Consider the following 57,671-nt stretch of genomic DNA (forward strand, 5'->3'; position numbering starts at 1 on the left):
GGCCGCGTGCTGCAGGCCATCCGCGAGAACGAGTTCCGCGCCGAGGCCATCGGCTACCGCGTGGTGGTGTACCGCACCACGTCGAGCGTGTTGTCGGCGCTGTTTGCCACCATGGCGGGCGCGATGCTCGCGCTCTGGCTGCGCTACAACGGGCCGGACACCTCGCTCAGCTTCGAAATCATGATGGACTGCCTGCTCATCGTGGTGATTGGTGGCATGGGCACGATCTACGGCTCGGCCATCGGCGCCGTGTTGTTCCTGGTGGCGCAAAGCTACCTGCAGGATCTGCTGCGCCTGGGCCACGAGGCCACCTCGGGCTTGCCCTGGGTGTCGGCGCTGCTCTCGCCCGACCGCTGGCTGCTGTGGCTGGGCGTGCTGTTCGTTTTGTCGGTGTATTACTTCCCCACCGGTGTGGTGGGTCGCCTGCGCGCGGCAGCTGCGCGCAAGGCGGGGTGAGCCATCCTGGCCGCGCCGGGTGACCGGTGCGGCCAGGGTGTGGTTGGTGAGCTGTACATAAAAGACGCAAAGAAAAACCCCAGGAGACAAGCACATGAAGATGAGCATGAAGAACCCGCGTTTTCGACCCTTCGTTCCCGCAGCCGTGGCAGTGGCTGTTCTGGCCGCATGCGGTGGCGGCAACAACGGCGACAACGCTGCCCCCAACACCAAGCCCGCTTATCTGGGCACGGTCAGCGAGACCACCTACGACGGCACCAGCAACGACCTGCTGACCGCAGGCCTGGGCGCCACCGGCATGGCCGCCGCCGCGCCGCCCGCCTATGCCGACCCGCTCAAGCCCACCGCCGCTGAGCTGCGCCGCGCGGCCATCCACACCAACTACCGCGCCATGCTCGACATGACGAAAGAGGGCGGCTATGGCCTGCTGTACGGTCCCAACGTGGACGCGCAGGGCAAGGTCACGGCGGGCGAGGGCAAGATCGCAGGCACCGAGTACATCGCCTTTGCCGACGACGGCACGGGCCGCAAGAACGTCACGCTCATGGTGCAGGTACCCGCCAGCTTCGACCCCAAGAAGCCCTGCATGATCACCGCCACCACCTCGGGTTCGCGCGGCGTGTATGGCGGCATCTCCACGGGCGAATGGGGCCTCAAAAAGGGCTGCGCCGTGGCCTACTCGGACAAAGGCACGGGCGGCGCGCCGCACGATCTCATGAACGACACCGTGCCGCTGATCGACGGCACGCGCACCACGGCCGCCGCTGCAGGCAAGAATGCGGCGTTCAACGCGGGCCTTTCGGCCACGGACCTGGCGGCTTTCAACACCGCCACGCCCAATCGCTTTGCGTTCAAGCATGCGCACTCGGGCCAGAACTCCGAGAAAGACTGGGGCACCAGCACGCTGCAGGCCGTTGAGTTTGGCTACTACGTGCTCAACCAGCGCTACGGCGCCACCACGGCCGACGGCCAGCGCCTGAAGACGCTGACCCCGGCCAACACCATCGTGATCGCGTCCAGCATCTCCAACGGCGGGGGCTCGGCCATCGCCGCTGCCGAGTTGGACACGCAAGGCCTGATCAGCGGCGTGGCCGTGTCCGAGCCCGCCATCGAAATGCCCGCCAACCCCGGCGTCACAGTGCGCCGTGGCGGCGCCGAAGTGGCCGTCACCGGCAAGACGTTGGTGGACTTCACCACCTATGCCAACCTTTACCAGGCTTGCGCGTCGCTGGCCCCCTCGATCAGCACCACTCCCTTTGCGGCTGCCTTCGCTGCCGGTTTTGCCAGCGCGGCGTTGCCCATTGCGCCCAACCGCTGCGCATCGCTCAAGACGGCAGGCCTGCTCTCGGCCAGCACTACCGCCACGCAGGCCGAAGAGGCACTGGCCAAGCTGCGCGCCTATGGCTGGGAGCCAGAGTCCAACGACCTGCACGCCTCCATGGCGGCGTTCGAGGTATCCCCCGCCGTGGCCGTGACCTTTGCTAACGGGCTCTCGCGCGCCAGCGTCAAAGACAACCTGTGCGGCTTCAGCTACGCGGCCACTGCCTCCACCGGCGCTGTGGCCCCGCTGCCAGCGGCTGCTCTGCCAGGCATGTTTGCTACCGGCAACGGCGTGCCGCCATCGGGCGGCATCAACCTGGTGAACAACCTGGGCAAGTTCGGCCCCGCGCGCGACTTCCTGTCGTTCTCGGATGCGGGCGTGGCGGACTGGAACCTGTCGGGTGCCCTGTGCCTGCGTAACCTGGTCACCGGCACCGATGCAGCGGCCAAGAAGCTGCAGGCTGGCCTGGATGAAACGCGCCGCAACGGCAACCTGCGCGGCAAGCCAGCGATCATCGTGCACGGCCGCGCCGATGCACTGCTGCCCGTGAGCCACACCTCGCGCCCGTATGCGGCGCTCAACAAGAAGGTAGAAGGCGCCGCCAGCAAGCTCAGCTATGTGGAAGTGGCCAACGCCCAGCACTTCGATACCTTCATCGGCCTGCCCACGGTGCTGCCGGGCTACGACAGCCGCTACGTGCCGCTGCACGTGTACCTGAACCACGCGCTCGATGCCGTGTATGACCACCTGGCCAACGGCAAGGCCTTGCCTGGCAGCCAAGTGGTGCGCACGGTGCCGCGTGGCGGCACGCCAGGCAGCGCACCGGCCATCACTGCGGCCAACGTGCCACCGCTGGCTGCCACACCCGTGGCAGCCAACGCCATCGCCATCACAGCAGGCGCCATCTCCGTCCCTGACTGACGAGGGCGGAACGCGTCAGACCCGACGTTCCCTGGCCCGCGTGCCCATGGTTGGTGTGCGGGCCAGTTCAGAGCGGGGTGCAGTGCAACGAAGGAGAGACATGAATACCGTGAAAATTTGGAGCCGCCGAATGGCGGTGGCCCTGGCTGTGCCAGGTGTGCTGATGGCGGCGTTGTGGACTGGTGCTGCAGCACCAGCGCGCGCTGCCGAAGTGGTGGTGGGGCAGGTGGCCCCGTTGTCGGGGGTGTTGGCCAGCACCGGCGAGCAAATGGTGCTGGGCGGCAAGATTTACTTTGACTCGGTGAACGCCAGCGGCGGTGTGCATGGCGCCACCATCCGCCACGAGGTGGTGGACGACGCCTACAAGGTCGCCGAAACCGTGCGCCTGACACGCGCCATGCTCGCGCGCCCGGAGGTGGTGGCCTTGTATGGCTTTGCAGGCACCGCCAACATCACCCAGTTGCTGACCGATGGTGTGTTGGAGCAGGGTGGCGCAGCGCTCGTAGCGCCTTACACGGGTGGCGAGTCGTTGCGCAACCCGTTCAATCCGTGGATTTTTCATGTGCGCGCGGGCTATGGCGACGAGGCCGAGCACATGGTGCAGCAGCTCACCACGCTGGGCATGAATCGCATCGCCGTGATGTACCAGGACGACGGTTTTGGCAAGGCGGGCCTGGCAGGTGTGGAGGCGGCGCTGGCCAAGCGCAACCTCAAGCTGGTGGTGTCTGCGGGCTACGAACGCAACACCGACAAGGTGGACGACGCCGTGGCGGCCATCAAGGCGGTCGACGTGCACGCCGTGATCATGATTGCCATCAACAAGCCTGCGGCTGCTTTCATCCAGCGCTACCGCGAGCAGGGCGGCGGTGCGCAGCTTTACAACATCTCGGTGGTCAATCCGGATGAGCTTGTCAAGCTCGCGGGGTTGAAAAATGCGCACGGCCTGGGCATCAGCCAGGTGGTACCTTATCCGTACCGGCCCTTGCTTCCAGTGGTGCGTGAGTATCACACGCTGCTCAAGAAGTATGCCCCTGGGGCCGAGGTCAACTACACCAGCTTCGAGCAGTTTCTGGGCGCGAAGGTGTTGGTGGAGGCTTTGCGTCGCGCAGGCCCTGCACCCACACGCGCCAAGGTCGTCAAGGCGTTGGAGTCGTTGCAGAACTATGACTTGGGCGGCGTCACGCTGGGCTATTCCCCCACCAACCGCATCGGCTCGCGCTATGTGGAGGTGACGGTTATTGGCAGCAATGGACGTCTGATGAAGTAGGCCGACCGTGTTTTTCCTTGCGCTCTTTCACTCTCTTATTCTCTGAAGGTTCTCATCATGGTTCCCTCCTCTCGCTATGTCACCTGCGCTGGCTATGAAATCCACTACATGGAGTGGGGCGCGCCGGATGCACCTGTTGTGATCGCCTGGCATGGCCTGGCGCGCACCGGGCGTGACATGGACCCGCTGGCCGCTCACCTCGCATCCCGCTATCGCGTGATTTGCCCCGACACACTGGGCCGGGGCCTGAGCCAGTGGGCGCGGGTGCCGCAGGATGAATACTGCATGGCGTTCTATGCGCGCATCGCGGCAGATCTTTTTGATCGGCTCGGCATCGAATCCGCGCACTGGGTGGGCACGTCAATGGGTGGAGCCATCGGTACCTTGTGTGCGGGGGGGCTGCTCCAGCCTCAGCTCAAGCCCCGCATCAAGAGCCTGCTGCTCAACGACAACGCCCCCAGTCTGGCCGATGCAGCGCTCGGGCGCATCAAGGGCTATGCAGGCAATCCGCCCGTGTTCGACACGGTGCTGGAGTTGGAGACCTTCTTCCGGCAGGTGTACCAGCCCTACGGCTGGATCAGCGACACGCAGTGGCGGTCGTTGACCGAAAGCAGCACGCGCCGCTTGTCTGATGGCCGTGTGACGCCGCACTATGACCCGGCCATGGTGCAGCAGCTCACGCATCACGACAACGACTTCCTGATCTGGGACCACTACGACGCGCTTGATCTCCCCGTGCTGTGCCTGCGCGGGGTGGATTCTGACCTCGTGTTGCGCGAGACCACAGCCGAAATGCTCACCCGTGGGCCTGGCGCACGGGGCCTGGTGCAGGTGGTGGAGGTGCCGGGCTGCGGCCATGCCCCCGCGCTCAATGTGCCCGAACACTATGCGCTGGTGGACCGTTTCCTTGAACAAGGCTCGAAAGCGCCTGCCCAGGCGCGCTCTGCGGGCGGCGTCGGATCGAAAGCCTTGCAGGAAGCCTCCTCGCACCTGCAGTGGCCTTGAGCCACCGGCCCCGACGCCGCAGCCAGGAAGCTGCAAGCCGGCGTGGATGAAACGCACCGCCAGCATGCTCGGCTACGTGGAAGTTGCCAACAACACCCAGCACTTCGGCCGCTTTGTTGGCCCGCCTGCAGTGCTGCCAGCCAAAGGGTGTGCTCGGTAGTACGCCGGGCAGCGCTCCCGCCATCAGGCCGCTAGTGCGCCGCCGTTGGCCACTACGCCCGCGGTGGCCCATGCCATCGTGATGGCTCCAGGTTCTATCGCGGTCCCCGATTGACGGAGATGGGACAGGTCAGGCCCCAAGCGCCGCGGCCCGTGGGGCTGCAACTGACGCATGCGGACTGGTTCAGAGCAAGGTGTAGTGCAACGGAGGAGATGTATGGATACCTTGAAGAGATGGAGCTGCCGACTGGTGGCCGCCCTGGCTGCGCCAGGTGTGCTGGTGGCTGTGTTGTGGGGCGGCGCCGCAGCGTTTGTGCCTGCGCGTGCGGCTGAGGTCGTGGTGGGGCAGGTCGCCCCACTGTCGGGCGTACTGTCCAGCACGGGCGAGCAGATGGTGCTGGGCGGCAAAATTTATTTTGATTGGGTCAATGCCCACGGTGGAGTGCATGGCGCCACCATCCGCCACGAGGTGGCAGACGATGCCTACAAGGTCGCCGAAACCGTGCGCCTTGCGCGCAGCATGCTGGCGCGCCCGGAGGTGGTGGCGTTGTATGGCTTTGGGGGGACCGCCAACGTCGCCCAATTGCTGACCGACGGCGTGTTGGCGCAAGGCGGGGCGGCATTGGTGGCACCTTTTACTGGCGCTGAGTTGCTGCGCACCCCGTTCAATCCGTGGATCTTCCATGTGCGCGCAAGCTATGGCGATGAGGCAGAGCACATGGTGCAGCAGCTCACCACCCTGGGCATGAACCGCGTTGCCGTGATTTACCAGAACGATAGTTTTGGCAAGGCGGGCCTTGCGGGGGTGGAGGCGGCGCTGGCCAAGCGCAAACTTGAGCTTGTGGCGTCTGCGAGCTACGAGCGCAATACCGACAAGGTGGACGAAGCCGTCAACATCATCAGAGCTGCGGATGTGCATGCCGTGATCATGATCGCTGTCACCAAACCTGCGGCGGCTTTCATCCAGCGTTACCGAGAGCAGGGGGGTGGCGCGCAGCTCTACAACATTTCGGTGGCCAATGCGGACGAACTGGTCAAGCTCGCGGGCCTTAAGAATGCGCGCGGCTTGGGTATTAGCCAAGTGGTTCCGTATCCCTATCGGCCCTTGCTTCCCGTGGTGCGCGAATACCAATCGTTGCTCAAGAAGTATGCGCCTGGGGCCGCGATCAACTACATCAGCTTCGAGCAGTTCCTGGGTGCCAAGGTGCTGGTGGAGGCACTGCGCCGCGCTGGCCCCGCGCCAACGCGCGCCAAGGTTGTCAAGGCGCTGGAGTCTTTGCAGAACTATGACCTGGGCGGCGTTACGCTGGGTTATTCACCCTCCAACCGCATCGGCTCGCATTACGTCGAGGTCACGGTCATTGGTGCCGATGGCCACTTGATGAAATAGGCGGACGGGGTGCTTGGCGAGCAAATCGGCGCGCTCCCTGGTGGGCGAAAGTATCAGGCTCCGCCTAACTGCGTCAGCGCCGCCTGAACCCCCGCCAGCCCGCCCACGCGCTGATTGTTGATAAAAACCTGCGGCATCTGGCGCACCGACGGGCCGCACCGGGCGTAGAACGCCAACCGTTCGGCTTCATCGTCGATCTTGATCTCTTCGTAAGGCAGCGAGCGGGATTTGAGCAGCATCTTCACCGACTCGCATTGCGGGCAGGCGGACTTGGAATACACGGTGATCTGAAGGGTCATGGCGGAAGTTTACGGCGCCTTTGCCCCGGTTTCGCGGTGCCTGCAAGACCACCGTCAGCTGGGTCTTCGGGATGCTCTTCACGAATGCGCACGCCGTGTGCATCTGCGGGCTTGGGCGACCTGCTTCGTTGCAAATGCTCGCAATAACGGGGCTATATCAGCGGGCCGTTGGGGCCCTGGGGTACCGACGCAGTCGTGATGACCGGCATGCGGGCCAGGGTGGCCACCTTGGCCAGTGCGGCGGCATGTGCGCGCAGCGTGGGCATGGGCATGTCGTTGACGGTTTGGAACAGGCCGCTTTGGTGGTCGATGAGCAGCATGACGGCGTCGTCGGGGTTGATGACGGGGCGCTCGCCTTGGAAGTTGGCGATGGTGTGGGTGGGCAAAGACATGGCGGTTTCCTCGGTAGGGATTGGGTTGGAGAAAAAACCTCATCGCAGGCGGTGGGGCTGGGTGTAATATTATTTTTAGGACGATAGCCGCGCTAGTCGGTAATAATTGAGATCAGAGTTTCATGGGTAGAACAATGACCCCTCCTGACCTGAATGACCTGTACTACTTCGCCCAGGTGGTTGAGCACAGCGGCTTTGCCCCGGCGGGGCGGGCGCTGGGGGTGCCGAAGTCCAAGCTGAGCCGGCGGATCGCCCTGCTGGAAGAGCGCCTGGGCACCCGGCTGATCCTGCGGTCCACGCGCAGCTTTGCTGTCACCGAGGCGGGCAAGGGCTACTACACACATTGCCGCGCCATCCTGGAGGAGGCCCAGGCGGCGGAGGATTTCATCGCCCTGGCCCATGCCGAGCCGCGTGGCGTGGTCCGCATGGCCTGCCCCGTGGCGCTGCTGTCCACGCGCGTCGGTGAAATGCTGGCGGACTTCTTGGCCGAATACCCGTTGGTGGAATTGCATCTCGAAGAAACCAACCGCAAGGTGGATGTGGTGGGCGAGGGTTTTGACCTCGCCATCCGAGTGCGCCCGCCGCCGCTGGAAGACAGCGACCTCTTCATGCGCGCTTTGTCCGACCGCAGCCAGTGCCTGGTGGCAAGCCCTGCGCTGCTGGCCCGCTGTGGCAGGGTGCCTGCAGGCCCTGAGGATCTGGCCGGGCTGCCCAGCATGGACCTTGGGCAGCCGCAGGACGAACACTCGTGGGTGCTGGAGGGACCCGAGGGCGCCAAGGCCCAGATACGGCACCGGCCCCGCTACATCACGCGGGCCATGCTGGCCTTGCGCGCTGCGGCCGTCGCTGGTGTTGGCGTGGTGCAACTGCCGCGCATGCTGGTGGCGGGCGAGTTCGAGCGCGGCGAGTTGGTGCCCGTATTGCCCGGCTGGGCGCCCCGGCGCGAGATCATCCACGCCGTGTTCGCCGCAAGGCGCGGGCAGATTCCTGCCGTGCGCCAGTTGATCGACTACCTGGCGGATCGCTTCGGGCAGCTCAAGGAGGATTGAGTTCGTGGGGGACTGGGACCTGTGTGCCCGATGCGGCGCCGGGATGTGCACCGGCTGTTGGCAGACTCAACGGGTGCGTGCGCACAAGCCGTGCAATCCGTGGAGTCATCAGTTTGCTGCAAATTCGATAGCAAACAATGAATACGAATAAGCGCAAGGCACCCATTTGACCCCAAAGTACCGCGCCCGCCGTCCTCCCAACGGGTGGGTGGAGCGTGCGTGAACAAGGGGCGGGCCATCACTGGCCTCAGAACGCGTCTTCCTGCGCCGAGGCGCTGGAGAACAGGCGGACTTCAACGATCTTTCCATCAGCGATGCGCGGCAGATCCACGCAGACCTCGTGCCAGAATGAACCGATGAGCACCGCCACCTCTTCCTCCTCCTTCCAGTCCAACGCAGACGGCACCCAGGTCACCACTTACACCTGGGCCGAAACCCCGGGCCAACCTGCGGGCGTCGTGCAAATCTCTCACGGGCTTGCCGAACATGGCGAGCGCTACGACCGCTTTGCGCGGGCGCTGAACGCCGCAGGCTTCATCGTCCACGCCGTGGACCATCGCGGCCACGGGCGCACCGCCGGTGGCAAGCTGGGTGACTTTGGCAGCGCTGGCTTCAGCGGCCTCATTGCCGACGTGGCCCAGTTCGGCGCACTGCTGCGCGCGCAGCATGGGCCGCAGCAGCTTCCGCTCTTTTTGTTCGGCCACTCCATGGGCTCGTTCGCGGCGCAGGCGGCCATCCTCGACCATTCATCGACTTGGTCTGGCGTCATCCTGTCAGGCTCCACCGCCCTCGACCTGCTCGCCGCCGCCATGGCCAACGCCCCTGCCGACGCGCCCGCTGGGCTCGCGGCGTTCAACGCAGGCTTTGAGCACCGCACCGGCTACGAATGGCTGTCGCGCGACGCCGCAGAGGTAGATGCTTACGTGGCCGACCCGTGGTGCGGCTGGGATGTGCCTGAGGAGGTGATCCCCTCGCTCTTCGCACCCGCGCCACGGCTGGCCGACCCCGCGCAACTCGCACGCATCCGCAGCGGCCTGCCCATCCTCATCGCATCCGGCGACGCAGACCCGCTGGCCGCAGGCGGGGTCTTGTTGGAGCAACTGGGGCAGCGGTATCGGGATGCCGGTGTGGCCGATGTGACGGTCAAGCTGTACCCGGCGGCGCGGCATGAAATCTTGAATGAGTCCAATCGGGATGAGGTGACGGGGGATGTTGTGGGGTGGTTGAGGGAGCAAAGTGAAGTGGCGTAGTCGATGCTCGACGTCGTGATGGCGATCTGGTCGATGCCTGTTTTCGGCCAACTGCTGGCGTACGACCGGACTGGTACAGGCGTGGCACGCGACGTAAACAGCGAAAGACAGACTGCAACTGAGGACGAAAAAAATGCCAAAAGCCTCAAAAAAGAAAATTAAACGACGCCCATTTCGTAAAACTCTTGATCAAAGCAAACCAAGGAGTCAGTTACTTACTGGAAAGCTGACCGCCAATACACACAATGAGCGTATTTCATACGTAAGGAGAACGCTTTCTCCGGACGCCAATGGGAATTACTTAATCGGCCCAAAAAATTCTTATTTGCTGTCTAGTGCGGCAGTTCGACATATATTTGACGGAGATTTAGCGGATCAGGTGGTGCGTAATCCCGGAGTGCCAACTGTGGTGCAAAAGATCCTGAAAGGAGGATTGCACTCATTTTTGGGCTGGAAAAATTTAAATAATCAACGTCCAGAGGTAGTGCATGGGGCGATTTACCGCAGCGACCGACACCAGTTCTGGTACTTTGCACGCGAATTGCAAAACGGTGTCGTACTCCTTAAAATACCCCGAACTTTGTTCCAATCGAATGCCGCAAAGCTGACTCTAAGCGCAGACATCTATTTCAAATCCGGTTATTTGTGGAAAACGCTTTTCCCCGAGTATATGTCCCGGGATGACGTAATATCAGCCATCGATGAGTCACTTTTTCATCCGGATGCTGAGGAGTCTGAAGAAGGAATTCTTGTAGGATACGCCCTGCTCGACGATCCTTTAAAAGCACTAAAAGTCCGTGTTCAAGTCACCGGATTTCAAATTAACTCAGCTTTTCCGACTTGGGGTCAACCATCCACGGGTAATAATGGAAAGCCATACATCCATTCAGATGCAATTGCGTTTTCTTTGGCTGCCTCCACTATATTCTTCGGCGACGAAGAAAAATTTTTTAGCATTGCACAAAACGGCAACTTCAGGACGCCGTTAACTTCGCTAGCTACTTTGAGGGTAGCGACACCTTCAATCTTCTCTAGAAGGCCGATTTTTGATTCAACCTCGCGAGATTTAGAAGTTCGTGACACTTGGAATTTGCAGAGGAAAATTATGGCGGAGACGGCCAGCCATTTGGAATTAGAAGCTGTCAAGAGCTATATCACAGATGATCGTTTGCTAAAAGACCCGTTCCCGCTACTCATTGAAGCCTACGGCGAAGATTATCGAGATTTTTCACGGGAAGCGGATTTTTACTCACTTACTTCGCTTTACCAAAATCAGCTTGACGGCTTTAAATTTCTGGCGGAATTTGATTCGCATCACTCCACCAAGCACGCGAAAGACTATTTCCTGCTCTATCTCCGCTCAAGATTTCTTCGTTTTGGGGGGCATGAAGTGTGGGAGTCAAAGCGAATGCATGTGGCGATTATTGAGTCGGTAATTTCGAGTGATGACTCCGTCGTTGCCTGGGAATACATTAAAGCACTAGCCACAAGCCCTAGTCGGATGGCTGCGTATTCGGATATTAACTTTAATCCGTACGCCGACGGCGACATTGCCGTTGTTGGCGTGTCTGAGCCTAATGTCCGCGCCAAACCTCAGCACTTATACCGCTTTGCGGCTAATAATTCAGGACTAAATTATATTCTATATATGAGCTTGAAAGAGCGTGAGAAACTTTGTTCCGCCTCGCTATCGGTCTATTTTAAGCATTTTAATGAATTTGTCGCCGATCAAGTTGGATATGCAGATGTGCGCGAGCTCACATCCTTTGCCTGGTACGCCAAAGATGTCGTAGGCCTGCTCCGGAGAGATATAAGCGGCGTGGACAGGGATGCTATACGAGAAATTGCACACGATTACTATCGAGTAATGCAGCTTGCTCAGGTTGCAGTGCTTGTCGATAATGGAGAAATTATCAACGGGGGGCGCTCGCTTGAATTTGATGATCACCCTTATAGTGCATATTGGCTTTACACAAAAATAAAACACCAACGCGACTGGCTTATCATACAGGTTTCAGAGTTTTTCCATCATTTTGGGCTATTGTGCTCCGATATAGGCGATGCAAAACTTCAGGCGTTCTGCGAATCTCGAGCTGATGCTTTTCGAAAAGAAATAATCCCGTCACCGAAAAGCGTTCCTGCTAATTATCGGCGCTGGCGAAATATAAGAAACAACTCCCATGGCCGACTCCAAGCGGATAGCTTGCTCAAATTGTGGTTTCCCGATGGGAAGTCACGTGATTAAAAAATTGCACCGATGATAAGACAATTTTATTCCACATTCCACATTCCACATTCCACATTCCACATTCCAGACTCGGACTTTTAAGCCAGAGAGTAATCCGACGTATCAACTGGAGTGACAGCAATGGGCCCGAAGCCGCCGGTCAGAGCAAAGACATACAGCCGCCACCAGATGACCGAACAAAGCCATGGCCCAGCGCAAGTGCCATAATGTTTGGAACGAATGCGCTTGCGGTATTGGTCAGGTCGTAGTGTTTCGGGTAGAGTCGCGGCGAATGGTTTCATGGCGGAGTTTGGCGCTGCTTTTTTATCTAGCAAGCATGGCGAAACTAAGCTACAAAGCACTTCCCGCATTTTTGTCGTACGAATTTGGACCCAAAGCGCCCAGTGTGGCCTGCGGCTTAATGCGGTCTACATTAATTTAGATTTAATTTGAAGGTAGACAGATGAGTTACGTCGCAAAGACATATAACGTGATGATTGCCTCGCCGGGAGATGTTGCGTCTGAACGGGCCATCATTCGGGATGTTGTATACGAATGGAATGCGGTTCACTCTAACGCTCGAAAGATTGTTCTACTCCCAATTGGCTGGGAGACTCATTCCTCCCCAGAAATGGGCGCATCTGCTCAATCCATCATCAATAACCAGGTCCTAGACAAATGCGACCTACTCGTCGGCGTTTTCTGGACTAGGATTGGCACAGCAACAGATGAATATGCGAGCGGCACCGTGGAAGAGATTGAGCGTCATATCGACACAGGCAAACCGACCATGCTGTACTTCTCAAGCCAGCCGGTCGCTATGGACACAGTTGACCTGGATCAGGTTGCGAAGCTGAAAGCCTTCAAAGATTCATGCCGTAGTCGCGGTCTGTACGAGAGCTATGACAGCCATGCCAACTTCAGAACAAAGTTCTATCGACAACTCCAACTGAAGCTGAACGAACATCCCCTTTTTTTGAGTGAAGTCAGTGGGGGTGGTGCAACACCAATAGAGGAATCAAAGACCAAGATTCCCGCACTCTCTACTGAAGCACGAGTCTTGCTCAGGGAAGCAAGCTTGGATGACCACGGAAGTATCTTGTATGTCCGATACATAGGTGGCACCGATATCCAAGTAAACGGAAAGAATGTCATTCCTTCTGGAGAGAGGCGCGAGGCCGCGAAGTGGGAACAAGCGCTGAGCGAGCTCGTCGCATTGGATCTTGTTGTCGAGCGCGGCCAGAAGGGAGAGTTTTTCGAACTAACGAACCGTGGCTATCAGATTGCCGAGATGATTGCGCTGTAAATCTAATCCATCGCTCAAATCGAAATGCGTCGGCAGGTAGCGGCCCGTGGCTTAGCTTTGGCGGTGAGTGGCAGCCTTTGACAGACGCCACCGCCTGCTCCTGGCACACAAGGGTCGCTTGCATGTTTGCTCCAAAAGCGGCCCGTCAGACCACTTAAATACTCCCTTTGTTTAGGGCCTCCGTTTGCACCAAAATTGGACTCATGGCCCCGATGAACAACAGGAACTGGATCGCCTGCAGGTCAAGCACCCATGGTGCTGAAAAAAGTCCGCTCGGGGGCAAACCCTACTGGTTGTGGATTGATTGGCCGGTGGCGCCAGTCAGTCCTCGATCTGGTCCGCAGTCTCGTAACCGCTCGCTGTGACTTTCATGACTGTGCCGTTTGGCTTGACGTTTTCTATCAGACCTGCAGCTAGCAATTGTTCGATTGCAGCGGACCAGAGCGCCGCCTCTCTGGCTACATGCGTCGCCACAAACTCACGTCGCTGCGTATTCAACATTATTCCAGCAGGCGCCATTTTCATCCGCAGAATGAGACCATTCTCATCGCGACTTGCGCTCTTGAGCAATTGCTTTGCTTGAGGCAAAAGTTCGGACTCTCGGTTGTCTGACGCCGCCGCTCTACTAACGGAGTTGGATGCCGCCGCAGACTGGAACATCGGATGGCCGTTCAAGATCATCTGCAGTTGCCGACTGAACACACTCCTGAAGTCGTTGATTGCATCGTAGGTTGCATAGAGGCCGCGACTTTGGCAGGACGCTTTAAATTCCGTCAACTTCGCATACTGTGCTGCGTCAACACTGTCCAACGCGACCGGCTGACTTGAGAAATAAAGCATGGTGGGTCTGCCGGACGCAATGTGCTTTTCGATTTCCTCAACAGTTCCGCTCGCATGTAAGGGTGTAGCGGTACCAATCCGAGTCCAGAAGACCCCGACAAGCAAATCGCATTGCGCAAGCACTTGGCGGTTAATTATTTCCTGAGGATGGGCACCCATCTCAGGAACAGAGTGGGTCTCCCAACCGACTGGCAATAGCACGATGCTACGCGTCTTCGCGTGGACTGCGTTCCACTCCGCGATCACTTCACGAACGATCGCACGTTCGGCTCCGACGTCGCCAGGGGAGGCGATCATTACGCTGAAGACGGTTGCTGGATAGCTCATCAACATTCCTCCCGAAGTTCTTGCGACCACTCTACGGTGCGCGATGTGCGGACGAATACCCCCGGTGAACGCAAATATTGAGCGACCGCTTCACATAACCGCCAACGGCGGCTGGCCGATAGTACGTGTTCGATGGCAATCGTCGGATGATGGCAACCACTGCCAAGCATCCAGAACCCCGAGCATTCAACTTCGTCGGCCACTGAGCCAACTAGCGCCCCCGCGCCCCTCGCCCCCTCCGCGCCCCCCCCGCCACCTGGCAAGCCCTCCGATACGCCCGCAGCGTCACCTCCGCTCGCTGCATCACCGTGTCCTCCACCGTGGCCGCTCCTCCGGCCAGCTCGTCGGCTTGGGCCTGCAGTAACTCCGCCGGGCTCATGCCCGATGCCTCGCCCGTCAGCAGCGCAATCCCCTCGCTCACATGCCCCATGGTGTAGACATGGAACAGCCCGCGCTCCACCGCGTCCAGCACGCAGCGGTCCAGCATCAGGTGGCGTTGGTTGCGGGCGGGGATCAGCACGCCCTGCGTGCCGTCCAGCCCCGCAGTGCTGCAGGCGCGGAACCAGCCTTCGATCTTTTCGTTGATGCCGCCCACGGGCAGCACTTCGCCATGCTGGTTGAGCGCGCCGGTCACGGCGATGCCCTGGCGCAAGGGCAGGCCCGACAGGCTGGACAGCAGCGCATACAGCTCGGCGCACGAGGCCGAGTCGCCCTCCACGCCGCTGTATTCCTGCTCGAACACGATGGACGCATTGAGTGCCAGAGGCGCCACGTGGCTGAACAGGGCGGTGAGGTAGCTGTGCAGGATGAGCACGCCTTTGTCGTGGATGGGGCCGGACATATCGACCTCGCGCTCGATGTTGAGCAGGCCTTCTTGCCCGGCAAACGTGCGCGCGGTGATGCGCACCGGAAAGCCGAAGCGGTAGTCGCCCAGGTCGATCTGCGTCATGGCGTTGATCTGGCCGGTGATGGAGCCCGCCAGCGTGATCAGGCGCTCGCCTTCGGTGATGGAATCGTGCAGCTCTTCTTCGGGCTGGTTGTGGCGCTGGGTGCGCGCGGCCAGGGCGGCCTGCACGTCGGTTGCCTGCACCAGCGTGCCGCCGCGCGCCTTGCACAGGGCGGCGCTTTCGATGGCCAGCGCTTCGGTGTGCGCAAAGCGGGCGCTCTGGCGGCGCTGGTCGTCGGCCTCGCGGTGGGTTTGCTCCAGCAGCAGGGCCACGGCGTCGGGGCCGAAGGGGGGCAGGCCGCGCTTCTTGCAGACGTGCGCCACTAGGATGGCGGTGGCGTGGTGGGTGGCGGGGGTGGCGGCAAAGTGGTCTGAAAAGTCCACCTTCACGCGAAAGCGGCGCGCGGCGTCGGGGTCGGCCTCCTGCAGCGCGTAGTACTCGTCCACCGAGCCGATCAGCACGATTTTCACGTCCACGTCCACCGGCTCGGGCTGCAGGGTGGCGCTGCCACCACCGCCGCCGTGCGCGGGGCTGCCGCCGCCGCCTTCCTCGATCTGCAGGCGCCCGCAGCGCAGAAAGCGGCGCAGGCGGGGCCACAGGCCCTCTTCGGTGGCCAGGTCGTGCAGGTGCAGCATGATGAAGCCGCCATGCGCCTTGAGCAGGCTGCCCGCGTGCACGCTGGCGTGGCCGGCCTGCACGGTGTCGGCGTCCGCGCCATGTTCGATGCTGCCAAACAGCGTGCGCGCTGTGGGGTTGTCTTCCACCACCACGGGGGCGGCGCTGCGGTCGGCGTTGTCCACCACCAGGTTCACATGGCAGCGCGCCAGCAGGTCGTCCAGCGCGTCTTTGCGGTCGTCTTCGGCATCTGCGCCTTGTTCGGCGTCGAGGGGCTCGAACAGGTCGATGTGGTCGAGCACGGTGCGCTCCACCCGGTCAAGCCACTGCGTGAGCTTGATGGTGTTCTTGATCTGCTTGCGCTGGTCCTGGCGGATGTCGTGCAGCGCATGCTCTACCAGCGGCTTGACGGTCTGGCGGCGCAGGGCGGCCAGGGCGTCGTCGCGCGTGCGCTCCAGCGGGCGGGTGGTTTCGAGAAAGCGGGCGATCTCGGTGCGCAGGTCTTGTTCGGCGGCGTCGATCTCGGCACGGCGCTCGCGAGGCAGCGCGTGGGCCTCGCTTTCGGTGAGCTGCTGGCCCTTGGGACCGGCGAGGGTGAACACCAGGTGCCCGCCGTCGCGCGACAGGCGGAACTGGCGGGCCTCGGCAAAGGCGTCGAGTGCGGCGAAGGCCTCGTTCTCCTGGGCTTGCCAGGTTTTCTCGATGCGTTCGGCCTCGGCCTTGAAGTCGGGGCTGGCCAGGCGCTTGGGGATGTCTGCCTGCAGGCTGCGCGCCATGTCGGCCAGCCCCAAACGCAACTGGCGGCCCTGGCCTGCGGGCAGGCGCAGGGCGCGGGGGCGGTCGGGGCTGTCGAAGTTGTGCAGATAGCACAGGTCGGGTGGCACGGGGCGGCCAGCTGCCGCCGCCTGCATGGCCTGGCGCAGCAGCGACGCGCGCCCGCTGCCCACCTCGCCCAGCACGAACAGGTGGTAGTCGGGCTGCTGCATCGCCAACCCGAACTGGGCTGCGGCCTGGGCGCGCTCCTGGCCGATCCAGGGCAGGGGCAGGTCCTGCAACTCGGCCGTGCTGGCAAAACCCAGGGATTCGGGTGCAACGGTCAGCCGCAGTTGGTGGGGGGCGAGGGAAGAGGCGGGCATGGGCGGGGCTCGTGGGAGAGGGTGGACCGACGGAGGGGCTGCAATCTCCGAAGATTTGAATGAAATTGACTGACTATGTACCTACCTCAGAGTCCGACCCAGCCCGAACGGCTGGGGGCGAAGCGTCTGAGGTATGTAAATAATCAGGTGAAATTGGCCTCTGGCGCTTGATTATCAAGCGCTAATAGCTATCAATAATATAGCAAATGCATGGCACCTTCACCCGCGCGCCGCAGGGCAGGCGCCTGTGGGCGCGCCGCCCGCCTGTGCGTGGCTGCGTGCGTCCGCCAGCACGGCGGCGGTCGGCGCCTCGGTGGGCCAACCCGCCAGGTGCTGCTGCGTGATGCGGGAGAGGGCGGTGATCCAATGGCTGTTGTCGTTCAGGCAGGGGATGTAGTGGAACTCCTGGCCGCCCGCGTGCAAGAAGGCCTCGCGCACCTCCATGTTGATTTCTTCCAGCGTTTCCAGGCAGTCGCTGGCGAAGCCGGGGCACACCACGTCCACCCGCCGCGTGCCCGCCTTGCCCAGCGCTTCGATGGTGGGTTGGGTGTAGGGCGTGAGCCACTTGGCCTTGCCAAAGCGCGACTGGAAGGTGATGCGAAAGCGCTCCGCGCGCAGGCCCAGGCGCTCGGCCAGCAGGCGGCCGGTTTTGCGCGCCTCGCAGGCATAGGGGTCGCCCAGGTGCAGGGTGCGTTCGGGCACGCCGTGAAAGCTCATCACCAGTTGGTCGGGCTGGCCGTGGTGCTTCCAGTGGGTTTCGATGGTGCGGGCCAGCGCGTCGATGTAGCCGGGCGCGTCGTGATAACGGTTCACGAAGCGCAGCTCGGGCACGTTGCGTGTGTGTGCGGCCCAGGCGTACACCGCGTCGAAAACGCTGGCGGTGGTGGTGCCCGAGTATTGCGGGTACAGCGGCAGGATGAGGATGCGCGTGGCGCCTTCGGCCTTGAGCGCGTCGAGCTCGCTGGCGATGGATGGGTTGCCGTAGCGCATGGCGTGGCGCACCAGCACGTTGTGGCCCGCCTCGCCCAGCCAGCCGCGCAGCAGCGTGGCCTGCTTGGCCGTCCATACCGCCAGGGGCGAGCCCTCGGGCGTCCATATGCTGGCGTATTTGGCGGCGGATTTTGCGGGGCGGGTGCGCAGGATGATGCCGTGCAGGATGGGCCACCATGCCAGTTTGGGGATCTCGACCACGCGGTGGTCGCCCAGGAACTGCGCCAGGTAGCGGCGCACCGCGGGTGCCGTGGGTTCGTCGGGCGTGCCCAGGTTGCACAGCAGCACGGCAGTGCGTTCGGCTTGGCCGTGGGTGTAGGGAGGTTCTGGGTGAAAAGGGGAGCGCATGCCTGCATTGTGGCAAACAGGGTCGTTGAAAAGGCCTTCAGGCCTGGAGTATTCTTGGCAAACCATGCCTGCATCGCCTGTCGACCCTTCCACACCACTGCCCCCGGCGCAGCCGCTCAACACCGCCCGCATTCGCGCCATCACCATCGACCTGGACGACACGCTCTGGCCCATCTGGCCCACCATTGCGCGGGCCGAGGGTGTGCTGCTGGACTGGCTCACGCAGCACGCGCCCGCCACGGCGGCCTTGTTCTCCAGCACCGAATCCCTGCGTGCCATCCGCAACCAGATGGTGGCGCTGCGGCCCGACCTGCTGCACGACCTGAGCGCGCTGCGGCGCGAGTCCATCCGCCTGGCGCTGACCCAGGCCGGTGACGAGCCCGCGCTGGCCGAACCCGCTTTCGACCTGTTTTTTGCCGAGCGCCAGCGCGTGGACTTGTTTGACGACGCCCACGACACGCTGGCGTTTTTGTCGGCACGCTACCCCGTGGTGGCTTTGTCCAACGGCAACGCCGACGTGCACCGCATTGGCATTGGCCACTATTTTCGCCACAGCATCAGCGCGTCGGAGTTCGGCGTGGCCAAGCCTGATGCGCGCATCTTCCACGCGGCGGCCAGCGCGGTGGGTGTGTTGCCGCACGAGGTGCTGCATGTGGGCGATGACGCCACCCTCGACGCCCAGGGCGCGCTCCAGGCGGGCATGCAGGCGGTGTGGATCAACGCCGCCAACCACCCCTGGCCCCATGGCGACAGCGCGCCCCATGCCACGGTCGGCAGCCTGACCGCGCTGCGGCAGTTGCTGGACTGAGCGCTGTATTTCTTGCTCCAAGTCAAGATTCGAGCGCATGCTGATTGAAGCCGCAGCCCGATAACGTCACACTTACCCGTCGCCACGCGACCGCACACCATGCCCCGTAAGCCCCCCTTGTTGCCCGCCGTCCGCACCATCCGCCTGATGCAGCCCATGACATGGCTGGTCATGGCCTGGCGCGACATGGCGCGTGCGGGCTGGATCAGCTTTGCACACGGCCTGGCGCTCAGCCTGTTCGGGGCCGCCATTTTTGCCGTGGCCCACAACAAGTTCTGGCTGCTGGCGGGGGCGTTGTCGGGCTTTTTGGTGGTGGCGCCGGTGCTGGCCACCAGCCTGTATGCGCTGAGCCGCGCGCTGGAGCGGGGCGAGCCCGCCAACCTGGGCGTGGTGCTCAAGACCTGGCTCAACTGGCAGAACAGCCACGTCAACAAATGGGGCAACGATTATTGGTGCATGGTCCAGTTCGGCTCCTTGTTGGCGCTGGCCGCGTCGGGCTGGGTGATGACCTCGGCCGCGCTCATCACGCTGCTGGCACCGGTGCCCATCGAGACACCGCTCGACTTTCTGCGCCATGTCGTCATGGCCCCTGATGGCTGGTTGTTCGAAATCTGGCTGGCGCTGGGCAGCCTGATGGCGGCGCCGATTTTTGCGTCCAGCGTGGTGGCCATGCCGCTGCTGCTGGACCGCCGCGCCACGCTGCTGCAGGCCGTGCTCACCAGTTGGCAGACGGTGCTGGTCAACCCGCTGCCCATGGCGTTCTGGGCGGCGCTCATTTTGGGGTTCACGCTGCTGGGCCTGGGCTCGCTGCTGCTCGGCCTGATCGCCGTGATGCCCATGCTCGGCCACGCCAGCTGGCATGCCTACCGTGATCTGGTCGATGCCTCCAGCCTGCCCGAGCGGGACCTGGCAGCAGCGCCTGCGCGCAGTGGTGGTGGAGGCGCATCGTGATCTTTGGTTTTACCGAGGCGCAGATATCCGGCTTCTTCCTCACCTATGGCGTGGGCGCGTTCATCGTGTACATGCTGTTCATCATCGGCCAACTGGCCTGGGAGTCCAAGGCCGGTCGTTTTGGCACCTTTGTGCTGTTTTTGGGGCTGGGCGTGGGTTTCCTCGGTTTTTTGGCCAAGGTCGTGATCCAGTGGTGGCTGGAAAAATAGCGACACCCCCCTGAGGAGCAGCCCGTGCTGCGGGGTGGCCTCGGGCCGCGCTCATTGCACGGAGCGGGTGCCATGCCAATGCCGCAAAACCCGATGAGCGCGCGGCGGCATTGCGGTAAGGTCGGCGCACCCAATGGCTTGACCGCACATGACTTCCATACCGACCCCGCCCCCGCTCACCCGCGCTGAATCCAGCGCCTTCACCGAAACCTCCACCCACGCCGATGTGCTGGCGTTTGTGGACGCCCTGGGCGCGCTGGGCGATGCGCGGCTGCACATTGGCGACTTTGGCACCACGCCTGAAGACCGCCTGCTGCCGCTGCTCGTGTTGTCGGAGCATGGGCATTTCACCCCCGCGGCCGCGCAGGCCAGTGGCCTGCCCGTGGTGATGATCCTGTGCGGCATCCACGCGGGCGAGGTGGAGGGCAAGGAGGCCGCGTTGATGCTGGTGCGCAACCTGCTGCGCGGCGAGCATGGCGACCTGTTGGCGCACTGCACGCTGGTGGTGGCGCCCCTCTTCAACCCCGACGGCAACGACCGCCTGAGCGCCGACAACCGCCCGCTGAACGTTGCCCAACTGCGCGGGCAGGACGGCCCCCAGCTGGTGGGCACGCGCAACAATGCGGCGGGCATCAACCTGAACCGCGACTACATGCGCCAGCAGTCCACGGAGATGCGCCTGCTGCAAACCCGCGTGTGCCAGCCCTGGAATCCGCACCTCACGCTCGACTGCCACACCACCAACGGCTCCATCCACCGTTTCGCGCTGACCTACGACATCCCCCACACCGAACACAGCGGCCGCAGCGAGCCCGTGGCCTACCTGCGCGAGCGCATGATGCCCGCCGTGCAGGCGGCGGTGAAGCGCAGCGAGGGGCTCGACACCTTCTGGTACGGCAACTTCGTGCGTGACGAGGGCGGCCAGGGCCAGGGCTGGATCACCTACACCCACCATCCGCGTTTTGGCTGCAACTACCGGGGGCTGACCAACCGGCTCGACGTGCTGCTGGAGGCGTACTCATACATCAGCTTCGAGGCGCGCGTGCAGGTCACTTACGCCGTGCTGCGCGAAGCGCTGCACTATGTGGCCGCGCACGGGCCGGAGATCGTGCGGCTGCTGGCCGACTGCGCCGAGCCACCCGAGAAAATCGCCATCCGCTACGCGCTGGAGGCCGTGCCGGACGCCACGGTGGAGGTGCTCACGCGCGAGCCGTACACCTTGCAGGGCGCTCCCATCAGCGTGCAGGTGCCGCACTTTGCGCACTTCGTGCCCACGGCCACGGTGCAGCGCTCCTGGGGCTATGCCATGCCTGCTGCGGTGGCTGAGCACCTGCAAGGGCACGGCCTGGCGCTGGCGCCCGTGGCGGCGGGCACGCAGCTACAGGTTGAAGTGCCGATCCTGTTGGCGCCCTGCGCCGAGCCCGGCCCCAAGATCCTGGAGGCCCAGGCCAGCACCTACTGGCGCGCCCGCCACGAACGCACCGAACGCGCCCTGCCCGACGGCTGGTGTGTGGTGCCCACCGGCCAGCCCTATGGCGCCATTGCCGTCTATGCCTGCGAGGCAGAAAGCGACGATGGTGTGGTGGCCAATGGCATCCTGCCGCCGCCCGAGCCGGGCGATGAAATGGTGGTGTGGCGGGTGCTGCAAGCTCCGCCGGGTTTTGCCGAGGGGGCATGACACAGGCAGACAAGCAGAGAGGCAGAGAGCTGGTGCATTGAACCGCGCCCTCTGGTCACAGCCCCTCAGTCCGGCTTCACTTTGGCGCGCAGCAGCACTTTCTTCCAGCGCTCTTGCTCAGCGGCAATGAACTGAGCGAACTGGGCGGGCGTGCCGCCAATGGCTTCGGCGGCGTCGCCGTTCAGGCGCTCCAGCGAGGCGGGGGCCTTGACGGCCTTGGCGGTCTCGGTGGCCAGCTTGTCGAGGTGGGCCGGGGCCAGGTTGGCGGGGGCCAGCATGCCGTACCACTGGGTCATCTCAAAACCGGGGAAGCCCTGTTCGGCCACGGTGCCCACGTCGGGCAACTGGGGCAGGCGCTGGGTCGAGCCGGTGGCGATGCAGCGCACCTTGCCTGATTTGATGAACGGCAGCATGGCGGCGGCGCCCACCGAGGCTGCGTCAAGGCGGCCCGAGAGCAGGTCGGTCATCATGGGGCCGGTGCCACGGTAGGGCACGTGCAGCATGAAGATCTCGGCGGTCATCTTGAGGTATTCGAACGCCAGGTGCCCGGCGCTGCCGTTGCCCGCCGAGCCGTAGCTGAACTTGCCGGGGCTTTTTTTCACGTAGGCAATGAACTCCTTGAGGTTCTTGACCGGCACGTCGGGGTGCACCACATACAGGCTGGGCACCTTGGCCAGCAGGCTCACGGGCTTGAAGTCCTTGTTGGCGTCGTAGGGCAGCTTGTCGAAGATGAAGGGGTTCACGGCCAGTGTGCCGATGTGGCCCAGGATCAGTGTGTGCTGGTCTTCCGCACGGGCCACTTCACCCATGGCGATGTTGCCTGCGGCGCCGGGCTTGTTGTCCACATACACGCTTTGCCCCAGGGTCTTGCTCAGCTCAACGGCGGTGGAGCGGGCCACGATCTCCGAGCTGCCGCCGGGCGCAAAGGGCACCACAAAACGCAGGGATTTGGAGGGCCAGGCCGTTTGCGCCGATGCGCCCGTGGGCAGCAGGCCACCCAGGGCCAGCGCGCCGCTGGCACCCAGCAGATGGCGGCGCGTGGATGAAAAGAAGGCGGGGTCTTCGTGTGAAACCATGGGTTTGTCTCCGTAAACACGTTCTACGACGCAAGGGCTGCGCGTGACGCCATGGTGCCGGGATCGGCTTTCGGAATGCTGTCAGCGGGCTAGGTAGTTTCCCGCTCCCTCTGCGCCCTCCCGCGCGCCCGCGCAACTGCGATCGCTTCAGCCCGCTGCAACGCAGGCTGCCACGGCGCTGCCGCTGAGCACGGCGCCTTCAAGCGTGGCGGGGTAGGGGCCTTGCACGTAGTCGCCGCAGGCCGTCAGCCCCGGCAGCACCTGCATGGCGGGCCGCTGCAGGCCGGGGGTGCAGGCAAAGGTAGCGCGTTTTTCCACCACGGTTTGCACGGAGCGCAGGGTGGGCAGGGCGAGCTGGGCGCTGGCTTGCTGCAGCACCTGGTGTTCGATGTGGGCCCGCTCGCCGTTGCTGGCGCTCACTACAAAGGCCAGCAGGCCGTGCTGTCCGCCCGCCTGGCCCCGGTCGAACACGAACTGCGCCGGGTGTGCGGCGGTGCTGCGCAGCGCCAGCATGGGCTGGGGCAGGCGCGCGCCGTGGGCGTGGGCATAGACGGTGGTGATGGACTCAAAGCGCAGGGCATTGGCCGTGGCGCTCCAGCGGCTGGCGGTGGCCAGGCCTGCGGTGCCCGCCAGGCCCTCGACCAGTCGGCTGGCCTCCCAGGATGGGCAGGCGAGGGTGATGTGGTCAAACACCTCGGGCGTTTTGGTGGCATCTGCGCACACCAGTTGCCAGCGTCCGCGCGGTATGGGGTGCAGGCGCTGAATGCGCTGGCCGGTGACGACCTGGCCGCCCTGCTGCTGTAGCCAGCGGGCCGCTGCTTCGGGGAAAAGGGCGCCCAGGTCGGTGCGCGGCAGCAGCAGGTTGGAGCCGCCGCGCCCGCTGAACAGGCTGTCTTGCAGCACGCGCAGAAACACCTGGCCGCTGGCTTCATTCGCGGGGGTGTTGAGGGCCGATACGCACAGCGGATCGATGAACTCTGCCATCAGGCGCGGGGTGAGCGTGGCGCACAGTTGTGCCACCGAAGTCTCGGGCGCGCAGCGAAAGCCGTGCAGTTGCCAGCCGGTGGCCGCACGCAGCAGCGCCAGCTTGTCACGCCAGAGCCAGCCCTTGGCGCGGGCAATGCCCAGCAGGGCGTCGAGCGGCGGGGGCAGGTCGGGCAGTTGCAGCCCCTGGCCGTCGGGGAACTGCAGCGTGAGCGGCAGGCGCAACAGGGCCGTGTCGGCGTCTACGCCCACCAGCCGCATCAGGCGCAAGCACTCGGCGTAGGCGCCGATGAGGATGTGCTGGCCGTTGTCGAGCGTGGCCGCAGTGCCATCCGGCAAGTGGCCCGGCACGGCGCGCGCGCGGCCGCCCACGGTGCGGGCGGCTTCGAGCACGGTGACCTGGCGGCCTGCCTGTGTGTGCGCGATGGCGGCGGCCATGCCGGCCCAGCCCGCGCCAATGACGGCGATCTTCATGCCTGCGTCACCATCACCACTACATCCGGCCCAGGGCCTGCACCTTCCACGCCAGCCAGAACTTGCGCAGCGGCGTGAGGCGGATGCGCTGGTGCAGCACCTGGAAGTTCTCGTGCTCAATCTCGCGCAGCAGGGTGCGGTAGATGCTGGCCATCATCAGGCCGGGCTTTTGTGCGCGGCGGTCGGCGTCGGGCAGCAGGGCAAAGGCCTCGTCGTACAGGCGGTGGGCGCGTTCGGCTTGAAAACGCATCAGCGCGGTGAAACGGTCGGAGTAGGTGCGCTTCAAGATCTCGTGCGCCTTCACGTCAAACTGCTGCAGCTCGTTCACCGGCAGGTAGATGCGGCCCAGCATGGCGTCTTCGCCCACGTCGCGGATGATGTTGGTGAGTTGGAACGCCAGGCCCAACTGGTGGGCGTATTCGGTGGTGCGCGGGTCGGTCTGGCCGAAGATGCGCGCGGCCACTTCGCCCACGACGCCCGCCACCAGGTGGCAATAGCCCTTGAGGCCTGCAAAGTCGAGGTAGCGGGTCTGCTCCAGGTCCATCTGGCAGCCATCGATCACGGCCTGCAGGTGGCGCTGTTCGATGCCATAGTCGGCGGCCAGTGGCATCAGGGCCAGCATCACGGGGTGGGTGGGCTGGCCTGCGTAAGCCTTGGCCACCTCGGCCTGCCACCAGGCCAGCTTGGTGCGGGCCACGCCGGGGTCGGTCACTTCGTCCACCACATCGTCCACCTCACGGCAAAACGCATAGAACGCCGTGATGGCCGCGCGGCGCTGCGCGGGCAGAAAGAGAAAGGCGTAGTAGAAGCTGCTGCCCGAGGCGGCGGCTTTTTGCTGTACGTACTGCTGCGGTGTCATGGGGCGGCATTGTCCCACGGCGCAGAGGGGCGGGTGGCCTCGTGGAGTTTGTGGGGTTTTAGGGCCTTACCGCTTGATGGATAAGCGCAAGTAGCTATTGATTTGGTAGCTGATCAGCGGCAGGTGTCGGCGTGTTGGGTACGCTGGGTGCGCTGGGCATCTCCGGCGCATCGGGTGTGTCGGTGGGGTGTTGTGACATCTCCCGCATCAGGGCATCAAGGTCGTCGCCCTGGATGGAGGTTTCTGGCAGCGTGGCCGGTGTGGTGCGCAGCCACTGGGTGGTGGCGGGCACGGCCAGCACCAGGGCCAGCACGGCCAACAGGCTCAGCAGATAGGGGGCGAGTGCTCGGACCATGGCGGCCATGGCAGGGCGCGGCACCACCTGGGCGCGTGCCAGCACCAGCGCGTAGCCCAGCGGGGGCAGCAAAAAGCCGGCCTGCAGCACCAGCAGCGTGAGGGCCGCCACCCAGGCGGCATCGTCCACCAGCGCCAGCAGCGGTGGCATCACGATGGGGACGATCAGGAAGATCAGCTCGAACGCATCCAGCACAAAGGCTGAACCCAGCAGCACCGCCAGCACCACGGCCATGGCGAGCAGGGGCTGGCCCTGCAGTGCGCGCATCCAATCGGCCACGAGCAGGTCGGTGCCAAACGCACGCAGCACCAGCGAGAAGGTGACGGCAGCCACCAGCAAGGCAAACAGCGCACCGGTGAGCGCGAGTGCGTCGTCCAGCACCTGGCCCAGCCGCTGCCGGGTGAGCTGGCGCGACACGATGCCCCAGGCCAGCAATAGCACCCCGGCGGTGGCGGCGGCCTCCACGGCCCGCACACGCCCGGTGGTGACCAGGGCCAGCAGCGCCACGATGAGCGTGGGCACCAGCACCAGCGTCCAGCGCTCGCGGCGGGTCAGAGGTTCGGGCGGGGCTGGGCGGGCGTCGGTAGATGCGGCGGTGGCGCGCGCCAGCCACCAGGTCACGGCCAGCCACAGCACCAGCAGCAACGCACCCGGTGCCAGCGCCGCCTGCAGCACATCCTGGGTGTTGATGATGCGCGCGCCGGCCCGGGCAGTGGCCAGGCCGAGCTGGGCGGCCAGCGACAGGCCCTCGGTGTGGGCCCGCAGCATGGCGTCGCCCAGCAGTAGCAACACCAGTGATGGTGGCACGATGATGCCCAGCGTGCTGGCCACAGCCACCAGGGCTGTGCGGCGCGCTGGGGGCATGCCTTCTTCGGCCCAGGCCTGCCCGGCGGTGCGTGACAGGGTGACCAGGCTCGCGCCCACCGACCCGTTCATGGGAGCCATCAGCATGCCCACGGCCAGGCCTGCCATCTCGGACGCGGCCCGCCGCCCGGCCAGCCGCGCGATGGCCTTGCGCAAGCCGCTGTAGAGGCCGCCGACCAGCGCCAGGTGGTTGAGCAGCGCGCCCACCACGGCATACAGCACCAGGGCCTGCAGCAGGTCGTGCTCCAGCAGGCCCACGATGCGCTCGGGCAAGCTGCGCAGCACCGCAATGTCGAATGCGCCCAGGGCCAGGCCTGCCAGGGCGCCCAGGGTGCTCACGGCCAGCAGCACGGCGTAGGTGGCCCAGCCGGTGGTCATCATGAGCACCAGGGCCAGCCCCAGCAGCAGCAAACCCATGGCGCTCATGCGGCAGGCCCCCTGGCGGCCATGGCCGCGCGCGTGGCACGTGCGGCGCGCCACAGGTCCACCAGGGCTTGCAGTGCCAGCAGGGTGGCCAGCAGCAGCAGCGCGCTCTTGATCACGAAATAGCCGGGGTTGGCGGTTTCAGGAAAACTCTCCAGCCCGCGCACCGAGCGCCATACCGTGGGGGCTGCGTTGACGCACACAAACACCGCCCAGGGCAGCACGACCAGGGGCGCGCCCATGCTGCGCAGCGCGCGCAGCCACGGGCCGCCCGCGTGGGCCAGGTCGGGTCGGCTCACCAGGTGGGCGTCGCGCTGCCCTGCGTGCCGCAGCGCCACTGCCACATACAGGGCGAATATGGCCTGGGCCAGGTCGTTGGCCTGGGCGGAGCCCACGCCCACGCCATCGCGCAGCGGCCACTGCAGGAATAGCAGCAGCACGATCAGCAGGGCCAGGGGCATTGCCAGGGTGCTCAGGCGGTTGAGCCAGCGCTCCAGGGGCAGAAGGGGAATGGTCGCTTCGGGAGGCGGAGGCATGGAGGCGGGGCGGGCGCAGGGTGTGGTTCAGCATTCGACCACATTCACCGCCAGGCCCCCGCGCGAGGTTTCCTTGTACTTGATCTTCATGTCGGCGCCGGTCTGCATCATGGTCTTGATGACCTTGTCGAGCGAAACCACATGCTGGCCGTCGCCGCGCAGGGCGATGCGGGCGGCGTTGATGGCTTTGATGGCGCCCATGGCGTTGCGCTCGATGCAGGGGATCTGCACCAGCCCGCCCACGGGGTCGCAGGTCATGCCGAGGTTGTGCTCCATGCCGATCTCGGCAGCGTTCTCGATCTGCTCGGGGCTGCCGCCCATCACGGCGGCCAGTGCGCCCGCCGCCATGGAGCAGGCCACGCCGACCTCGCCCTGGCAGCCCACTTCGGCGCCCGAGAGCGAAGCGTTTTCTTTGTAGATGATGCCGATGGCACCGGCGGTGAGCAAGAAGGTGGCGATGCCGTCTTCGTTGGCGCCGGGCAGGAAGTTGACGTAGTAGTGCAGCACGGCCGGTATCACGCCCGCCGCGCCATTGGTGGGCGCGGTCACCACGCGGCCACCGGCGGCGTTTTCTTCATTGACGGCCATGGCGTAGAGGTTCACCCAGTCGAGCATGGAGAGCGGATCGCGCAGCGCGGCCTCGGGCGATCGGCTGAGTTTTTGGTGCAGCTCGGCCGCGCGGCGGCGCACATGCATCGGGCCGGGCAGGGTGCCGGTGTTGGCGCAGCCGCGCTGCACGGCGCCCGCCATGGTGCGCCAGATGGCCATGAGCTGGCGGCGCACTTCCGTGCTGCTGCGCCAGTGCTGCTCGTTGGCGGCCATGAGCTGGGCGACGGTCATGCCGGTGGCCTGGCACTGAGCCAGCAGCTCGGCCCCGGTGCGAAAGGGGTGGGGCAGGCCGCTGCCGTGGCCTTCAGCGTCGGCTTGCGCGCTGGCGACTGCATTGAGCACGCGCTCGCCGGTGGCATCGGTCACGAAACCGCCGCCCACCGAGTAGTACTCGCGCGTGGCGATCTCGGTGCCCTGCGCGTCAAAGGCATGGAACGCCATGCCGTTGGGGTGCAGCGGCAGGCTTTTGCGGCGAAACAGCAAGTGCTCCTTTTCGACGAACGGCACACTGTGTTCGCCCATCAGCACCAGTGTTTTGGTGGCGCGGATCTGCGCGATGGCAGGCGTGATCTGGTCGGGGTCAATGAGGTCGGGCTCATGCCCGGCCAGGCCCAGCAGCACGGCGCGGTCGGTGCCATGGCCCACGCCGGTGGCCGAGAGCGAGCCGAACAGCTCCACAGTGACGTTGCACACCGCCGCCAGCCCCACGGTGGCCTGCAAATAGCAGGCGAACTGCCGCGCCGCAATCATCGGCCCCACGGTGTGGGAGCTGGAGGGGCCGATGCCGATCTTGAAGAGGTCGAAAACGCTGACGGTCATGGTGGACGGTGCTCGTAGTGTGAATAGGGCCGTGGGGTTGTTCCGTGGATGCTCGGGGCAGGGACGCATTCACCATGCGGGCTGACAGCAGAAAACAGCGATGGCGCGGGTGGCGCCATCGCTGGTCGGTCATGAAACAACATGCGTCTTCGCACTGCCCACACTCTTGGTGCAGGAGTGGGCCGAGCCTAGCCTTGCGCGGCCTGGGCAGCACAGGCGTTATCCCTGATGGGCGGGGGGGCGGTTGGCTCCGAGGTGGGCACGAGGCTGCAGGTTTGTTATCAATTTGATAGCTTCTGATCAATATTCAGCAAGGGTTACCGTCATGAATTCCCTGGTTATCCGTGCTCCGCTGGAACGCCTTGCCGCCCATTAACTTTTCTTACATTGACCCGGTGCGGGCAATGCAAGGGCGCGGCAAGCGCCCGTGGCGCAAGCCCTTCAGCGTGTTTTGGACACTGCGATGTTCCACAGCGCCACCAACTGTTCGTACTCTTGCGAAGCCTTGTCCTGGTCGATCGGGAAAATCTTGATGGATTGGAGGTCGGGCAGCGCGGTGAGCTTGGAGACGGGGATGTCCGTGCGTGTGGGGCGGCGGAAGTTCTTTACCAGCAGGGCCTGCTGCACGTCCTTGCTCAGCAGGTTGTTGTACAGGGTTTTGGCGGCTTCCATGTTCTTGGCGCCCTTGACGATGAACATGCCCTCGGGCGCCAGGTAGCTGCCTTCGGTGGGGTACACCAGCTTGATCTCCTTTTGGCCTCCGGCCACATATTCTTGTGCGGCATATTCGATGGTCAGGCCCACCGAATATTCACCCGATGCAACGCCCTTATAGGTGGTGCCCGACGACGAGGTGATGACCGCGTTGGCTGCGATCTTTTCAAGGCCGTCCTTGCCAAACTGCTTGAGCAGGCCGTACACCAGCATGTAGGAGGTGGCGCTTTTGCTGGGGTCGGTGATGGCGAACTTGCCTTTCCACTCCGGCTTCATCAGGTCCGACCAGGTTTTGGGCGCGGCCATTCCTTTGAGCTGGCGTTCGTTCACCATGAGCACCATCACATGCACGTTGGTGCCTATCCACAGGTTGTCAGGGCCACGGAACTCGGCGGGAATGGCCGCCAGGTCGGGTGATTTGTAGGGCTCCAGCAGGTCTTTGTAGGCACCCAGGGTGCCGAAGCCACCGCTCCACAGCACATCGCCGCGCGGGTTCTTGGCCTCGGCCTGGATGCGCTTCATGAGCGAGCCCGTGCCGCCAGTGACTTGTTGCACGTTGAGCGATCCCGCCTTTTGCTTGACCACGTTGAGCGCGGTCTCGATGGTCTCGGTGTTGTTGGACGAGTACAGAACCACGGTCTGGGCCTGGGCCAGGCCAACGGTCAGGCCGATGGCGGCCAGCGAGCATTGCAACAGGGTCTTGATTTTCATGGAAGGCCTCTCGGTGGGTGGGTGGTTGGAAGGATGGATGGAGGGAGGGATGGAGCCGCAACGGGCTTATTTGCTTGAGAACAGGTTGATGCGGAACACCTTGATGGCGACCACGATGGGCAGCAGGATCACGCTGACAAGTGCCGCGCCATAGGCCGATGCCAGGCCCAGCCGCCCGCCGTCGACCTGGCGGAAGATGGCGATGGGCATGGTTTCCAGGCCCCCGGTGTAGACCACCACCGAGGCCGACAGCTCGGAAATGGTGGTCACCCACATCAGGATGGCGGCCGAGATGAGCGATGCCTTCATGGCCGGCAGGATGACCTTGAAGAAGGTCATGAGCGGCGAGACGCCCAGGCTGATCGAGGCCTCTTCGATGGAGTCCGGGATGTTGAACAGCGTGGACGATGCGTTGCGCACCGCAAACGGCAACCGGCGCACCGTGTAGGCCAGCACCATGATGCCCGAGGTGCCCGCCAGGACCAGCCAGCCGGTGTTGAAGGTCTGCACCAGCGCAATGCCCAGCACCGTGCCCGAGATGGTGAGCGGCAGCACCACGATGTAGTCGAGCGCCTGCGTGAAGGTGTTGCGCTTCTTGATGGTGAGGTAGCTCACCAGCAGCGCAAAGGCCACCCCCGCCAGCGTGGCGATGGACGAAAACTTGATGGAGTTGATGATGGGCTCGGGCGCGCCCTGCAGCGCGCGCTGCAGGCTACCTAGCGACCAGTTGCCCCAGCGCATGACCGGGCCGCTGGTCTCGGTGAAGGCGCCCACAAAAACGATCACCAGCGGCAGCATGGACGCCAGGATGACCAGGCCCACAGTGACGGTGAACAGCAGCGCCGCGCCCGAACGCACACGCACCGGAGCGGGCGCACGGCCCTGGGTCATGGTGTACATCTTGCGCTCCACCACGCGCTTTTGGAAGAACAGCACGATGGCCACGATGGCGATGGACACCACCGACATGGCGCTTTGCAGCGCGGGGCTGCCGCCCATTTCGCTCACGAAGGTGTTGTACGTCATCACCGACAGCAGCGGCACGCGGCTGCCCAGCAGCATGGACAGCGCGAAGTTGCCCACCACCAGGGTGAACACCACCAGCGCGTTGACCAGCACGGCGGGCAGCATCACCGGCACCAGCACGCGCATTTTGGTGACGAAGGGCGAGGTGCCCAGGCTCAGCCCCGCTTCTTCGAGCGAGCCGTCGAAACCGCGCAGCGCGGCCAGCACGCCCAGGTAGATGTAGGTGTAGTACACCAACGTCATCGAAAAAATCATGCCCGTCCAGCCGTAGAAAGAGGGCAGCTCGACGCCCATGTCGGCCAGAAAATTGGTGAGCAGGCCGTTGTTGCCCAGGATGAGCAGCCACGACTGGCCGACGATGATCTCGGGGATCACGATGGTCAGGATGGGCAGGACGGCCACCAGGTTCTTGAGCGGAAACTCGTAGCGCGCCACCATGTAGGCGAACGGCACGCCCACCAGCACGGTGCAGGCCGTCACGGAAAAACCCAGCACCAGTGTGTTCTTGAAGGCCAGCACGTACTGGCTGTCTTTGGCCAGTGAGATAAAGGCGGCCAGCGAATAGCCGCCCCCCTCGTCCACCACGCTGTTGGAGAACAGCACGGCCAGCGGATACAGCACAAAGAAGGAGAGCAGGGCCAGGCTGACCAGCGTCAGCACGCCCCAGGGCCACCAGTTGATTTTCATGGCTTGCTTTCGGGGTGTGCGGTCATGCGCTCACGACGCGGCTGTCGGCGGGCACCAGCACCTGCACGGCATCGCCCGCCTGGAAGTCGGCCACGGTGTTGCCTGCATGCAGTTCGACACGGATCTCGGGGCCGTTTTGTAGCTGTATGCGATAGGCGGTCTTGAAGCCCAGGTACTGGCGGCGCAGCACCTGGCCGTGCAGGGCGTTGGGCACATGCGGGGCCGGGGCCATGAGCGACAGGTCTTCGGGGCGGGCGATGAGCACGTTCTCACTGCCCAGTTGTGGGCTGCCCAGCACGCCGTCGAGCTCTTGGCCGGCCAATTGGTAGCGCACATGGGGTGTGGCGCCATCGTCCATGCGCCTGGCTGCCACGGGGATCACATTGGCCGAGCCGATGAAGTCGGCCACATAGGCATTGACCGGCGTGCCGTACAGGTCTTCGGGCGTGCCCAGTTGGGCGATGGAGCCACGGTCCATGATGGCGATGCGGTCGGACATGGCCAGTGCTTCCTCCTGGTCGTGGGTCACGAAGACCGTGGTGATGCCCGCCTCGCGCACCAGGTCCAGGATCACGTCGCGCATCTGCAGGCGCATCTTGGCATCGAGGTTGGACAAGGGCTCGTCCATCAGCAGCACGCGCGGGCGTATCACCAGGGCGCGGGCCAGTGCCACGCGCTGGCGCTGGCCGCCGCTCATCTGCGCGGGGTAGCGGTCTGCCAGGGCCGACAGGCCCACCTTCTCCAGCGCCTCGCCCACGCGGCGGGTGATATCTGGCTTGGCCACCTTGCGGGCGCGCAGGCCGTAGGCCACGTTGTCGAAGGCCGATTTGTCGGGGAACAGCGCGTAGTCCTGGAACACCATGCCGATATCGCGGTGGTGGGTGGACACGCGGGTGACATCGTCCTTGTCGAACAGCAGACGCCCGCCGTCGGGCTCGTAAAAGCCCGCGATGCAGCGCAGCAGCGTGGTCTTGCCGCAGCCGCTGGGCCCCAGCAGGGTGTAGAAGGCGCCGTCGGGGATGTGCAGCGAGAGGTTTTGCAGCACGGTCTGGCCGCTGAACTGCTTGACGATGTCGTCGATGGTGATGGATGCCATGGCGTGTAGGAGAGGGGCGGTGACCGCTGGTGGGCCATGATAGGGAGCAGGGTGTTGCAGCCACCAGCGGTTTTTTATGGGGTGTGCGGTTAGTTTTTCTAATGGTCGCCTCCCCTAAGATGTAAGAAGCTGTTTGCCGTCCACACGCTTTGAAATCCACCCTGTTCTTCATGCCCTCCGTTGTCGTCCGCCAGATGGTTCCGTGCACGCGCCGTGTCGCGCCAGGGCGCGGCTGAGGGCGGCCGCATGGCGACGCGCGTGCTCCCGCCGCTCAAGGCCTTGCGCGCCTTTGAGGCAGCGGCGCGCCACGCCAACTTCACGGCAGCCGCGGAGGAGCTGAGCATCACCCACAGCGCGGTGAGCCAGCAGATTCGCCTGCTGGAGGACTACCTGGGCCAGCCGCTGTTTACCCGCGAGGCCCGCGGCGTGGTGCTGCTGCCCCATGCGCGCGAGTATTTTCTGGAAGTGCAGGCCAGCCTGGACCGCATTGCGGCGGCCACCGGAGCCGTCAAATCGCCGGGCGGGCGGCGCACGCTCTGTGTGTGCACCTCACCGTCTTTGGCCATGAAGTGGTTGATACCGCGGCTTGGCAGCTTCCAGGCCTTGGTTCCGGGGGTGGATGTGCAACTGTCCACCATGGGCCGCCAGTTCATCGAGCGCGCCGACGCAAGCAACGACGTGGTGATACAGCGCATGCCCATGCAACGGCCCGAGCACACCTGCGTGCGCGTGCTCGACGATTACCTGCTGCCCGTGGCCTCGCCGCGCTTCATCCAGGGCAATCGCGTGCGCACCGTGGCCGATTGCCTGGGCCACCCGCTCTTGCAGGTCAGCAGTGACATGGGGGCCTGGCCGCAATGGTTCGGCTTGGCCGGGCTGCAGGTGCCATCCCAGTTGCCGGGGCCTGTGTTCGACCACCAGTTTCTGTGCATGCAGGCCGCCATGAATGACTTGGGTATTGCCCTGGTGCCCTGGTGCCTGCTGCAGGAGGACGTGCAAGCGGGCCGCTTGCGCCCGCTTTTTGACCACCCGCGTCTGCAAGGGCCTGGTGTGTACGCGCAGTACCGCGCGGACAACCCGTTGGCTGGGTTGGCGCGCCAGTTCATCGACTGGCTGGGCCTGCAGGGGCATGCGGGCGGCTGACCTTGTCACTGTTTTTCCGCGCCTCTGAAGGGCTGGCCGCGGTGGGTACAAGACAGGCGTGCTGCAGTGGCTGCGTTATGCGCTGTCTCCACCTTGCCTGTGGTCTGCGCACTGCTTTGATCAGTTTGTGTGAAATTTTGCTGCCAATTTAATAGCATGTTGCGCTTGTTGAATAAGCGCTGCAGGTCAATTTGACGATTTTTTCACAAACCGAACTGCCAGGGGCTTGGCTACATCGTCACGGCGCGTGCCAGCATCACGCACCAGTCCCAGGGGGTCAGGGTGGGGCGCTGTTGCAGGCTGCCGCCTTTGAGGGCATCGACCTTGTCGAGAATGCGCAGGCCGCCTTGCACCACCAGCCGCAGTTCCCAGCCCGCGCGGCCGGGCAGGCGGTGCACCAGCGGGGCGCCGCTTAGCATGGTGGCGCGGGCCCAGTAGGCGCAGTCGGCGATCAACTGGACGTTTTCGCGGGTGCTTTTGAGCGCCAGCAATTCGGCCTGGCAGGCGCCGTGGGCGGCGCAGTCGGCGCGGGGCAGGTAGTGGCGGCTTCTGGGAATGTCCACGCTGAGGTCTTGCCAGAAGTTGATCAACTGCAGTGCGGTGCAGATGGCGTCGCTCTCCTCCAGCGCCTGGGCGCTGTGCACGCCATACAGGTGTAGCAGCAGGCGGCCTACAGGGTTGGCGGAGCGGCGGCAATAGTCCAGCAGCTCGGCGCGGTCGGCGTAGCCGTCGGCGTCGCGGGTTTTCTCCACGTCCTGCTCAAAGGCGCTGAGCAGGTCTTGCAGCAGCGGCACGGGTAACTGGTGGCTGCGCAGCACGGCTTGCAGGGGGACAAAGACGCTGGCCCAGCGGGCCGATGGGGCTTGACCTTGGGCAATGGCCTGCAGGTCAGCCTGGTAGGCGGCCAGGTCGGCCAGGCGGCTGGCGGCGAGGGCATCGCCTTCGTCCGCGATGTCATCGGCGGTGCGGGCAAAGCCGTAGATGGCGGCGATTGGCTGGCGCAGGTGTGGCGGGCACAGCACGGACGCGACGGGGAAGTTCTCGTAGTGCGTGACGGGAGAGGCCGCGACGGCTGAGGCAGCGGGGGAGGAGGGGTGGGGGCGGTCGTTCACACTCCGGATTGTCGCTTGACAAGGCAGGGGGCTTCTCATAGATTACTAACCGGTCAGTCAGTAATAAAACAAGCATTCCATTCAGGAGCAAGGAGGCTGGCCCGTACTCCGTTGCAGCGCAGGCGTTTGTGCCTGCGTTTTGCGTGCAGCTCCTTGCGGCCTTCTTTTTTTCACCGGATTTCCCATGCGCACACCCTCCGCCTTGCGGCCTTTTCAACGGCACTCCCGGTATTTGCTGGTGTTGGCCGCCGCCGCTCTTTTGGCTGCCTGCTCCCGCCCCGCACCGCCCGAGGAGCCCGTGCGCTCCGTGAAGCTGCTGACCGTGGGTGTGGGGGCGATGCAGTCCAGCCTGGAATATTCGGGCGAGGTGCGGGCGCGTGTGGAGTCACGCCTCGGCTTTCGGGTGGCGGGCAAGATCGTGCAGCGCCAGGCCCAATTGGGTCAGCGGGTGCGTGCCGGGCAGGTGCTGGCCCAGTTGGACCCGAGGGACTACCAACTCGCCGCCGATGCGGCGCGGGCGCAACTGGCGTCGGCCACCACGCAGCGCGACCTGGCGGCGGCCGACTTCAAGCGCTACCAGGCCTTGAAGGACCAGAATTTCATCAGCGGCGCCGAGCTGGAGCGCCGCGACGCTACGCTGAAAGCCGCGCAGTCCACGCTGGACCAGGCCCGCGCGCAGCTCTCGTCCCAGGGCAACCAGGCGGCCTACACCACGCTGGTGGCCGATGTGTCGGGTGTGGTGACGGGCATTGATGCCGAGCCGGGCCAGGTGGTGTCGGCCGGGGCACCCGTGGTGCGCATTGCGCAGGACGGCCCCCGCGACGTGGTGTTTGCCGTGCCCGAAGACAAGGTGGCGCAGATCACGCTGGGTTCCAGCGTGGCGGTGCGAGGCTGGTCGGGCGGTGCGCCGTTGGCAGGCCGTGTGCGTGAGGTGGCCGCCAGTGCCGACCCCGCCACCCGCACTTATCAGGTGAAGGTGGCGATCGAGGGGGCAGAGGCCCCCGCCCTGGGCTCCACTGTGTATGTGACGCCCAAGGCGCTGAGCCACACGGGCATTGCGGCCATCAAGCTGCCGACCAGCGCCTTGTTCCAGCAAGGGCAGGCCACCGCCGTGTGGGTGTATGACGCTGCCAGCGGTACGGTGAAGTCGCAGCCGGTGCAGATTGCCACGGCCGATGGCAACGAGGCCGTGGTGGCCGCGGGCCTGGCCCCCGGCATGCAGGTGGTGGCCACCGGGGTGCATGTGCTGTCGCCAGGGCAAAAGGTGACGGTATATCAGCCAAAAGTGGCTCAAGCGCCCGTTAATAAAGCGCAAACAGCTCCTGATTTTGTAGCGCCTGCGGCGTCTGCATCTCCCGCAGCCACGGCCTCTGCCGCCAACTGAGGCCTGCCATGACACAACAACAACCCAAAGAGGGGTTCAACCTCTCCAAGTGGGCGCTCGACCATCCGGCGCTGACCCGCTATCTGATGGTGGTGCTGATGCTGTTGGGCTTTGCGGCCTATTTTCAGCTGGGGCAGGACGAAGACCCGCCATTCACCTTCCGCGCCATGGTGGTGCGCACCTACTGGCCCGGCGCCACGGCGCAGCAGGTGGCTGAGCAGGTTACCGACAAGATCGAGCGCACGCTGCAAGAGGTGCCCTACGCCGACAAGATCCGCAGCTACTCCAAGCCTGGCGAGTCGCAGATCATTTTCCAGATCAAGGACAACTCCAAGGCCAGCGATGTGGCCAACGTCTGGTACAGCGTGCGCAAGAAGGTGGGCGACATGCGCTACACCTTGCCGCAGGGCATCCAGGGGCCGTTCTTCAACGATGACTTCGGCGATGTGTATGGCGTGATCTACGCGCTGGAGTCCGAGGGCTTCAGCTACGCTGAGCTCAAGCAATTTGCCGACGACGCGCGCCAGCAACTGCTGCGCGTGCCCGATGTGGCCAAGGTCGAGCTGTTTGGCGTGCAGGACGAAAAGCTTTTCATCGAAATTTCGCAAAAGCGCCTGTCGCAACTGGGACTGGACCTGAACGCCGTGTTGGCCCAGTTGGGCCAGCAAAACGCCGTGGAGAGCGCGGGCGCTGTGCAAACGCCGCTGGACCAGGTGCAGGTGCGCGTGCAAGGCCAGTTCAACGCCATCGAAGACCTGCGCGCCATGCCGATCCGTGGACCTTCGGGCGCGCAGCTGCGCCTGTCGGACATTGCCGACGTCAAGCGCGGCTATGTGGACCCTGCCACCGTGAAGGTGCGCCACCAGGGGCAGGAGGTGATTGCACTGGGCGTGTCCATGGCCAAGGGCGGCGACATCATCGCGCTGGGCAAGGCGCTGCACTTGGCTGTCGACCGCATTGGGCGCACCCTGCCAGCAGGGGTGAAGCTCGTCAACGTGCAGGACCAGCCCAAGGCGGTGGCCACCTCGGTGAACGAGTTCGTCAAGGTGCTGATCGAGGCCGTGGTTATCGTGCTGGCGGTGAGTTTTGTTGCGCTGGGTTTCCACAAGCGCCCTGGCAACAACCCGCTGTGGAAGCGCTGGTACATCGACCCGCGGCCGGGCCTGGTGGTGGGTATCACCATCCCCATGGTGTTGGCCGTCACCTTCCTGGCCATGTGGTACTGGGGCATTGGCCTGCACAAGATTTCGCTGGGCTCGCTCATCATTGCGCTGGGCCTGCTGGTGGACGACGCCATCATTGCGGTCGAGATGATGGTGCTCAAGCTTGAAGAGGGCTACGACAAGGTGCGCGCCGCCACCTTTGCCTACGAGCTGACGGCCATGCCCATGCTCACGGGCACCTTGATCACGGCGGCGGGTTTTCTGCCCATTGGCCTGGCCAAGTCCACCACAGGTGAATACACGTTTGCGATCTTTGCCGTGACGGTGATCGCGCTGGTGCTCAGCTGGATCGTGTCGGTGTATTTTGTGCCCTACCTGGGCACGCTACTGCTCAAGGTGCCACCCCATGTGCTGGCTGCGCAGGCCCACAAAGGGATCACGGAAGACCCGCACGAGGTGTTCGACAGCCCGTTCTACCGCACCTTCCGCCGCCTGGTGGATTGGTGCGTTCAGCACCGGTGGATCACCATCGGCGCCACGGTGCTGACCTTTGCGCTGGGCATTGTGGGCATGGGCCAGGTGCAGCAGCAGTTCTTCCCGGATTCGAGCCGCCCTGAAATCATGGTCGACATCTGGTTCCCCGAGGGCACGTCCTTTGCGGGCAACGAAGAGGTCACCAAGCGGGTGGAGAAGCGCCTGCTGTCAGAGCCGGGCGTGAACACGGTCAGCACCTGGGTGGGGTCGGGCGTGCCCCGTTTCTACCTGCCGCTGGACCAGGTGTTTCCGCAGAGCAACGTGTCGCAGTTCATTGTGGTGCCCAAGGATTTGAAGGTGCGCGAATCGCTGCGCGTGAAGCTGCCGGCGCTGCTGGCCGAGGAGTTCCCGGAAGTGCGTGGCCGCGTCAAGCTACTGCCCAATGGGCCGCCCGTGCCGTATCCCGTGCAGTTCCGCGTGGTGGGCCCCGATCCGCTGGTGCTGCGCGAGCGCGCCGACGAGGTGAAGGCCCAGTTGCGCCAGAGCCCCGACATGCGCGGCGTGAATGACAACTGGAACGAGTCCGTGAAGGTGCTGCGCCTGGAGGTGGACCAGGCCAAGGCGCGCGCGCTGGGCGTGACGAGCCAGTCCATCGCCCAGGCGTCCAAGACCATCCTGACGGGCACCCAGGTGGGCCAGTTCCGCGAGGGGGACAAACTCATCGACATTGTGCTGCGCCAGCCGCTGGATGAGCGCAATGCCATCACCGACATCGCCAACGCCTATCTGCCCACGGCTTCGGGCAAGTCGATCCCGCTCACGCAGATCGCCAAGCCCGTGTTCACCTGGGAGCCTGGCGTGATGTGGCGCGAGAACCGCGACTACGCCATCACGGTGCAAGGCGACGTGACCGAGGGCCTGCAGGGTGCCACGGTGACGGCGTCGCTGCTGCCTGCCCTCAAGGAAATCGAGGCCAAATGGCGGGCCACCGGGCAAACGGGCTATCGCATTGACGTCGCGGGGGCCGTGGAAGAAAGCTCCAAGGGCTCGGCGTCGATCGCGGCGGGTATTCCGGTCATGCTGTTCATCACCTTCACACTGCTCATGCTGCAACTGCACAGCTTCAGCCGCGCGATGCTGGTGTTCCTGACCGGGCCGCTGGGCCTGGCGGGCGTGGCGGCGGCATTGCTGCTGCTCAACCGTCCGTTCGGTTTTGTTGCACTGCTCGGGGTGATCGCGCTCATGGGCATGATCCAGCGCAACTCGGTGATCCTGATCGACCAGATCGAGCAAGACCGCGCGCGGGGCGTGCCAGCGTGGGATGCCATCGTCGAGTCGGCCGTGCGCCGCCTGCGCCCCATCGTGCTCACGGCCGCCGCCGCCGTGCTGGCCATGATCCCGCTGTCACGCAGCGTGTTCTGGGGGCCAATGGCTGTGGCCATCATGGGTGGGCTGGTGGTCGCCACCGTGCTCACGCTGCTGGCCCTGCCTGCGATGTACGCCGCCTGGTTCCGGGTCAAACGGCCCGCGCCGGAGGTCCTTGGAGGGGTTTGATTTCCATGCTTGCCCGCATCAGGGTAAAATAGAAGGTTGACCGATTTCACACAGGCGGCAGCTGAGGTTGCCGCCTGTTTGTTTGTTGTAGAACCGCGCGGGTGGCGAAATTGGTAGACGCACCAGGTTTAGGTCCTGACGCCAGCAATGGTGTGGGGGTTCGAGTCCCCCCCCGCGCACCACCCATGTGAGACTTTGCGGAACACGGCGCTGCTGCGCTGCAGCCAGCACGATCCACATTCATAAGAGGAATAGCCATGGCCGTTACTGTTGAAACCCTTGAGAAGCTCGAGCGCAAGATTACGCTGAGCGTGCCCGTTACCCTGATCCAGTCCGAAGTGGACACGCGCCTGAAGCGCCTGGCCCGCACCGTCAAGATGGACGGTTTCCGTCCTGGCAAGGTGCCCATGAACGTGGTGGCCCAGCGCTATGGCTACTCGGTGCAGTACGAAGTGCTCAACGACAAGGTCGGTGAAGCCTTTGCCGTGGCCGCCAACGAAGCCAACCTGCGTGTTGCCGGCCAGCCCCGCATCACCGAAAAGGACGGCGCTCCTGAAGGCCAGGTCACGTTCGACGCCATCTTCGAGGTGTTCCCCGAAGTCAAGATCGCCGATTTGGCCGATGCCGAAGTCGAGAAGCTGTCGTCCGAAGTGACCGATGCCGCCATCGACAAGACCATCGACATCCTGCGCAAGCAGCGCCGCAGCTTCGCCCAGCGCGCCATCGACGCCGCTGCGCAAGACGGCGACCGTGTGACCGTGGACTTCGAAGGCAAGATCGATGGTGAACCCTTTGACGGCGGCAAGGCCGAAGACTTCCAGTTCCTGGTCGGCGAAGGCCAGATGCTCAAGGAATTCGAAGACGCCGTGCGTGGCATGAAGTCTGGCGAAAGCAAGACCTTCCCCCTGGCCTTCCCCGCCGAATACCACGGCAAGGATGTGGCTGGCAAGACGGCTGACTTCCTGGTCACGATCAAGAAGATTGAAGCCGCTCACCTGCCCGAAGTGAACGACGCCCTGGCCAAGTCGCTGGGCATTGCCGACGGTTCCGTGGACGGCCTGCGCGCCGACATCAAGAAGAACCTGGAGCGCGAAGTCAAGTTCCGCCTGCTGGCCCGCAACAAGCAAGCCGTGATGGACGCCCTGGTCGCCAAGGCCGAGCTGGACCTGCCCAACGCCAGCGTGCAGGCTGAAATCGCCCGCCTGCTGGAAGGCGCCCGCGCCGAGCTGAAGCAACGCGGCATCAAGGACGCCGACAAGGCCGAGATCCCTGAAGACGTGTTCCGCCCCCAAGCCGAGCGCCGCGTGCGCCTGGGCCTGGTGCTGGCCGAGCTGGTGCGTGCCAACGAACTGCAGGCCAAGCCCGAGCAGCTCAAGGCCCACATCGACGAGCTGGCTGCCAGCTACGAGAAGCCCGAAGACGTGGTGCGCTGGTACTTCGGCGACCGCCAGCGTCTGGCCGAAGTCGAAGCCGTTGTGATCGAAAACAACGTGACCGATTTCGTGCTGGGCAAGGCCAAGGTGGTCGAGAAGGCCGTGTCGTTTGACGATCTGATGGCGCAGCAACAAGGCTGATAGGCCCTCCTGGCCTCACTGGACTGCAGTTTGGCTGCGGCCCGGTGGCTAAAGATTAGGATACACATCAGGGGCTTGTGCTTTCGTGCACAAGCCCCAATTCATTTCTGGGTAAAGTACCTGCTTGACTGGAGAAAACATGAGCGCATTGGAAACACAAGGCCTGGGCATGGTCCCCATGGTCATCGAGCAGTCGGGCCGTGGCGAACGGTCCTATGACATCTACTCGCGCCTGCTCAAGGAGCGCGTGATTTTTCTGGTGGGGCCGGTCAATGACCAGACCGCCAACCTGGTGGTGGCGCAGCTGCTGTTCCTGGAGAGCGAAAACCCCGACAAGGACATTTCGTTCTACATCAACTCCCCTGGCGGCTCGGTGAGTGCCGGCATGGCGATTTTTGACACCATGAACTTCATCAAGCCTGACGTCTCGACCCTGTGCACGGGCATGGCGGCCAGCATGGGCGCCTTTTTGCTGGCGGCGGGTGCCAAGGGCAAGCGTTTTGCATTGCCCAACTCCAAGGTCATGATCCACCAGCCGCTGGGCGGCATGCAGGGCCAGGCCACCGAGATCGAGATTCATGCCCGCGAGATCCTGAAGACCCGTGAGCAGCTCAACAACATCCTGGCCGAGCGTACTGGCCAGTCGCTGGAGAAGATCCAGCGCGACACCGAGCGCGACTATTTCCTGTCGGCAGACGAGGCCAAGGAATACGGCCTGGTCGATCAGGTGATCAGCAAGCGCGCCTGATCAACCAGGTTGGTGCAGCGGCGTTTTCCCTGAGGGAAGACGCCGTTTTCCATTTGGTTATCATCCCGACAACTTTCCGTAACAAGCAAGGCATTGCCCCCATGGCCGAGAAAAAAGGCTCTTCCAGCGAAAAAACCCTTTACTGCTCTTTCTGCGGCAAAAGCCAGCACGAAGTGAAGAAGCTGATCGCCGGTCCGTCGGTCTTTATCTGCGACGAGTGCATTGACCTGTGCAACGAGATCATTCGTGATGAACTCCCCGCCGGTGATCTGGCGCGCGAAGGCCGCAGCGACCTGCCCACTCCGGTAGAGATCAAGACCAACCTCGACAACTACGTGATTGGCCAGGACGTGGCCAAGCGCACGCTGGCGGTGGCGGTGTACAACCACTACAAGCGTCTGCGCCACAAGGACAAGGCCCACAAGGATGATGTGGAGCTCTCCAAGAGCAATATTTTGCTGATTGGCCCCACGGGCTCGGGCAAAACGCTCTTGGCCCAGACCTTGGCACGCATGCTGGACGTGCCCTTTGTGATGGCCGACGCCACCACGCTGACTGAGGCGGGCTACGTGGGCGAGGACGTGGAAAACATCGTCCAGAAGCTGCTGCAAAGCTGCAACTACGAAGTCGAGCGCGCACAGCGCGGCATCGTCTACATCGACGAAATCGACAAGATCTCGCGCAAATCGGACAACCCCAGCATCACCCGCGACGTCTCGGGCGAGGGCGTGCAGCAAGCGCTGCTCAAGCTGATCGAAGGCACCATGGCCAGCGTGCCACCCCAGGGCGGGCGCAAGCACCCGAACCAGGACTTTTTGCAGATCGACACGACCAACATCCTGTTCATCTGCGGCGGCGCGTTCGCGGGGCTGGAAAAGGTCATCGAGAACCGCACCGAGGCGTCGGGCATCGGCTTTGGCGCATCGGTCAAGAGCAAGAAGCAGCGTTCGCTGACCGAGGTGTTCACCGAGATCGAACCCGAGGATCTGATCAAGTTCGGCCTGATCCCCGAGCTCGTGGGCCGTATGCCCGTGGTGACGGCCCTGGCCGAGCTGAGCGAAGATGCGCTGGTCGAGATTCTGACCGAGCCCAAGAATGCGCTGGTCAAGCAGTACAGCAAGCTCCTGGCCATGGAAGGTGTGGACCTGGAGATCCGTCCTGCCGCACTCAAGGCCATCGCCCGCAAGGCGCTGGCCCGCAAGACGGGTGCCCGTGGCCTGCGCTCCATTCTGGAGCAATCGCTGATCGGCACGATGTTCGACTTGCCCAATACCAGCAATGTCGAAAAGGTGGTGGTGGACGAGTCCACCATCGAAGAAAACAAGCCGCCGCTGCTCGTCTATCGCGAAGCGGCCAAGAAGGCCTGAGATGACCGGAGCGGGCGCCTTGTTGCTGCCCTTTGAGCCATCAACCCTTGCGCCAGCGCGGCTGCGTGCAAGGGTTGAAAATCCCCACATGTGGACCATATGCCACAGAGTTAACTGAGGATTTCCATGTCCGGACATACCCCCCTGCCAGCCACCCCCATCGACCTGCCACTGCTGCCATTGCGCGATGTGGTGGTGTTCCCCCACATGGTGATCCCGCTCTTCGTGGGCCGCCCCAAGAGCATCAAGGCGCTTGAGATGGCCATGGAGGCCGACCGCCGCATCATGCTGGTCGCCCAGAAGGCGGCCGCCAAGGATGAGCCCTCGGTGTCGGACATGTTCGACGTCGGCTGCGTCTCCACCATCCTGCAGATGCTCAAGCTGCCCGATGGCACCGTGAAGGTGCTGGTCGAAGGCCAGCAGCGCGCGCTGGTGTCCTCCATCGAGGACACCGAGACACATTTCATGGCCACCGTCACGCCGGTAGAGGCCACGCCCGAGGCCAACAAGCCCAGCGAGATCGAGGCCCTGCGCCGCGCGGTGATGCAGCAGTTTGACCAGTACGTCAAGCTCAACAAGAAGATTCCGCCCGAGATACTCACCTCGATCTCCAGCATTGACGATCCCGGCCGCCTGGCAGACACCATTGCTGCCCACCTGCCGCTCAAGCTCGAAAACAAGCAGGTCGTGCTGGACTTGTCGGATGTGAAGGCGCGCCTCGAAAACCTGTTCGAGCAGCTCGACCGCGAGGTGGACATTCTCAACGTGGACAAGAAGATCCGTGGCCGCGTAAAGCGCCAGATGGAGAAGAACCAGCGCGACTTCTATCTGAACGAGCAGGTCAAGGCCATCCAGAAGGAACTGGGCGAGGGCGATGAAGGCGCCGACATCGACGAGATCGAGAAAAAGATCAAGCTCGCCAAGATGTCGGCTGAAGCGCGCAAGAAGGCCGAGGCCGAACTCAAGAAGCTCAAGCTCATGTCGCCCATGTCGGCCGAGGCCACGGTGGTGCGCAATTACATCGACGTGCTCACGGCGCTGCCGTGGAGCAAGAAGACCAAGATCAAGCACGACCTGCTCAATGCCGAGGGCGTGCTCAACGAAGACCATTTTGGCCTCGACAAGGTCAAGGACCGCATCCTCGAATACCTCGCGGTTCAGCAGCGCGTGGACAAGGTGAAGGCCCCCATCCTGTGCCTGGTGGGGCCTCCGGGCGTGGGCAAGACCTCGCTGGGGCAGTCCATCGCCAAGGCCACGGGCCGCAAGTACGTGCGCATGGCCTTGGGTGGCATGCGCGACGAGGCTGAGATCCGCGGGCACCGCCGCACCTACATTGGCGCACTGCCGGGCAAGGTGCTGCAGAGCCTCTCGAAGGTGGGAACGCGCAATCCGCTGTTTCTGCTGGATGAGATCGACAAGCTGGGCACCGACTTCCGGGGCGACCCTTCGAGCGCGCTGCTGGAGGTGCTGGACCCCGAGCAAAACCATACCTTCGGCGACCACTACGTCGAAGTTGACTTCGATCTGAGCGACGTGATGTTCGTCGCTACCTCGAACTCGATGAACATCCCGCCAGCCTTGCTCGACCGCATGGAAGTGATCCGCCTGTCGGGTTACACCGAGGACGAGAAGACCAGCATCGCCATGAAGTACCTGCTGCCCAAGCAGCTCAAGAACAATGGCGTGAAGGACGAAGAGCTGGAGATCACCGAGCCCGCCGTGCGCGACATGGTGCGCTACTACACGCGTGAAGCCGGTGTGCGCTCGCTGGAGCGTGAGCTGTCCAAGATCTGCCGCAAGGTAGTCAAGGGCCTGCAGCTCAAGAAGCTGGAACCCCAGGTGGTGGTAACGGCCGACAACCTGCCCGACTTTCTGGGTGTGCGCAAGTACACCTACGGCCGCGCTGAGCTGCAGAACCAGGTGGGGCAGGTGGTGGGCCTGGCCTGGACCGAAGTGGGCGGCGATCTGCTGACCATTGAGGCGGCCATCATGCCCGGCAAGGGCGTGATCACGCGCACCGGTTCTCTGGGCGATGTGATGAAGGAATCCGTCGAGGCAGCGCGCACCGTGGTGCGCAGCCGCTCGCGCATCCTGGGCATCAAGGACGAAGCGTTCGAAAAGCGCGACATCCACATCCACGTGCCCGATGGCGCCACGCCCAAGGACGGCCCGAGTGCGGGTGCCGCGATGACCACGGCGTTTGTCTCGGCCCTCACCGGCATTCCCGTGCGCGGCGATGTGGCCATGACGGGTGAGATCACGCTGCGTGGCGAGGTCACGGCCATTGGCGGGCTCAAGGAAAAGCTGTTGGCGGCCTTGCGTGGTGGTATCAAGACCGTGCTGATCCCTGAAGAGAACGTGAAGGACCTGGCTGATATTCCAGACAACGTGAAGAGCGGGTTGGAAATCGTGCCCGTGCGCTGGATCGACAAGGTGTTGGAGGTAGCGCTGGAGAGCAAGCCTGTGCCGCTGACAGACGAAGAAGTGGCCGTGGCAACGGCGGCTTCCGCAGAGAAGGCGGCCGTGTCATCGGCTGCTGCCGATGGTTTGAAACATTGACGCAAAAATTTCCGGAGAGCCCGAAAAAATGCGCTACAATTCATTCCATCGCAGCAAACGTTGTACAATGTGAGGCTTCGGTAAAATGCGGGAATAGCTCAGTTGGTAGAGCGCAACCTTGCCAAGGTTGAGGTCGAGAGTTCGAGACTCTTTTCCCGCTCCAATTTCCACAAAAAGGGAAGCGAATGCTTCCCTTTTTTGTCAGAGGAATGTGAATTCCTGGCGCGGTAGCAAAGCGGTTATGCCCCGGATTGCAAATCCGGTTAGTCCGGTTCGACTCCGGACCGCGCCTCCAGATTGGTGATTGGTGAATTTTTTGGCTTGCAATCGAATAGGGCCAAAAATAGCGATATAATTTGAGGCTTGCTGATTCGCTCTGATGGAAACATCGGGTGGGGCAGGCAAAATGCGGGAATAGCTCAGTTGGTAGAGCGCAACCTTGCCAAGGTTGAGGTCGAGAGTTCGAGACTCTTTTCCCGCTCCATATTCGTAAGGGAAGCTTCGGCTTCCCTTTTTTCTTGGTGGCGCAGGGAGCGTAGGTTTTTTTCTACCTGCGGCCTGTGTGGCCAGAGACACGACAGGGCATTGCGCGCATGCGCTGCCCGGGTTACGCTGCAATGCAGGTGTGCGCTCAGCAGCCGGCGCCCCGATGGTGAAATTGGTAGACACTGCGGACTTAAAATCCGCCGCTTTCCTGAAAAGGGGCGTGCCGGTTCGACCCCGGCTCGGGGCACCACTACGATTCAATCATGTCAAGTTACAACGCTCCCTTCGAAATCCATGTCCACGGACAGGTTCCCTTGCGCGCTGATGCGAGTTTTGACCAGCTCCAGGAGGCGCTCAAACCCTTGTGGAAGTACGCCGGTGCCCGATCGCTGGCCGATGGGGCTGCCAGTGCCTACGAGGAAGAGCCGGGCATCAAGTTCGATGCACAGGAGCATCTGCTGCAGATGTGCTGGACGGTGCGGGGGGACGAGGACTTTCGCCAGTCGCTCGACGAGATGTGCATGAGCCTCAATGAGCTGGCCGAGCAGGGCGCGGCCATCGAGGTCACGTTCTACGACGCCGACTTTGACGAGGAAGAGGAAGAAGAGGGCTCGGAGTCGCGCGACGACTTCGTCATGCTGTTCGTCGGCCCCACGCCTGCCGCCATCATGCAAGTGCAGCGCGATTTGCTGGTGCAGGACGTGGTGAACATGATGGAGCGCCATTTTGACGGCGCTGAATTGGGCGGTGTGGTCGCCGAGATCGACAAGCTTTTCAGCCAGCGTTTTGATGCTTTGGTGAACTCGCTGGAGATCGGCAAGCCTCCGCGCGGCCCCGGTGGCTCTGGCGGCGGCCATGGTGGCGGCGGCGGCGGTCGGCGCCCGCGCCATCTGCACTGAAATTAATCGCCGAGGCTCTGCAGGGCCTGGCCATGGCCCCGTGGCTCGTCTGTAGCCTTTCATGACCTCCGATCTTCCCTACCTGCGTTCCTACCCTGCGTCCTTGCAGGACCAGGCGCGCGATCTGCTGGCGCAAGGGCGCCTGGGTGCCATGCTGCTGCGCAAGTACCCGCGCGCCCATGCCGTGCGCAGCGACAAGGCGCTGTATGACTACGCGCAGGAACTCAAAGCACGCTACCTGCGCAATGCAGGCACGGTCAACAAGGTGCTGTTCGACAACAAGATCCATGTGGTTCGGCATGCGCTGGGCCTGCACACGGCGGTGTCGCGTGTGCAGGGCAATCGGCTGGCTGCCAAACACGAGATCCGTATTGCGGCCATGTTCAAGCAGGCGCCGGATGAGTTCTTGCGCATGATCGTGGTCCATGAGCTGGCCCATCTGCGCGAAAAAGACCACGACAAGGCCTTCTACCAGTTGTGCACGCACATGGAGCCGCAGTACCACCAGTACGAGTTCGATCTGCGGCTGTACCTCACGCATGTAGAGCATGCGGGGCAGCGGCTGTGGGGCGCCGACCCTTCGGACACGGCTTCGGAAATGCCTAGCCGCCAGCGCTTCTGATTGCTATCTATTTGATAGCTTTTTGCGCTTATTCATCAAGCGCTAGGGCACTATTTGGCTATCAATTTGCAGCCAGTCCTCGGCTTGATCAAGGCACGGACACCGTTTCGCAGGAGTCAGCGGGTAGATGAAGCCAGCGCTGTGCCGCAGCCTCCAGCATGCCCACTGGGCCGGTGGTCAGCAGGCGGACGGCGTTGGGCTGTGGTTTGGTGATGGTAGCCGCTGGGTGGAGTAAACCAGCGGCCTCCAGCAGCCGCCGGGTCTGGCGGGCCACGGGTTCACCGGTCTCGATGAACTGCACGTCCGGCCCCACCAGTGCGCGCAGTTCGTCGGCCACGAAGATGTAGTGGGTGCAGCCCAGCACCAGCGTATCGATCTGGCCCGCAGCCGTGCCGAAAGCGCCGCCCATGGCATGGATGTAGCGCTCGCACAAAGCGCCGGTTTCTGTAGCGTTTGCAGCGCTGCCGGGTGAGGGCAGGGGCTGTGCCACGCTGCGCTCAATGGCATGGGCCAGGCCGTCGCAGGGCTGCACCACAAAATGGGCCTGGCCGGCCAGCGAGGCCATCAGTTTGCCGAACTTGGCACTGGTGAGTGTGCCCCGGGTGCCGATCACCCCCACATGGCCGGTTTTCGTCACCGCGAGGGCAGGCTTGATGGCGGGCTCCAGGCCCACCAGAGGCAGGTGGGGGTGGCTGCTGCGCACCTCGTGGATAGCCGCTGCCGTGGCGGTGTTGCAGGCCACCACCAGGGCTTTGATGTCGTGCTGCGCGATCAGGTACTGCGTGATGGCGTGCGTGCGCGCACCCACATAGGCATCGCCGCGCTCGCCGTAGGGGGCGTTGGCGCTGTCGGCAAGGTACACGAAGCGCTCATCGGGCATCGCGGCCAGCAGCGCACGCAGCACGCTCAGCCCGCCGACGCCACTGTCAAATACACCGATGGGGGAGGAGGCTTGCGGCATCAAGGAACCAAGCTTTGGCAATGGAATGGGACAAGCGGTGGATTGTAGGAAAGACAGGGCCTGCCTGCTGGTGGGCCGACGGGCCGCAATGAAAAAACCGCCCGAAGGCGGTTTGGGCTTCAGAAAGGTGCGCGGGGCTCAGGCCGTGGCGACCCCGATGCCCTTGAACTCGCCCGAAGCAATGCGCTTTTGCCACTCGGCCGGGCCGGTGATGTGGGCGCTGGTGCCGCCGGCATCCACCGCCACGGTCACGGGCATGTCGACCATGTCGAATTCGTAGATGGCTTCCATGCCCAGGTCTTCAAAGCCCACGACCTTGGCGGTCTTGATGGCCTTGGAGACCAGGTAGGCGGCGCCGCCCACGGCCATGAGGTAGGCGCTTTTGTGCTTCTTGATGGCTTCGATGGCGACCGGGCCACGCTCGGCCTTGCCCACCATGGCGATCAGGCCGGTCTGGGCCAGCATCATCTCGGTGAAGCCGTCCATGCGGGTGGCGGTGGTGGGGCCTGCCGGGCCCACGGCCTCGCCCTTCACAGGGTCCACGGGGCCCACGTAGTAGATGACGCGGTTGGTGAAGTCCACGGGCAGCTTCTCGCCCTTGGCCAGCATGTCCTGGATGCGCTTGTGCGCGGCATCGCGGCCGGTCAGCATCTTGCCGCTCAGCAGCAGCGTGTCGCCGGGTTTCCAGCTGGCCACTTCTTCCTTGGTCAGGGTGTCGAGGTTGACCTTCTTGCTCTTGTTGTAGTCGGGCGCCCAGTCCACGTTGGGCCACAGGTCCAGGCTCGGGGGCGTGAGGTACACGGGGCCCGAGCCATCCATCACGAAGTGCGCATGGCGCGTGGCCGCGCAGTTGGGGATCATCGCGATGGGCTTGCTGGCCGCGTGCGTGGGGTACATCTTGATCTTGACGTCCAGCACGGTGGTCAGGCCGCCCAGGCCTTGGGCGCCAATGCCCAGGGCGTTGACCTTGTTAAACAGCTCCAGGCGCAGCTCCTCGACCTTGTCGAGCGCGGGGCCGCCGGTCTTGGCGGCTTCGGCCTTGGCCTGCAGCTCGTACATGTCCAGGTCGTCCATCAGGCTTTCCTTGGCCATCAGCACCGCCTTCTCGGCCGTGCCGCCAATGCCAATGCCCAGCATGCCGGGTGGGCACCAGCCCGCGCCCATGGTGGGCACGGTTTTAAGCACCCAATCGACCACGTTGTCGCCGGGGTTGAGCATGTACATCTTGGACTTGTTCTCCGAGCCGCCGCCCTTGGCCGCCACGGTGATGTCCACTGTGTTGCCGGGCACGATCTCGGTGAAGATCACGGCGGGGGTGTTGTCCTTGGTGTTCTTGCGGGCGAACTGCGGGTCGGCCACCACGCTGGCGCGCAGGGTGTTGTCGGGGTGGTTATAGCCCCGGCGCACGCCTTCGTTGATGGCGTCGTCCAAGCTGCCGCTGAAGCCTTCCCAGCGCACGTCCATGCCCACTTTCAGGAACACGTTGACGATGCCGGTGTCCTGGCAGATGGGGCGCTGGCCGGTGGCGCTCATCTTGCTGTTGGTCAAGATCTGCGCAATCGCGTCCTTGGCGGCCGGGCTTTGCTCGCGCTCATAGGCGCGGGCCAGATGGGCGATGTAGTCGGTGGGGTGGTAGTAGCTGATGTATTGCAGGGCCGCCGCAATGGACTCGACGAGGTCGTCGTATCGGATGTTCGTGGTCATGGTGGGTTTTTTTGGGAGAAGAAGAACAAACCCCCCAATTATCGCCGCCTGCCTTTCGCCATCCTGATGCGAGGGCATGCGCCTGATTTTGGGCATGAATCGCTCGCATTGGCTTCGCAGAGGCTTCCTGCTTTCGAGCAGCCCGGCCAGGCAGATGGCGCCCGCTTACGACTCGCTGAGGCTTCCAATGACTGAAGGCGCGAAGTCGGCTGTGCCCTCAGGTTTGTCGCCCCGAGACCAGGCCAGCAGCGTGTCTGGAGGCATGGGCCTGGCGTAGAAAAAGCCCTGCAGTTCGTCGCAGCGCATGCCCAGCAAAATGTCGCGCTGGCCGCTGGTTTCAACCCCTTCGGCAACTACGCGCAGGCCCAGTGCGTGGGCAAGCCGCACCACGGCATCGACCACGGCGCGTGCGTCTTCCTGGTGTTCCAGGTCACTCACAAAACTGCGGTCAATTTTGAGCTGCTTGGCGGGCAGTTGGCGCAAGTAGTTGAGGCTGGAGTAGCCCGTGCCAAAGTCGTCGATCGACAAAAAGACGCCGATGCGGGCCAGCCCTTCGAACGCCCGCTGCGTGGCCTGGGTGTCCTCCATGGCGACGGATTCCGTGATTTCGCACAGCAGTTGCGATGCATCCACGCCGTGGAGCGCAAGCGCGGCCCCGATGCGCTCGGCGAGCCCGCTTTCGCGCAGCTGGTGCACAGACAGATTGATGGAGACACGCATGCGCAGGCCGCTGCGTGCCCAGTCCGCCATCTGGCGGCAGGCCTCGTCGATGACCCAGGCGCCCAATTGATTGATGATCCCAAAGCGCTCGGCCAGCGCGATGAAGACCAGGGGGCTCACCATGCCACGTTCGGGGTGCTTCCAGCGCAACAGTGCTTCCACGCCGTTGATCCGCCCGCGCTTGCCGTCGATTTTGGGTTGGTAGTGCAAGGACAGCTGACCGCGCTTGAGTGCATGGCGCAGGTCGTTTTGAAGCTCCAACTGGTCGGATGCGTTCGAGCCCATGTGGGGCTCGAACATGGCGTAGCAGTTGCCCCCGGCGTGTTTGGCTGCGTACATGGCTGCGTCGGCATTGGCGACCAGTTTGTTGCGATCGCCGTGGTCCGGGTGAACCACCACGCCAATCGAGCATGAGATCTGTACCTGCTTGCCCGACACTTCAAACGGCTGGGAGAGGGCCGCGAGAACGCGGTTGGCTACGACAACGCAGTCGGCCGCATTGTTCACGTCTTCCAGCAAAAGCAAAAACTCGTCGCCCCCTACGCGGGCCACGGTGTCGCTCTCTCTCGCCTCTAAGCGCAGGCGGTCGGCGCTACCGGCCAAGATGGCATCTCCTGCGGCATGCCCAAAGGAATCGTTGATGGGCTTGAACCCGTCCAGGTCCACAAACAATACCGCCAGGCGTTCTTCCACGCGGTGGTGGTTGGCGCGCTCCAGGCGCAGCAGAGCGTGAATCAGTCGGTCTTCAAACAGCAGGCGGTTGGGCAGCCCTGTCAGCACATCGGAAAAAGCGCGTTGCTGCAGTTCGGCATTGGCGCTTTTCAGCTTGGCATTGCTCTCCTGGAGCGAATCGGTGAGCAGGCGCGCCGTGTTTTGCAGCCGGGCGTCCATGATGGATGTGAACAGAGTGCTGATGAGCAGCATGCCCGTGGCGATGATGATCACCGCCGTCAGGCCTGAGCCCCCCAGCGCGTGCGCGCTGAGGCAGACACTGCCTTTGGGGAAATTGGCGGCAGCCATGCCGGTGTAATGCATGCCGCAGATTGCTACCGCCATGGCGACCGACGCCAGCCCTTGGTAGAGCGGCCGCTGCGCGTTGTCCACCTTGAGCAGCAAATGGAAAAGCGACAGGGCCGACGCCGACGCCAGCACGGCCACTACCGCCGACAGCGCCACCAGTTTCCAGTTCCACACAATGGGCAGTGACATGTCCATGGCTTGCATGCCGGTGTAGTGCATGGCGCAGATGCCACCCCCCATGGCCACTGCGCCGACGGCAAGCTGCCACACGCGAAACTGCGGCAGGCTGGCAATGCCGAGCGCCACAGCGGATGCAACCACTGCCGCCACCCAGGACAGCAGGGTCAGCATGCCGGTGTAGCCCAGGGTGATGGGCAAGCGAAACGCCAACATGCCCAGAAAATGCATGGCCCAGATGCCCGTGCCCATCACCAGCGACCCCGCAGCCCACCAGTAGAGACCGATGCGGCGCTGTGCCGTGCGCACGCGCCGTGCCAGGTCCAGCGTCACAAACGATGCCAACACCGCAATGGCGAACGAGGCCGCCACGACCAGCAGATCGTGGCTGGAAGCCATGAAGGTCACCGAGGGTGGCGGTATGTCGGGAAACATGCGAAAAGAAAAGAGAAAGGGCCGACCGTTAAAAAAAACGATGGGACAACGATACCGGTAGGCGGCAGGTTTGGCTATGAGTTCAAGTGCACGAAAAAGCCACACCCAGCCATGCGAATCCGGGGATCGAACCCGTTTGCATGGGGGTTCTTGTAGAGGTTTGAACGCAGTGTCTGCAGAACCTGTGGCCCTGGCTGAAAACGATTGCGATGGTGGTGGGCATTGGCATGCCCATGCAGCGCATCGGCTTGTACTTCGCTATTCTCGGGTTTTAAATGAGAATGTGTTTTGTTTGCATGGCGCCTGGGTTCTCATCCGTGGCGTCGGAAAGTCGCAGGTCTGAGCGCCTTTTTTTCTTCTTCTGTGGCATGTATTTTTTTGACGACGGAGACTCAGAGACATGAACACCCGCACCGAGCGTGACACTTTCGGCCCCATCGAGGTGCCTTCCGACAAACTGTGGGGCGCGCAAACGCAGCGCTCGCTGCAAAATTTCGACATCTCCGGCGAGCAGCAGCCGCGCGAGATCATCAAGGCGCTGGCCCAGGTCAAGCGTGCATCGGCCGTGGTCAACCATGCCCTGGGTTTGCAGGACGCAAAGAAGACCGAGGCCATCGTGGCCGCCGCCGACGAGGTGATTGCGGGCAAGCACCGGGGCGAGTTCCCGCTGGTGGTGTGGCAGACGGGCTCGGGCACGCAGACCAACATGAACGTCAACGAAGTGCTGGCCAATCGCGCCAGCGAGATCCTGGGCGGTGAGCGCGGCGAAGGCCGCCTGGTGCACCCCAACGACGACGTGAACCGCAGCCAGTCGAGCAACGACGTGTTCCCCACCGCCATGCATGTGGCCGCCGTGGAAGCCCTCACGCACAAGCTGCTGCCTGCCATTGCCAAACTGCGATCGACGCTGGACAAGAAGGCCAAAGAGTTCGACGGCATCGTCAAGATCGGCCGCACCCATCTGCAAGACGCAACCCCGCTCACGCTGGGCCAGGAGTTTTCGGGCTATGTGGCCCAGCTCGACCATGGCGAGCGCCACGTGCGCACCGCGTTGCCGCACCTGTACGAACTGGCCCTGGGTGGCACCGCCGTGGGCACGGGCCTGAACGCCCCCAAGGGCTACGCCGAGCAGTCTGCTGCCGAGCTGGCCCGCCTGACGGGCCTGCCCTTCGTCACCGCGCCCAACAAGTTCGAGGCCCTGGCCGCCATGGATGGCCTGGTGCATGCGCACGGTGCCCTGAAGACCCTGGCTGCCAGCATGATGAAAATCGCCAACGACGTGCGCTGGCTGGCCAGCGGCCCGCGCAGCGGCATCGGCGAGCTGAGCATTCCTGAAAACGAGCCCGGCTCATCCATCATGCCGGGCAAGGTCAACCCCACCCAGAGCGAAGCCGTGACCATGCTGGCCGCCCAGGTGTTCGGCAACGACGTGGCGATCAACTTCGGTGGTGCCTCGGGCAATTTCGAGCTCAACGTGTTCCGCCCTATGGTGGCCTACAACTTCCTGCAAAGCGTGCGCCTGCTGGCCGACGGGATGGTGAGCTTCAACGACCAGTGCGCCGTGGGCATCGAGCCCAACCGCGAACGCATTGCCGAGCTCGTGGATCGCTCGCTGATGCTGGTGACGGCGCTCAACACGCACATCGGCTACGACAAGGCGGCTTTCATTGCCAAGAAAGCGCACAAGGAGGGCACCAGCTTGCGTGAAGCGGCCGTGGCCTCGGGTTATGTGACGGGCGAGGAGTTTGATCGGTGGGTGGTGCCCGCACAGATGGTGGGGCGCTGACGCGGGCGCGGCGTGCGCGCTGGTGCGTGCGTGGTGAATGGGTGATGAAAATGGCCGCTAGCGCTTTAGTATCAAGCGCAAGCCGCTATCAAAATTGATGGCTATGCCTTTTCAGACGGTGGGCCGTATCGGTTGTCGCCCATGGTTTCGGCCCGCGCATCGGAGGTTTCCTGCTGCGCCAGCGCTTCGAGCTGTTCTTGCAGGTAGATGACGATGCTGCGCTGGTGGATGCCGATGATGCCCTCGCGCTCCATCCACTTGAGTTCCACGTTGATGCGTTGGCGCGAACCTCCCAGCAGTTGCGCCAGCTCGTCCTGCACCAGCGACAAACCGATGGCGCCGCGCTGGCCTGGCACGGTGGGGCGCTCTCCAAAGCGGCGCAGCACGTGCAGCAACTGCTTGGCCAGCCGTGCGCGCAGGGGCAGGGTGGCCATGTCTTCCATCATCCAATACAAGTAGCGCATGCGGCGTGCCTGCAGCGTGAGCAGGGCTTCGCCGAAGGCAGAGTGCTGGCGCAGCAATTGGCGGAACGCTTCCTCGGCCACGCTGAGTACCGTGGTGGGGCCGTGGGCATGCGCGTCGTAGGTATTGGGCCCACCGTGCAGCACCTCGGCCTCGCCCACCCAGATGCCGGGTTCCACATAGGCCAACGTCACCGGCCTGCCCGCACGGGTTGTGCGCCGAAAACGGATGGCGCCGCTGGCGCAGGTAAACCAGTCCTGGGCCGGGCCGCCCTGTTCCACGATCAACTGGCCGTGCGCATAGCGTGTGACGCGGCCCAGCCGAAAAATGTCATGCCGCAGCGAGGGTGTGAGCGCGGCAAACCACCGCCCCCGGTTGATGGCCTCGCGCTCGGGCTGGGTCAGAAGGGGGCGGTCGGGGTCGCGTTCGGTGCTGGCGGCGCTCGCGTTGGCGGCGGACTCGGGCTGGTTGTTGACGGACATGGTGGCGGGGGGCTCTCTGTGCACATGGCCGGTCTATCCCTGCGCGGTGCATCGCTGACAGGGGCAAATGCGAAAGTGCCAGTTTAGCGGTGCAGGCTCTGCACGTGGCCACACCTGTGCAACTGGGTTGGGGTGTTGGTCAGCGTGATGCTGATGGTGAGCGGCACGCCCCCCACCGGGGTGGATGAGCCGATGGAGCTGCGGATGTCCGAGCGCACGATGCCGCTGAGCGCCAGCACGTTGTAGGTGTTGTTGCTGGCCGTGGAGCCGTCGGCGGGATAGGGGCCAGCGGTTTCTTCGGAAACGACCGAGCAGGTGGTGGTCGTGGTCCCTGTGCCTGTGCCAGTCCCTGTTCCGGTCCCGGTCCCGGTTCCCGTGCCTGTACCGGTATCGGTATCGGTATCGGTGCTGCTGGTGTCGTCGCTGCCGCCACCGCAGCCCAGCAGGGCGGCTACGCCCAGCGAGCCCAGGGTGCTGAGTGCAAGGCGGCGGTTGGCGGGGGGCGGTGTGGTTGCCAGCGCGGGGGCTGAAATGTGGTCCATGGGTTTCTCCTTCGGGTGGGTGGTATGGCCTGCACTGTGCCGCCCGAATGAGGAGAAATTAGGGAGCGCTGGTTGCGCTCAGTGAAGATGGATCGGATTGAATTGCTTCACTTTTGATAGCTTCTAGCGCTTATGCATAAAGCGCTAGTGGCCATTTTTGCTTGTATTTTTCATCCGCTACACGCCAGGCCGGTCAGGCCGAGGCGTGCGGGGCGCTGGCTCAATCAATGTTTGTCGGCGGCGGGGTGCGACATCAGCCGATCGGTGAGTGCAATGGCCAGTGCGCTGAGCAGGAACACGGTGTGGATGATGGTCTGCCACATCAGCACCTTGAGGTCGTAGTTGGCTGCGTTGATGAAGGTCTTGAGCAGGTGAATCGAGCTGATGCCAATGATGGCGGTGGCCAGCTTGACCTTGAGCACCGAGGCGTTCACGTGGCTCAGCCACTCGGGCTGGTCGGGGTGGTCTTCAAGGTGCAGGCGCGAGACGAAGGTTTCGTAGCCGCCCACAATCACCATGATCAGCAGGTTGGAGATCATGACCACGTCGATCAGTGCCAGCACCACCAGCATGATGATGGTCTCGTTGAGCGCCGTGACCTGGTAGTCGCTTTTGTAGCCAATGCTGGACACCAGGCTTTGCAGCGCCGTGGTGTTGCCAAAAGCGGCTTCGATCAGGTGGACCAGCTCCACCCAGAAATGAAACACATACACCGCCTGCGCCAGGATCAGGCCCAGGTACAGCGGCAATTGCAGCCACCGGCTGGCGAAGATCATCGAGGGCAGGGGGCGCAGGGGCGCGGGGGTGTGGGGTTTGGGGGAGGACATGTCGCGCGCAAAAGGTTGGGGAGGCGCGATTTTAGGCGGCGTGCGTGGCAACCCCGTGTCGGGTAAGCCGGTGGCTGGGGCGGGGGAGGGCTTTGTCATCGGAGCCTGTAAGCTTCGTGCCAGTCAGTGGCCTGTAAGTGCCGCGTCCGAAAGTACCGGCCAATTTCATTAGAACCTGGAGACAAACCCATGAGTGCGCCCACATCCGCCATCGAATCCGTGCTGGTCGAGAACCGTGTGTTCCCGCCGTCAGACGCTATCGTCAAGGCCGCCCGCGTGTCCGGCATGGCCGGGTACGACGCGCTGTGCGCCGAGGCCGAGAAGGATTTCGAAGGCTTCTGGGCGC

The 57,671-nt window shown here is 63.6% G+C and carries 46 protein-coding genes, 5 tRNA genes and 1 pseudogene (1 of these 52 running past the window's edge); 30 read left to right on the forward strand and 22 right to left on the reverse strand.

The window, feature by feature from the left end; all coding sequences use genetic code 11:
- The 5 genes from Q0105_RS14725 to Q0105_RS14745 form a co-directional block, all read left to right on the forward strand.
- A partial coding sequence (locus Q0105_RS14725; RefSeq protein WP_298212889.1) for a branched-chain amino acid ABC transporter permease occupies positions 1-456 on the forward strand: 456 nt, incomplete at its 5' end.
- Between the two features lie 94 nt (positions 457-550).
- Positions 551-2,698: a D-(-)-3-hydroxybutyrate oligomer hydrolase gene (locus tag Q0105_RS14730; protein ID WP_298212890.1), complete on the forward strand. Its 2,148-nt coding sequence runs from the start codon at positions 551-553 to the stop codon at positions 2,696-2,698.
- A gap of 100 nt (positions 2,699-2,798) precedes the next feature.
- The gene (locus Q0105_RS14735; protein ID WP_298212891.1) at positions 2,799-3,965 is read left to right on the forward strand and encodes an ABC transporter substrate-binding protein; all 1,167 of its coding nucleotides are present in this window, start codon (positions 2,799-2,801) and stop codon (positions 3,963-3,965) included.
- A gap of 57 nt (positions 3,966-4,022) precedes the next feature.
- Complete coding sequence (locus Q0105_RS14740; RefSeq protein WP_298212892.1) at positions 4,023-4,970, forward strand: alpha/beta hydrolase; 948 nt, start codon at positions 4,023-4,025, stop codon at positions 4,968-4,970.
- A 376-nt stretch (positions 4,971-5,346) separates the two neighbouring features.
- The gene (locus tag Q0105_RS14745; RefSeq protein WP_298212893.1) at positions 5,347-6,519 is read left to right on the forward strand and encodes an ABC transporter substrate-binding protein; all 1,173 of its coding nucleotides are present in this window, start codon (positions 5,347-5,349) and stop codon (positions 6,517-6,519) included.
- A 53-nt stretch (positions 6,520-6,572) separates the two neighbouring features.
- On the opposite strand, the gene Q0105_RS14750 is transcribed toward Q0105_RS14745, so the two are convergent.
- Together Q0105_RS14750 and Q0105_RS14755 are read right to left on the reverse strand one after the other, a co-directional pair.
- Positions 6,573-6,818 carry a glutaredoxin gene (locus tag Q0105_RS14750; RefSeq protein WP_298212894.1) on the reverse strand — a complete coding sequence of 82 codons (246 nt, stop codon included), beginning with the start codon at positions 6,816-6,818 and terminating at the stop codon, positions 6,573-6,575.
- A 155-nt stretch (positions 6,819-6,973) separates the two neighbouring features.
- A pseudogene (locus Q0105_RS14755) lies at positions 6,974-7,210 on the reverse strand (hydrolase); the annotation flags it as partial.
- A 134-nt stretch (positions 7,211-7,344) separates the two neighbouring features.
- Between Q0105_RS14755 and Q0105_RS14760 the strand changes: the two are divergent.
- A complete protein-coding gene (locus tag Q0105_RS14760) occupies positions 7,345-8,259 on the forward strand; it encodes a LysR family transcriptional regulator (RefSeq protein WP_298212895.1) in 915 nt (304 codons plus the stop codon).
- A gap of 247 nt (positions 8,260-8,506) precedes the next feature.
- On the opposite strand, the gene Q0105_RS14765 is transcribed toward Q0105_RS14760, so the two are convergent.
- Positions 8,507-8,629, reverse strand: a complete 123-nt coding sequence (locus Q0105_RS14765) for a hypothetical protein (protein WP_298212896.1) — start codon at positions 8,627-8,629, stop codon at positions 8,507-8,509.
- Here Q0105_RS14765 and Q0105_RS14770 point away from each other — a divergent pair.
- The 4 genes from Q0105_RS14770 to Q0105_RS14785 all read left to right on the forward strand — a co-directional run bounded on the left by Q0105_RS14770 (position 8,616) and on the right by Q0105_RS14785 (position 13,042).
- Positions 8,616-9,509 carry an alpha/beta fold hydrolase gene (locus tag Q0105_RS14770; protein WP_298212897.1) on the forward strand — a complete coding sequence of 298 codons (894 nt, stop codon included), beginning with the start codon at positions 8,616-8,618 and terminating at the stop codon, positions 9,507-9,509. The two genes, Q0105_RS14765 and Q0105_RS14770, sit on opposite strands and share 14 nt — an antisense overlap.
- Positions 9,510-9,512: 3 nt before the next feature.
- A complete protein-coding gene (locus Q0105_RS14775) occupies positions 9,513-9,671 on the forward strand; it encodes a hypothetical protein (RefSeq protein ID WP_298212898.1) in 159 nt (52 codons plus the stop codon).
- Positions 9,643-11,754 (forward strand): hypothetical protein, encoded by a 2,112-nt coding sequence (locus Q0105_RS14780; protein WP_298212899.1) that lies wholly within the window; start codon positions 9,643-9,645, stop codon positions 11,752-11,754. The genes Q0105_RS14775 and Q0105_RS14780 overlap by 29 nt, the downstream gene beginning before the upstream one ends.
- Before the next feature lie 445 nt (positions 11,755-12,199).
- A complete protein-coding gene (locus tag Q0105_RS14785) occupies positions 12,200-13,042 on the forward strand; it encodes a DUF4062 domain-containing protein (RefSeq protein ID WP_298212900.1) in 843 nt (280 codons plus the stop codon).
- Positions 13,043-13,363: 321 nt separating this feature from the next.
- Here Q0105_RS14785 and Q0105_RS14790 read toward each other — a convergent pair whose 3' ends face one another.
- From Q0105_RS14790 to hemH, 3 genes are all read right to left on the reverse strand, one after another.
- A complete protein-coding gene (locus Q0105_RS14790; RefSeq protein WP_298212901.1) occupies positions 13,364-14,209 on the reverse strand; it encodes a hypothetical protein in 846 nt (281 codons plus the stop codon).
- 211 nt (positions 14,210-14,420) lie between these two features.
- Positions 14,421-16,907, reverse strand: coding sequence for an ATP-binding protein (locus Q0105_RS14795; protein ID WP_298212902.1), 2,487 nt, complete (start codon positions 16,905-16,907; stop codon positions 14,421-14,423).
- Positions 16,908-17,126: 219 nt separating this feature from the next.
- Complete coding sequence (gene hemH, locus Q0105_RS14800; protein WP_298212903.1) at positions 17,127-18,245, reverse strand: ferrochelatase; 1,119 nt, start codon at positions 18,243-18,245, stop codon at positions 17,127-17,129.
- 64 nt (positions 18,246-18,309) lie between these two features.
- On the opposite strand from hemH, the gene Q0105_RS14805 reads away from it, so the two are divergent.
- From Q0105_RS14805 to Q0105_RS14820, 4 genes are all read left to right on the forward strand, one after another.
- Positions 18,310-19,053, forward strand: coding sequence for an HAD-IA family hydrolase (locus Q0105_RS14805; RefSeq protein ID WP_298212904.1), 744 nt, complete (start codon positions 18,310-18,312; stop codon positions 19,051-19,053).
- 99 nt (positions 19,054-19,152) lie between these two features.
- Positions 19,153-20,004 carry a DUF2189 domain-containing protein gene (locus Q0105_RS14810; protein ID WP_298212905.1) on the forward strand — a complete coding sequence of 284 codons (852 nt, stop codon included), beginning with the start codon at positions 19,153-19,155 and terminating at the stop codon, positions 20,002-20,004.
- Positions 20,001-20,213, forward strand: coding sequence for a DUF2788 domain-containing protein (locus tag Q0105_RS14815; RefSeq protein ID WP_137748564.1), 213 nt, complete (start codon positions 20,001-20,003; stop codon positions 20,211-20,213). The genes Q0105_RS14810 and Q0105_RS14815 overlap by 4 nt, the downstream gene beginning before the upstream one ends.
- A gap of 148 nt (positions 20,214-20,361) precedes the next feature.
- Positions 20,362-21,891, forward strand: a complete 1,530-nt coding sequence (locus tag Q0105_RS14820) for a M14 family metallopeptidase (RefSeq protein ID WP_298212906.1) — start codon at positions 20,362-20,364, stop codon at positions 21,889-21,891.
- A 65-nt stretch (positions 21,892-21,956) separates the two neighbouring features.
- Here Q0105_RS14820 and Q0105_RS14825 read toward each other — a convergent pair whose 3' ends face one another.
- From Q0105_RS14825 to Q0105_RS14865, 9 genes are all read right to left on the reverse strand, one after another.
- Entirely contained in the window at positions 21,957-22,967 is a 1,011-nt protein-coding gene (locus Q0105_RS14825) for a tripartite tricarboxylate transporter substrate binding protein (RefSeq protein ID WP_298212907.1), read from the reverse strand.
- 147 nt (positions 22,968-23,114) lie between these two features.
- The gene (gene hpnE, locus Q0105_RS14830; protein WP_298212908.1) at positions 23,115-24,425 is read right to left on the reverse strand and encodes a hydroxysqualene dehydroxylase HpnE; all 1,311 of its coding nucleotides are present in this window, start codon (positions 24,423-24,425) and stop codon (positions 23,115-23,117) included.
- A gap of 19 nt (positions 24,426-24,444) precedes the next feature.
- Positions 24,445-25,284 (reverse strand): presqualene diphosphate synthase HpnD, encoded by an 840-nt coding sequence (gene hpnD, locus Q0105_RS14835; RefSeq protein ID WP_298212909.1) that lies wholly within the window; start codon positions 25,282-25,284, stop codon positions 24,445-24,447.
- A 94-nt stretch (positions 25,285-25,378) separates the two neighbouring features.
- Complete coding sequence (locus tag Q0105_RS14840) at positions 25,379-26,929, reverse strand: TRAP transporter large permease subunit (RefSeq protein WP_298212910.1); 1,551 nt, start codon at positions 26,927-26,929, stop codon at positions 25,379-25,381.
- Positions 26,926-27,462: a C4-dicarboxylate ABC transporter substrate-binding protein gene (locus Q0105_RS14845; RefSeq protein ID WP_298212911.1), complete on the reverse strand. Its 537-nt coding sequence runs from the start codon at positions 27,460-27,462 to the stop codon at positions 26,926-26,928. Before Q0105_RS14845 ends, Q0105_RS14840 begins: the two co-directional genes overlap by 4 nt.
- 27 nt (positions 27,463-27,489) lie before the next feature.
- Complete coding sequence (locus Q0105_RS14850; protein WP_298212912.1) at positions 27,490-28,890, reverse strand: L-serine ammonia-lyase; 1,401 nt, start codon at positions 28,888-28,890, stop codon at positions 27,490-27,492.
- A 441-nt stretch (positions 28,891-29,331) separates the two neighbouring features.
- A complete protein-coding gene (locus Q0105_RS14855) occupies positions 29,332-30,315 on the reverse strand; it encodes an ABC transporter substrate-binding protein (protein WP_298212913.1) in 984 nt (327 codons plus the stop codon).
- A 66-nt stretch (positions 30,316-30,381) separates the two neighbouring features.
- Complete coding sequence (locus tag Q0105_RS14860) at positions 30,382-32,028, reverse strand: iron ABC transporter permease (RefSeq protein WP_298212914.1); 1,647 nt, start codon at positions 32,026-32,028, stop codon at positions 30,382-30,384.
- A gap of 22 nt (positions 32,029-32,050) precedes the next feature.
- A complete protein-coding gene (locus tag Q0105_RS14865) occupies positions 32,051-33,124 on the reverse strand; it encodes an ABC transporter ATP-binding protein (RefSeq protein ID WP_298212915.1) in 1,074 nt (357 codons plus the stop codon).
- Positions 33,125-33,370: 246 nt separating this feature from the next.
- Between Q0105_RS14865 and Q0105_RS14870 the strand changes: the two genes are divergently transcribed.
- Positions 33,371-34,267 carry a LysR substrate-binding domain-containing protein gene (locus Q0105_RS14870; RefSeq protein ID WP_298212931.1) on the forward strand — a complete coding sequence of 299 codons (897 nt, stop codon included), beginning with the start codon at positions 33,371-33,373 and terminating at the stop codon, positions 34,265-34,267.
- 230 nt (positions 34,268-34,497) lie between these two features.
- Here Q0105_RS14870 and hpnC read toward each other — a convergent pair whose 3' ends face one another.
- Entirely contained in the window at positions 34,498-35,379 is an 882-nt protein-coding gene (gene hpnC, locus Q0105_RS14875; RefSeq protein WP_298212916.1) for a squalene synthase HpnC, read from the reverse strand.
- Positions 35,380-35,563: 184 nt separating this feature from the next.
- Between hpnC and Q0105_RS14880 the strand changes: the two genes are divergently transcribed.
- The 13 genes from Q0105_RS14880 (at position 35,564) to Q0105_RS14940 (ending at position 48,209) form a co-directional block, all read left to right on the forward strand.
- On the forward strand, positions 35,564-36,763 hold the full coding sequence (locus Q0105_RS14880) for an efflux RND transporter periplasmic adaptor subunit (protein WP_298212917.1): 1,200 nt from the start codon (positions 35,564-35,566) through the stop codon (positions 36,761-36,763).
- 8 nt (positions 36,764-36,771) lie between these two features.
- Positions 36,772-39,954, forward strand: a complete 3,183-nt coding sequence (locus Q0105_RS14885) for an efflux RND transporter permease subunit (RefSeq protein ID WP_298212918.1) — start codon at positions 36,772-36,774, stop codon at positions 39,952-39,954.
- A gap of 95 nt (positions 39,955-40,049) precedes the next feature.
- Positions 40,050-40,136 (forward strand) — tRNA-Leu (locus Q0105_RS14890).
- Between the two features lie 75 nt (positions 40,137-40,211).
- Complete coding sequence (gene tig / locus Q0105_RS14895; protein ID WP_298212919.1) at positions 40,212-41,528, forward strand: trigger factor; 1,317 nt, start codon at positions 40,212-40,214, stop codon at positions 41,526-41,528.
- A 139-nt stretch (positions 41,529-41,667) separates the two neighbouring features.
- On the forward strand, positions 41,668-42,276 hold the full coding sequence (clpP, locus tag Q0105_RS14900; RefSeq protein ID WP_100411012.1) for an ATP-dependent Clp endopeptidase proteolytic subunit ClpP: 609 nt from the start codon (positions 41,668-41,670) through the stop codon (positions 42,274-42,276).
- A 101-nt stretch (positions 42,277-42,377) separates the two neighbouring features.
- Positions 42,378-43,643, forward strand: coding sequence for an ATP-dependent Clp protease ATP-binding subunit ClpX (gene clpX, locus Q0105_RS14905; protein ID WP_100411011.1), 1,266 nt, complete (start codon positions 42,378-42,380; stop codon positions 43,641-43,643).
- A 126-nt stretch (positions 43,644-43,769) separates the two neighbouring features.
- The gene (gene lon, locus Q0105_RS14910; RefSeq protein WP_298212920.1) at positions 43,770-46,202 is read left to right on the forward strand and encodes an endopeptidase La; all 2,433 of its coding nucleotides are present in this window, start codon (positions 43,770-43,772) and stop codon (positions 46,200-46,202) included.
- 87 nt (positions 46,203-46,289) lie between these two features.
- Positions 46,290-46,365: transfer RNA gene (locus Q0105_RS14915), tRNA-Gly, on the forward strand.
- A 58-nt stretch (positions 46,366-46,423) separates the two neighbouring features.
- A tRNA-Cys gene (locus tag Q0105_RS14920) sits at positions 46,424-46,497 on the forward strand.
- Between the two features lie 113 nt (positions 46,498-46,610).
- Positions 46,611-46,686: transfer RNA gene (locus tag Q0105_RS14925), tRNA-Gly, on the forward strand.
- Positions 46,687-46,845: 159 nt separating this feature from the next.
- Positions 46,846-46,938, forward strand: a tRNA-Leu gene (locus tag Q0105_RS14930).
- Positions 46,939-46,951: 13 nt separating this feature from the next.
- Positions 46,952-47,587, forward strand: a complete 636-nt coding sequence (locus tag Q0105_RS14935; protein WP_298212921.1) for a DUF6806 family protein — start codon at positions 46,952-46,954, stop codon at positions 47,585-47,587.
- 61 nt (positions 47,588-47,648) lie between these two features.
- Complete coding sequence (locus tag Q0105_RS14940) at positions 47,649-48,209, forward strand: M48 family metallopeptidase (protein ID WP_298212922.1); 561 nt, start codon at positions 47,649-47,651, stop codon at positions 48,207-48,209.
- Positions 48,210-48,297: 88 nt separating this feature from the next.
- On the opposite strand, the gene Q0105_RS14945 is transcribed toward Q0105_RS14940, so the two are convergent.
- The 3 genes from Q0105_RS14945 to Q0105_RS14955 all read right to left on the reverse strand — a co-directional run bounded on the left by Q0105_RS14945 (position 48,298) and on the right by Q0105_RS14955 (position 53,190).
- The gene (locus tag Q0105_RS14945; protein WP_298212923.1) at positions 48,298-49,170 is read right to left on the reverse strand and encodes a glutamate racemase; all 873 of its coding nucleotides are present in this window, start codon (positions 49,168-49,170) and stop codon (positions 48,298-48,300) included.
- A gap of 138 nt (positions 49,171-49,308) precedes the next feature.
- Positions 49,309-50,874, reverse strand: a complete 1,566-nt coding sequence (locus Q0105_RS14950) for a fumarate hydratase (RefSeq protein ID WP_298212924.1) — start codon at positions 50,872-50,874, stop codon at positions 49,309-49,311.
- Positions 50,875-51,039: 165 nt separating this feature from the next.
- Positions 51,040-53,190, reverse strand: coding sequence for an EAL domain-containing protein (locus tag Q0105_RS14955; RefSeq protein WP_298212925.1), 2,151 nt, complete (start codon positions 53,188-53,190; stop codon positions 51,040-51,042).
- 436 nt (positions 53,191-53,626) lie between these two features.
- Here Q0105_RS14955 and fumC point away from each other — a divergent pair, with 436 nt between their 5' ends.
- The gene (gene fumC / locus Q0105_RS14960) at positions 53,627-55,012 is read left to right on the forward strand and encodes a class II fumarate hydratase (RefSeq protein WP_298212926.1); all 1,386 of its coding nucleotides are present in this window, start codon (positions 53,627-53,629) and stop codon (positions 55,010-55,012) included.
- A 101-nt stretch (positions 55,013-55,113) separates the two neighbouring features.
- Here the strand turns inward: fumC and Q0105_RS14965 are convergent, their stop codons facing one another.
- The 3 genes from Q0105_RS14965 to Q0105_RS14975 form a co-directional block, all read right to left on the reverse strand.
- On the reverse strand, positions 55,114-55,956 hold the full coding sequence (locus Q0105_RS14965; protein WP_298212927.1) for a Crp/Fnr family transcriptional regulator: 843 nt from the start codon (positions 55,954-55,956) through the stop codon (positions 55,114-55,116).
- An 83-nt stretch (positions 55,957-56,039) separates the two neighbouring features.
- Positions 56,040-56,498, reverse strand: a complete 459-nt coding sequence (locus tag Q0105_RS14970) for a hypothetical protein (protein WP_298212928.1) — start codon at positions 56,496-56,498, stop codon at positions 56,040-56,042.
- A gap of 224 nt (positions 56,499-56,722) precedes the next feature.
- On the reverse strand, positions 56,723-57,325 hold the full coding sequence (locus tag Q0105_RS14975; protein WP_298212929.1) for a TIGR00645 family protein: 603 nt from the start codon (positions 57,323-57,325) through the stop codon (positions 56,723-56,725).
- Between the two features lie 189 nt (positions 57,326-57,514).
- Here Q0105_RS14975 and Q0105_RS14980 point away from each other — a divergent pair.
- On the forward strand, positions 57,515-57,671 hold part of the coding region annotated (locus Q0105_RS14980; RefSeq protein WP_298212930.1) for an AMP-binding protein (this coding region is incomplete at its 3' end). 732 nt of the annotated region lie beyond the right edge of the window; 157 of 889 annotated nt are visible.

It is taken from the genome of Acidovorax sp. (assembly GCF_027492855.1).
In the GTDB taxonomy this organism is placed as follows: domain Bacteria; phylum Pseudomonadota; class Gammaproteobacteria; order Burkholderiales; family Burkholderiaceae_C; genus Acidovorax.

Bases quoted from the DNA above. Each gene is read 5' to 3' on its own strand.
- Q0105_RS14845 (WP_298212911.1), bottom strand. From the start codon at position 27,462: ATGCCTCCGCCTCCCGAAGCGACCATTCCCCTTCTGCCCCTGGAGCGC.
- hemH (WP_298212903.1), bottom strand. From the start codon at position 18,245: ATGCGCTCCCCTTTTCACCCAGAACCTCCCTACACCCACGGCCAAGCC.
- fumC (WP_298212926.1), top strand. From the start codon at position 53,627: ATGAACACCCGCACCGAGCGTGACACTTTCGGCCCCATCGAGGTGCCT.
- Q0105_RS14810 (WP_298212905.1), top strand. From the start codon at position 19,153: ATGCCCCGTAAGCCCCCCTTGTTGCCCGCCGTCCGCACCATCCGCCTG.
- Q0105_RS14785 (WP_298212900.1), top strand. From the start codon at position 12,200: ATGAGTTACGTCGCAAAGACATATAACGTGATGATTGCCTCGCCGGGA.
- Q0105_RS14840 (WP_298212910.1), bottom strand. From the start codon at position 26,929: ATGAGCGCCATGGGTTTGCTGCTGCTGGGGCTGGCCCTGGTGCTCATG.
- Q0105_RS14790 (WP_298212901.1), bottom strand. From the start codon at position 14,209: ATGAGCTATCCAGCAACCGTCTTCAGCGTAATGATCGCCTCCCCTGGC.
- Q0105_RS14860 (WP_298212914.1), bottom strand. From the start codon at position 32,028: ATGAAAATCAACTGGTGGCCCTGGGGCGTGCTGACGCTGGTCAGCCTG.
- Q0105_RS14935 (WP_298212921.1), top strand. From the start codon at position 46,952: ATGTCAAGTTACAACGCTCCCTTCGAAATCCATGTCCACGGACAGGTT.
- lon (WP_298212920.1), top strand. From the start codon at position 43,770: ATGTCCGGACATACCCCCCTGCCAGCCACCCCCATCGACCTGCCACTG.
- Q0105_RS14885 (WP_298212918.1), top strand. From the start codon at position 36,772: ATGACACAACAACAACCCAAAGAGGGGTTCAACCTCTCCAAGTGGGCG.
- Q0105_RS14870 (WP_298212931.1), top strand. From the start codon at position 33,371: ATGGCGACGCGCGTGCTCCCGCCGCTCAAGGCCTTGCGCGCCTTTGAG.
- Q0105_RS14770 (WP_298212897.1), top strand. From the start codon at position 8,616: ATGAGCACCGCCACCTCTTCCTCCTCCTTCCAGTCCAACGCAGACGGC.
- Q0105_RS14745 (WP_298212893.1), top strand. From the start codon at position 5,347: ATGGATACCTTGAAGAGATGGAGCTGCCGACTGGTGGCCGCCCTGGCT.
- Q0105_RS14805 (WP_298212904.1), top strand. From the start codon at position 18,310: ATGCCTGCATCGCCTGTCGACCCTTCCACACCACTGCCCCCGGCGCAG.
- clpX (WP_100411011.1), top strand. From the start codon at position 42,378: ATGGCCGAGAAAAAAGGCTCTTCCAGCGAAAAAACCCTTTACTGCTCT.
- Q0105_RS14950 (WP_298212924.1), bottom strand. From the start codon at position 50,874: ATGACCACGAACATCCGATACGACGACCTCGTCGAGTCCATTGCGGCG.
- Q0105_RS14865 (WP_298212915.1), bottom strand. From the start codon at position 33,124: ATGGCATCCATCACCATCGACGACATCGTCAAGCAGTTCAGCGGCCAG.
- Q0105_RS14880 (WP_298212917.1), top strand. From the start codon at position 35,564: ATGCGCACACCCTCCGCCTTGCGGCCTTTTCAACGGCACTCCCGGTAT.
- clpP (WP_100411012.1), top strand. From the start codon at position 41,668: ATGAGCGCATTGGAAACACAAGGCCTGGGCATGGTCCCCATGGTCATC.
- Q0105_RS14855 (WP_298212913.1), bottom strand. From the start codon at position 30,315: ATGAAAATCAAGACCCTGTTGCAATGCTCGCTGGCCGCCATCGGCCTG.
- Q0105_RS14750 (WP_298212894.1), bottom strand. From the start codon at position 6,818: ATGACCCTTCAGATCACCGTGTATTCCAAGTCCGCCTGCCCGCAATGC.
- Q0105_RS14780 (WP_298212899.1), top strand. From the start codon at position 9,643: ATGCCAAAAGCCTCAAAAAAGAAAATTAAACGACGCCCATTTCGTAAA.
- Q0105_RS14955 (WP_298212925.1), bottom strand. From the start codon at position 53,190: ATGGCTTCCAGCCACGATCTGCTGGTCGTGGCGGCCTCGTTCGCCATT.
- Q0105_RS14970 (WP_298212928.1), bottom strand. From the start codon at position 56,498: ATGGACCACATTTCAGCCCCCGCGCTGGCAACCACACCGCCCCCCGCC.
- Q0105_RS14760 (WP_298212895.1), top strand. From the start codon at position 7,345: ATGACCCCTCCTGACCTGAATGACCTGTACTACTTCGCCCAGGTGGTT.
- tig (WP_298212919.1), top strand. From the start codon at position 40,212: ATGGCCGTTACTGTTGAAACCCTTGAGAAGCTCGAGCGCAAGATTACG.
- Q0105_RS14740 (WP_298212892.1), top strand. From the start codon at position 4,023: ATGGTTCCCTCCTCTCGCTATGTCACCTGCGCTGGCTATGAAATCCAC.
- Q0105_RS14945 (WP_298212923.1), bottom strand. From the start codon at position 49,170: ATGCCGCAAGCCTCCTCCCCCATCGGTGTATTTGACAGTGGCGTCGGC.
- Q0105_RS14735 (WP_298212891.1), top strand. From the start codon at position 2,799: ATGAATACCGTGAAAATTTGGAGCCGCCGAATGGCGGTGGCCCTGGCT.
- hpnE (WP_298212908.1), bottom strand. From the start codon at position 24,425: ATGAAGATCGCCGTCATTGGCGCGGGCTGGGCCGGCATGGCCGCCGCC.
- Q0105_RS14730 (WP_298212890.1), top strand. From the start codon at position 551: ATGAAGATGAGCATGAAGAACCCGCGTTTTCGACCCTTCGTTCCCGCA.
- Q0105_RS14940 (WP_298212922.1), top strand. From the start codon at position 47,649: ATGACCTCCGATCTTCCCTACCTGCGTTCCTACCCTGCGTCCTTGCAG.
- Q0105_RS14775 (WP_298212898.1), top strand. From the start codon at position 9,513: ATGCTCGACGTCGTGATGGCGATCTGGTCGATGCCTGTTTTCGGCCAA.
- Q0105_RS14795 (WP_298212902.1), bottom strand. From the start codon at position 16,907: ATGCCCGCCTCTTCCCTCGCCCCCCACCAACTGCGGCTGACCGTTGCA.
- Q0105_RS14820 (WP_298212906.1), top strand. From the start codon at position 20,362: ATGACTTCCATACCGACCCCGCCCCCGCTCACCCGCGCTGAATCCAGC.
- Q0105_RS14975 (WP_298212929.1), bottom strand. From the start codon at position 57,325: ATGTCCTCCCCCAAACCCCACACCCCCGCGCCCCTGCGCCCCCTGCCC.
- Q0105_RS14825 (WP_298212907.1), bottom strand. From the start codon at position 22,967: ATGGTTTCACACGAAGACCCCGCCTTCTTTTCATCCACGCGCCGCCAT.
- Q0105_RS14850 (WP_298212912.1), bottom strand. From the start codon at position 28,890: ATGACCGTCAGCGTTTTCGACCTCTTCAAGATCGGCATCGGCCCCTCC.
- hpnD (WP_298212909.1), bottom strand. From the start codon at position 25,284: ATGACACCGCAGCAGTACGTACAGCAAAAAGCCGCCGCCTCGGGCAGC.
- Q0105_RS14965 (WP_298212927.1), bottom strand. From the start codon at position 55,956: ATGTCCGTCAACAACCAGCCCGAGTCCGCCGCCAACGCGAGCGCCGCC.